The following is a 57671-nucleotide window of genomic DNA, read 5'->3' on the forward strand; positions in this document are numbered from 1 at the left end:
TTGACTTAGGCATAAGGGGATGTTGAAAAGGTTTCGACCAATCGAGTCTACCATGTTTTCTAAGCCAAACGAGTACCGTTGAACGGCCTTGAATACCAAAACGGGCTTGGGCTTGTTTGTACGTCATTTCGCCTTTTTCAACACGCTCTACAACGCCTAATTTAAAGGCTAAGGTGTAATCTCGTTGTGTGCGCTTACGGCTTGAGTTAATTGATGTTGTCATAAAGAAGTCCTCTTTATGTCAACATATTTCAGGACGGGACATTGAAAAACAAAAAGGCCAAGTGAAATCACTTGGCCTTTTTAATCGAAGTTTACAAGTCGGATAGCCAGTTCAACGCGCTATCTTCACTTAAATTATTCTTCTACAGGGTAAAGCACCTTGGCATTGGCTTTAAGTGAATCTATCAAGCCACGGTAGTCTGCTTCGCTGTATTGTGCGTTCAGGCGTTGTTTAAGCGCATTAATCAGCTCATCACTCACACCTTCTGCTGCGTTGACTTTATCTAGCGCAACCACGGCATAACCATTTGCTAAACCAACGGTATCGACAACTGGAGAAGTGCTTGGTGTTGGCATTTGGAATGCTTTGCCTACAATCGCAGCATCAACATCTTGCGCGCCGCGGCCTAGTTTCGCTTTAGCCACTAAACCAAGATCCGTTGCACCGGCTTTAACTTGTGCCATCAGCTCTTGTGCTTTCGCACGGGCAGCTTCGTTTGCTTGATCTTGCTTCAAACGTTCTGTGATATTGGCTTTCACTTCCGCTAAGGCCAAAGTGCCCGCATCGTGATGTTCCTTCACACGAACCACCACCACGTGGTTAGGTTCAAGCTCAATCACTTCACTGTTTAACCCTTTTAGCATAACAGTTTCAGAGAACGCGGCTTTGACTAAGTCAGGCTTGTTCAGCGCAGCAGGAACGTTATCGCGAGAGAACAGTGGAGTCGTCTTAATGTCGACGCCCACAGCTTTAGCAGTTTCAGATAGTGTATCTGGCACTTCATAGCTAGTATCAGCTAATTTGCTTTGTAAGCTGTAGAATTGATCAACCGCTTTCTTATCTTGCAACTGCGCTACTATCTTAGCTTTCACATCGGCAAAGGGTACAGTCACACCTGGTTGCACATCTAATAGCTTGATAATGTGGAAACCAAAGTCAGTTTTAACCACCGCAGAATGTTGGCCTTTGTTCAATGCAAATAATGCAGCATCGAAAGCGGGGTCCATCACACCTGGTTCAAACCAATCCAGTTTACCGCCCTGCTCTGCACTCAAGGTATCGTCAGAGTTCGCTTTAGCCAGATCAGCAAAATCGGCACCGCTGTCTAATTGCTTAGCTAAATCTTCAGCCTTGGCTTTTGCAGCCGCTTCATCGCTACCTGGCATAACCAGAATGTGTGTGGCAAGACGCTTCTCATTAGACACGTATTGCGCTTTATGTTCTTCGTAATAAGCTTGCGCTTCTTCGTCTGAAACTGGGTTATTTTTAGCAAAATCAGCCGCATTCAGCTCAACATATTCTAAGCTCACCATTTCAGGGCTCATAAACTGCCCTTGGTTTGCGTCATAATAGTTTTTCACTTGCTCGTCAGTCACAACCGCTGTCGCTAAGAATGGCGCAGAATCAACGACTAAATAACGCACATCGCGAGTTTGGCCTTGTAACTCAGCTAACTGCTTAGCTTCGCCAGCTAACACAAATTCAGTACCAACTAGCGCTGCCGTTAACTGACGACGGGTCATATCGACACGCATCATGTCTCTGAACGCCTGTGGTTGATAACCTAACTGACGTAGAATCGCTTGATAACGATCGTTATCAAATTTGCCATCGGTTTGGAATGCAGGTTCAGTTTTCACGGCTGCAATGATCTGTTCGTCAGATACACGCAACCCCATAGCCTTAGCCGCTTGATCAATCAGTTTGTCAGCCACTAAGCGCTCTAATACGCTCTGCTTAATACTTTGTAGATATTTTTCGTCAGCAGATAACGCAGCAAACATCTCACCTAGCTGTTGCTCCATACGAGAGCGCTCGCTTTGGTAAGCCTGCTCAAGCTCGGCTTTAGTGATTATGTCACCGTTCACTTCTGCTGCTGGCACATCAGTTGTAGAACCTAAGTAACTGCTGACTCCTGCAAATGCAAAAGATAAAATCACAAGTACGAGAATGCCTTTAGCAATCACGCCTTGCGAACCATCGCGGATCTTTTCTAACATCAGATTTCTCGCTTGTTGCGATTAACAAAATAAAAAGGCGCATCAGTTTGAGATGCGCCTTTCTGTAATTTATGGGGAATATTCAGACGCTACCACTGGTAAATTCTAAAACCCCGAGTAATGGTAGAAATTAAGCTTCATATTCCATTACTTTCAATTCGTAAAAAGCACTGATAAACAGTGCTTGTCATTACGAATGCCTTACAAAGGCTACGATATTAATGATTAATTAACAGCGTCTTTCAGTGCTTTACCAGCTTTGAATGCTGGAATTTTAGCTGCTGCGATTTTGATTTCTTCACCCGTTTGTGGGTTGCGACCAGTACGCTCAGCGCGTTCACGCACTTCAAAAGTACCAAAACCAACAAGAGAAATTTTATCACCTTCTTTCAGACCTTCGGTCACAGCAGCGATAAAAGAATCCAGTGCACGGCCGGCAGCGGCTTTAGAAATGTCAGCACCAGATGCGATTTTCTCGATTAGTTCAGATTTGTTCATGTCATCCCCTTGAATGTAATTTTTTTGCGCCGCAACCAAATCCGTCTCTAGAGCGGTCTGCGGAGGCTTTTATAACAAGCTTGAATTCAAAGTTCAAGCTGAGTTCGAAAACCAAAGAAATAAAACTGGATACAGCTCAAAGCCAGTTGCGCCAAGGGCTTGGAGCAGCTGGCTCTCCACAGACCTAGGCTACCACAGGTCTACGCTTTGTTAAGCCCCTTTTTTCATTTTTTTTAACGTGATAGCGCAATTTCTTGCGTTATGCCAAGTTTTTAACCACTTCGAAGCCTTCAACCGGTCTTTCTAGGGCCAGTTTTAACACTTCATCGACCCAACGCACGGGACGAATTTCTAAATCGGCAATCACATTGGCAGGAATTTCTTCCAGATCACGCTCGTTTTCTTTTGGAATAAGCACCAATTTTATGCCGCCGCGGTGTGCTGCCAGCAGTTTTTCTTTTAAACCACCGATAGGTAACACTTCACCACGTAAGGTTATTTCACCTGTCATGGCCACGTCGCTACGCACTGGGTTACCCGTTAAGCTGGATACTAAAGCGGTACACATAGCCGCACCGGCCGATGGACCATCTTTTGGCGTTGCACCTTCTGGCACATGCACATGGATATCACGCTTCTCGTAGAAATCCGCATTGATGCCTAATTGTTCCGCACGGGCGCGAACAACGGTCATAGCCGCTTGAATCGACTCTTGCATCACGTCGCCAAGGGAACCGGTATAAGTTAATTTACCTTTACCAGGCACTGACGTTGCTTCAATCGTTAGCAGATCACCGCCTACTTGTGTCCACGCTAAGCCTGTCACTTGACCGATTTGGTTCTTCGACTCGGCTTTGCCGTAATCGAAGCGCTGCACGCCAAGGAATGACTTAAGATTCTCTTGATTCACAGTGACAGATTTTACTGATTTATCGAGCAAAATCATTTTCACGACTTTACGGCAAATCTTAGACAATTCACGCTCAAGCGAACGCACGCCCGCTTCACGGGTGTAATAGCGGATAATGCCAACGATAGCGCTATCCTCTACTTTAATTTCAGCCGCTTTTAAGCCGTTGCGCTCAATTTGCTTATTCAGCAAATGTTGCTTAGCAATATTCAGCTTCTCGTCTTCGGTGTAACCCGACAAACGGATCACTTCCATACGGTCCAGTAGTGGCCCAGGAATGTCCATAGAGTTAGACGTAGCAACAAACATCACATCGGATAAGTCGTAATCAACTTCGAGGTAATGATCGTTAAAGGTCGCATTTTGCTCAGGATCTAACACTTCTAATAAAGCAGAAGCTGGATCGCCGCGCATATCTGAACTCATCTTGTCGATTTCATCGAGCAAGAATAATGGGTTTTTCACGCCCACCTTAGCCATTTTTTGAATGACTTTACCTGGCATAGAACCAATATAAGTACGGCGATGACCACGGATTTCCGCTTCATCACGCACGCCGCCTAAAGCAACACGCACATACTTACGACCGGTCGCCTTAGCGATCGATTGACCCAAGGAAGTTTTACCCACACCTGGAGGTCCAACGAGACACAGGATTGGTCCTTTAAGCTGACGCACTCGGCTTTGGACTGCCAAATATTCCAAGATACGTTCTTTAACTTTTTCCAGACCAAAATGATCGGTATCGAGCACTTCTTGGGCTTTCGCTAAATCACGTTTGATTTTAGAGCGTTGGCTCCAAGGCACTGACGTCATCCAATCCACATAGCTGCGAACAACTGTGGCTTCTGCCGACATTGGCGACATCATACGTAGCTTGTTAAGCTCAGCCAGGGCTTTTTCTTTCGCCTCGGCGGGCATATTGGCCTCTTCAATCTTACGATTTAAGGCTTCAAACTCGTCATGGCCTTCGTCTAAGTCACCCAGTTCTTTCTGGATGGCTTTCATCTGTTCGTTCAGATAGTACTCACGCTGACTTTTTTCCATCTGTTTTTTAACGCGGGTACGGATACGTTTCTCAACCTGCAATAGGTCGATCTCCGATTCCATCATCGCCATTAAATATTCCAGACGCTCGCCAACATTGATCATCTCAAGCACAGATTGCTTATCTTCAAGCTTAAGTGGCATGTGTGCAGCCATAGTATCTGCCAGACGCGCCGCTTCATCGATACCCGATAAAGAGGTCAAAACTTCTGGCGGGATCTTTTTGTTCAGCTTGATATAACCTTCAAACTGACCAATAGCACTGCGCACTAACACTTCTTCTTCTTTGTCTTCCAGCGGTTCTGATTCCAGATACTCAGCCTTAGCCACAAAGAATTCTGTTTCTTGGGTGTAACGGGTAATACGGGCGCGACGACCGCCTTCAACCAGCACTTTGACTGTGCCGTCTGGCAGCTTAAGTAACTGTAAAATAGAGGCAACCGTACCAACTTCGAAGATGTCATCTTTTGATGGTTCATCGAGTTCGGCATCACGCTGCGCCACTAAAATAATTTGCTTATCCTGCGCCATTGCGGTTTCGAGACATCGAATAGATTTTTCTCGTCCGACAAATAACGGAATTACCATATGGGGATAGACCACCACATCTCGCAGTGGCAGCACGGGGAGTTCGATATGCGCTTCACGCTCTTGGGTCATAGTTCGATTCCGTTTTGGTGAAATGGATTAATACTGGAGTATATTGGGACGCTTTATTGAGTTTCAATGGCTAATACGAAAAAAGGAGTCCATTGGACTCCTTGTTTTTCAGTTTATTAGCAATCAGTACAATTATTGCTCGCCAGAGGCTGCTTGGGCTTCATTGTGCTCATAAATCAGGATAGGTGCAGATTCACCTTTCACGACTGATTCATCGACAACGGCCTTCACTACACCATCGACTGAAGGAATATCGTACATAGTATCCAGTAGAATACTTTCAACGATTGAGCGTAAACCACGTGCACCTGTCTTACGTGACATCGCCTTGTGTGCTATCGCTTTAAGTGCATCTTCGCGGAACTCAAGCTCAACGCCTTCCATCTCAAATAACGCGCTGTACTGTTTAGTCAGGGCATTTTTAGGTTGAGATAAAATTTGCACTAGGGCTTCTTCATCCAGCTCAGTCAGAGTCGCAACCACAGGCAAACGGCCGATAAACTCAGGAATTAAGCCATATTTGACCAAATCGCCAGGTTCAACTTGAGTTAAGGTTTCAGAAATCGTCGCCTTCTCTTTTTCGCCTTTTACCTGAGCACCGAAACCGATACCCGAACCAACGTGTGCACGTTGCTCAATCACTTTCTCAAGCCCTGCAAACGCACCGCCACAGATAAACAGGATCTTAGAAGTATCGACTTGTAAGAATTCTTGCTGTGGATGCTTACGGCCACCTTGTGGTGGAACCGCGGCAACAGTACCTTCAATCAGCTTAAGCAGCGCTTGCTGCACGCCCTCACCCGATACGTCACGGGTGATCGATGGATTGTCTGACTTACGGCTAATTTTATCGATTTCATCGATATAAACGATACCACGCTGCGCTTTCTCTACATCGTAGTCGCACTTTTGCAGCAACTTTTGAATGATGTTTTCAACGTCTTCACCCACATAACCCGCTTCAGTCAGTGTCGTGGCATCGGCCATAGTGAAAGGTACATTGAGTGAGCGCGCAAGGGTTTCAGCCAATAGCGTCTTACCGCTACCCGTTGGACCGATAAGTAAAATGTTACTCTTACCCAGCTCGATACCATCTTTAGGCGATGCATTTTTCAAACGCTTATAGTGGTTATACACTGCCACAGACAGCACTTTCTTTGCTCTGTCTTGGCCAATCACATAATCGTCTAAATGTGCACGCAACTCATGTGGTGTCGGTAACTTATCGCTATCGCGCTTTGGAGAGATTTCTTTAATCTCTTCGCGAATGATGTCGTTACATAACTCAACACATTCGTCGCATACATACACTGATGGGCCAGCAATGAGTTTTCTGACTTCATGCTGGCTCTTTCCGCAAAAAGAGCAGTACAGCAATTTACCGCTGTCACCATTATTTTTGTTGTCGCCCATTAATTACCTCATTTGCAGTCTGCTCTACTGCCTGTCTTAAATTTGCTTAACCTTTACAGAGCATAGCTCAGTCAAAAGCAAAAATCAGCCGCGTTTCGTCATCACAGAGTCAACTAAGCCATATTCGACGGCTTGAGTCGCGCTCATGAAGTTGTCACGATCGGTATCGCGTTCAACCACTTCGAGCGGTTGGCCAGTGTGCTCGGCTAACATTTGGTTAAGCTTATTCTTAATGCCTAAGATTTCTTTGGCATGGATAGCGATGTCAGAAGCTTGACCTTGGAAACCACCCAGTGGTTGATGGATCATCACGCGAGAGTTTGGTAAACAGTGACGTTTGCCCTTCTCACCACCGGCTAATAAGAAAGCGCCCATGCTGGCCGCTTGGCCGATACAGACAGTGCTAACATTCGGTTTGATAAACTGCATGGTATCATAAATCGCCATGCCTGCGGTGACTGAGCCACCTGGAGAGTTAATGTATAAAAAGATATCTTTATCTGGGCTTTCTGATTCTAAGAATAATAGTTGCGCCACGATAAGGTTTGCCATGTGTTCTTCAACTTGACCTACCAAAAAGATAATCCGCTCTTTCAACAAACGAGAATAAATATCGTATGAGCGTTCACCCTTAGCAGTCTGTTCGATCACCATAGGCACTAAAGCACTTTGTATGTCTGACGCATTATGCATTATTCACTTCCCTAAATAAAAATGGCTCGCATGAGGAGCCTCATACGAGCCATTATAAATGGCGAACAGCTAATCAAGTCAAGCTTAGCTTATGCGCGACCAGTAGCCTTGTTCATAAATTCTTCAAAAGCGACTTCTTTTTCGGTCACTTTGGCAGATTTCAACAGTGCTTCAACTGCTTGCTCTTCTAAAGCAACGTTGCGCATGTTTTGCATCAGCTCTTTGTTGCTGTTGTAATAAGCAACAACTTCACTTGGATCTTCGTAGGCAGAAGCCATAGAAGCGATCAAGCCTTGTACGCGTTCGTCTTCTGCTTTCAGTTCGTTAGTCTTGATGACTTCGCCTAATAACAGACCGATTTTAACGCGACGTGCAGCTTGTTCAGTGAACAATTCCGCTGGCAGTTCAGGCATGTTTGCCGTTTGATTGCCAAAACGTTGCATTGCTTGTTGACGCAATACGTTAACTTCGCCATCGATCAGTGCTTTTGGCAAAGTGATGTCGTTGTTCGCTAACAGACCGTTGATCACTTGCTCTTTCACGTTAGCTTTTAACGCTTGCTCAAGTTCACGGTTCATGTTTTTACGGATTTCAGCTTTAAGGGCTTCTAAGCCACCTTCGCTGATACCGAACAGAGCAGCAAACTCATTGTTTACTTCTGGCAGGTTAGCTGCTTGAACTTCAGTCAGCGTAATCGCGAACTTAGCGGCTTTACCTTTCAGGTTTTCAGCGTGATATTCTTCTGGGAAGTTCACGTCGATAACAAATTCTTCACCCGCTTTGTGACCTAAAATACCCGCTTCAAAACCAGGGATCATACGGCCGCTGCCTAATTGCAGTTCGAAATCGTCAGCTTTGCCGCCTTCAAATTCTTCACCATCAACTGAGCCAACAAAGTTCATTTTCACTTTGTCGCCATCGGCAGCTTCACGTTCAACAGCAGCGAAAGTCGCGTGTTGTTTACGTAGGGTTTCAATCATAGTGTCAACGTCAGCGTCAGTCACTTCAGCTTTTGGTTGTTCGACTTCGATTGCATCTAAGCCTTTCAGCTCAACTTCTGGATAGATTTCAAAGGTAGCGATAAATTCGAACTTTTCGCCATCAGTAGAACCAGGAACAAACGTCGGTGCACCGGCTGGGTTTAACTTCTCAGCAATAATTGCTTCGATGAAGTTACGTTGCATCACTTCACCCATGATGTCTTGACGAATCGCTGCGCCGTAACGTTTGTTAATCACAGTAATAGGCACTTTACCAGGACGGAAACCTGGGATACGAGCACGCTTAGCTTCACGTTGTAAACTGTCTTTAACCAGCTTTTCAATTTGTTCAGCAGGAACAGAAATGGTCAGGCGACGCTCTAGGCCTTGGGTTGCTTCAACAGAAACTTGCATTGTTTTACCTCGAAATTTGTCTAACGTCCTTTGTAATAGCCGATTCATCAACTATTCAGGTATTCGTTTCTTGATCATTAAATTTGACTACAATGCCCACCACTACTGGCTTTAGGCACAGGTCGCTCATAGTTGATATCTATCAAGACGCGACATTATAGCCACCGTTTTCTGCAGAGTCGAGCCTCAACAGCCGAATCTGGGGTATAAAAAAAGCGACACAAGGTCGCTTTTTTTAATTTGTACTCAAAGTACTAATAAATGGGGTGACTGATGGGGCTCGAACCCACGACAACCGGAATCACAATCCGGGACTCTACCAACTGAGCTACAATCACCACTGAAACTGGTACGCCCGGCAGGATTCGAACCTGCGACCACCCGCTTAGAAGGCGGGTGCTCTATCCAACTGAGCTACGGGCGCATGGTTTACAGAACTTTCTGTATCCTAACCGATTTTGGAAAGCACTTAGCTAACCCTACCATTCGCTTATTTGAGTTCAAATTATCTTCAAATTCATTGAAGCAAACAATAATAAAGTGGTCGGTGATAGAGGATTCGAACCTCTGACCCTCTGGTCCCAAACCAGATGCGCTACCGGGCTGCGCTAATCACCGAAGGTCTTACATAACATTTTCAGTGCTAGATGAACACATCTGCCTGAGAACGGAGCGCATCTTATCCCCTCACTTTACAACCGTCAACGATTTTTTTATTGATTGACTCTAGGTGCTGAATTATCAGGCTAATCCGGTTTTTTTATCCATTTGGCGACGGCTTTAACCATGACACAGTAGCTGTGCCCTGTTAAAATAGCCGCGATTGCCAATCTCTGTGTTAACTACTGTTTTAACCATCGCCCATATAAAGGATATCCTACACCCATGACAGCCCAAATAATCGACGGCAAGGCGATTGCTCAATCCATCCGCACTAAGCTCAGCGAAAAAGTCACCGCCCGCAAAGAGGCTGGACAGCGCATTCCGGGTTTAGCCGTAGTATTAGTGGGAGCCGATCCGGCATCACAGGTTTATGTTGGAAGCAAACGTAAGGCCTGTGAAGAAGTTGGATTTATTTCTCGTTCATACGATTTAGAAACAAGTTGCAGTGAAGATGAGTTGCTGAGCCTTATTGATAGTCTGAATGATGATCCGACCATCGATGGCATTTTAGTGCAACTGCCACTACCCGCCCATATCGAAGATTCAAAAGTCATCGAACGTATTCGCCCAGATAAAGATGTCGATGGATTTCACCCGTATAACGTTGGCCGCTTAGCGCAGCGTATTCCGGTGCTGCGCTCTTGCACGCCGATGGGCATAATGACACTCATCAAATCCACCGGCGTTGATACTTATGGTTTAGATGCTGTCGTGGTTGGTGCGTCTAATATTGTAGGTCGTCCTATGACGTTAGAATTACTGTTGGCGGGTTGCACTACGACCACTTGCCACCGTTTCACTAAGAATCTTGAGCAAAAAATTCGTATCGCAGATCTCGTGGTTGTCGCAGTCGGTAAACCCGGCTTCATTCCTGGTGAGTGGATCAAGCCTGGCGCTATCGTCATTGACGTAGGCATTAACCGTTTAGATAACGGCACCTTAGTCGGCGATGTGCAATATGACGTTGCGGCGCTAAATGCCAGCTTTATCACTCCAGTCCCCGGCGGTGTTGGGCCGATGACGATTGCGAGTCTATTAGAAAACACCTTATACGCTGCCGAGCAATATCACGACTAGCTTCTAGCTTCTAGCTTCTAGCTTCTAGCTTCTAGCTTCTAGCTTCTAGCTTCTAGCAAGCATAAAAAAACCTGCATAATGCAGGTTTTTTTATGGCTGAAGATTTCATCTAGATGAGAGAAAATAACTAACTAAGCTTATTTCTTGCGCCAAGTGGTGCCACTTGGGCCATCTTCGAGCTCAACGCCTAACTCATTCAAACGGTTACGCGCCACATCCGCAGCAGCCCAGTCCTTTTCAGTACGAGCACGGTTACGTTCAACGATTAAAGCTTCGATTTCAGCCACTTCATCATCACTACCGCCGCCTTGGAAGAAAGCTTCAGGCTCTTGGCTTAATAGGCCTAACACATCCGCTAATTGCTTCAAGGAGACTGCTAATGCCGATGCCTGTGCCATATCGGTCAGTTTTAAGCGATTGATCTCACGTACCATGTCAAACAGGACTGAATAGGCTTCAGGTGTATTAAAGTCATCATCCATCGCCGCTTTAAATTTCGCGACAAACTCTTCTGCTGGCGCCGCAGCGACAGTCAAGTCGACATCTTTAATGGCGGTATATAAACGCTCTAAAGCTGAGCGAGCTTGTTTCAAGTTATCTTCTGAATAGTTCAGTTGGCTACGGTAATGGCCAGATAACAGGAAATAACGCACAGTTTCAGCATCATAGTGACCAAGTACATCACGAATAGTGAAGAAATTGCCTAACGACTTAGACATTTTTTCACGGTCAACCATCACCATGCCAGTGTGCATCCAATAGTTCACGTATGGCGTGTCATGGGCACAGCAAGACTGGGCGATTTCGTTCTCATGGTGCGGGAACTGTAAGTCAGAGCCGCCGCCATGAATATCAAAATGCAGACCTAAATGCTTGCTGTTCATGGCAGAACATTCGATATGCCAGCCAGGACGACCCGGTCCCCATGGTGATTCCCACGTCGGTTCGCCAGGTTTAGACATTTTCCACAAAACAAAATCCATTGGATTTTGTTTTGTTTCGTCCACTTCTACCCGAGCACCTGCTTGCAGTTGATCTAAATTCTGGCCTGATAAACGGCCGTAATCAGGGTAGGAAGCCACGCTGAAAAGCACATCACCATCGCTCGCCACATAGGCATGGCCACGGGCGAGTAATAACTCAACCATGTCGATGATTTCGGCAATATGCAGGGTTGCGCGCGGTTCAAAGTCGGGACGCAACATATTCAAGGCATCGAAGTCTTGATGCATTTCACCGATCAGACGCTCGGTTAAGGCCTCGCAGCTTTCGTTATTCTCGTTAGCACGCTTGATAATTTTGTCATCAACGTCGGTAATATTGCGCTGAAAATTCACTTCATAACCCGCGTAACGCAGGTAGCGCACTATCATGTCAAAGGAAACAAAAGTACGGCCATGACCAATATGACAGAGATCGTATATGGTCACACCACACACGTACATCCCGATTTTTCCGGGAGTAATCGGCTTAAATTCCTGTTTTTGGCGGGTAATACTGTTGTAAATCTTCAACATCGATATTCTCTTCAATGATACATTCAGGTGTAAAATCAAGGAGTCAGTCTATCACGGCCTGACAGGTTTTGAATACTGCACTTTGCGCGCAATCCGAGATAAGTTAGAATCGCGCCACTATTTACAGAGAGTATGAAAACATGATCACATTACACACCAATTTGGGCGACATTAAACTGCAACTGAACGCTGAAAAAGCGCCGTTAACAGTAGCAAACTTCATGAAATATGTTGACGAAGGTTTCTTCGATGGCACTATCTTCCACCGTGTGATTGACGGTTTCATGATCCAAGGTGGTGGCTTCAACGAAGACATGAGCCAAAAACGTTGTAACGATCCAGTAAAGAACGAAGCCAATAACGGTTTATCAAACCGTACTGGTACTGTCGCTATGGCGCGTACTTCTGATCCTCATTCAGCCACTGCGCAGTTCTTCATTAACGTGAACGACAACACTTTCCTCGATTTTAAATCAGAAACCTCACAGGGCTGGGGCTACTGCGTATTCGGCGAAGTTGTTGAAGGCATGGATATTATCGAAAAAATCAAAGCAGTTAGTACAGGTAACCGTGGTATGCATCAAGATGTACCATTAGAAGCTGTAGTGATCGAAAAAGTCAGCGTTGCGGCATAATCCCTGCGAATGCGAACTTTATTTATAGGCGATCTGCACCTAAGTGCAGATCGTCTTGATATCACCCAAGCGTTCACTCGTTTCCTCGACACTGAACTCGATGATGCCGACGCCCTTTATATCCTAGGTGATTTGTTTGAAGTCTGGGTTGGCGATGATATTGCCTTGCCTTTTGCCCTCGAACTCGCCGAAAAACTCAAGCAAGTATCGCAAAAGCTGCCGGTGTATTTCATCCACGGCAACCGTGACTTTATGTTAGGCAAGCAGTATGCGCGCGCCGCAGGAATGCAAATCTTACCCGAAGTGACGTGCCTGAATTTATACGGCGAATACACGGTTATCTTACACGGCGACAGCTTGTGCACTTTAGATAAAGCCTACCAACGCTTTCGAAAACTCCGCAGTTTATCGCTGGCGCGATGGCTTTATGGTTGTTTATCCAAGAAAAACCGTCAGGGTATTGCCGATAAAATTCGCAGCAATAGCAAAAGTAGCAATCAACAAAAAAGCTATACCATCATGGATGTAGAGCCCAATGCGGTCGATGCGTTATTTGCCAAGACCCACACCAAAAATATGATCCACGGTCATACCCACAGACCCGCCATTCATCAACTTGCCAATGGCTGTCAACGTATTGTGGTTGGTGACTGGTATGAGCAAGGCAGTGTTCTGAGCGTGAGCGCCGAAGGGATTAATTTGCAGTCCTTACCCTTCGAGCAAACAACTTAAATTAGCTTGCTTTTATTAGCCTTGTTTCAGCTTAAAGAGGCTTCATATTAACGGTTCGAGCGAACCGTTAATCGTTTTAGCTATATCGACTTAATTCATCAATTTTAAAAAAGAAGGTGCTTCAAATCAATTTGCTAGCGGCGATCCACTGTGGAAACGAAACTCTTCATCCTGCGCCAGAATCAACTCAGCCTCTAACTCGCCAAAATACGTTACACGCTCGCGAATATCTTCAGGTGAAACTAACTGAGCTAACGCAAGATAATCTTGATAGTGGCGGGCTTCAGAGCGCAGCAGTGACACATAAAACTTACCCAGCTCACCGTCTAAATAGGGCGCCAACTTAGCAAAACGCTCGCACGAACGCGCCTCAATATACGCCCCCACAATCAACTTATCCCGCAGGATATCTTTCTCATGGGTGGTCACATAACTCATCATGCCCTTGGCATATCGGCCTGCGCGAATATTACGGTATTCGATACCGCGTTTGTGCATCAATTCCAATACTTGTTCAAAATGATGAAACTCTTCTTTAATCAAGCGGATTAAAGGTGAAACCAAATTAGCGGCAAACTTAAAGTTTGGCTTAGGCATAAGTTCGGCCACCAGCTCATTCTTTTTCACATCGCGCGCGAGAAAACTTACCACATCGTGGTCTTGCGAATAGATAAACTCTTCATAGGGTTTCGCCCACGCCAACAGAGCTCGACCACTGTCTTTATCTAACGCATATTTTCGTAGCAAAAATATCGCCGTCTGGGCCGCTTTTAACTCACAGTTACAATGATCGATCAGCAACTCATCCAAGGAATCTGATTTTATCGCGACATCAATCCAAGTTTGCGGTGTTTCACAGCGAAGAAACGCGTGGATGGGGGCAAGAAGTTGCTGCATGGACTCACTCAATATCATTCTGAATATCGCGCTATTTTACGCATATTTACTCATAAGCTATAGCATTAGGCTTCAGTAAACTTGACGCGCAGAACTTTTTGTTCAATAAATAACCTACACTCTAAAGAACTGAGATCCTGATCACACAGCTTCTCACTTCTGTATGTGTCACCAATCGGCAGTTAAAGGGACAGGACACCATTTTAACCTCGATTGTGGAGCTGTTATCAGCTCGTCTGACGTTTGGCGAGCCATTCATCAATGCTGAACAAGGATAATTATAATGATATTGAATCACTTAATGGGGCTATACACTCATCCTAAACAAGAGTGGCACACAATTGAAAAAAACCATGAGGCACTAAAAAGTAGCTTAAGTCATGTGGTACTGATCGCCTTAATCCCTGCAATTTGCAGTTATATTGCTACGGCTTATATTGGCTGGAACCCAGGCGCTGGCGATCCGATTTACCTCACACCTCAAAGCGCCATGTTTATGTCAGCTGGCATGTATTTAGGTCTGATTGCGGGCGTATTTGCCCTCGCCTATTTGGCCTATTGGATGGCAAAAACCTTCGATGCAAACCCAACCTACATCCAAGCGTTAGAACTCGCGTCCTATACCGCTACGCCATTGTTCATGGTCGGTTTAGCTGCGTTGTATCCAGTGCTGTGGTTTATCATGATAGTGGGATTGATTGGTTTGGCTTACTCAGTGTACTTACTGTACGCGGGTGTGCCGATCATTATGAATATCCCTGAAGAGAAAGGCTTTATCTACGCCAGTTCTATGGTGACCGCAGGTTTAGTGCTGTTAGTGGGGCTAATGGCAACCAGCGTTATCTTATGGAGCCTAGGCTTTGGTCCTATGTATCAATAACAACTCAAATTAACTGTAACTCACACCAGCCAATAGCTTTATCGCTGATTCATAAAATAAAAAAGAAGGCCTAAAGGCCTTCTTTTTTGGGTCTGATTAATGATCAGAACAACTTAGCTTAATTCAAGTTAGCTTCGTTGAGTTGAACTGTTTGACTCATTTCATCAAACCAATTCAATCAAGCTAATTCTATTAAATCATTCGAAAGAATCACGCAGCGCTACAGTTAAGTTAAACACTAAATTATCCGCTGACGAATCTTTGCTGTCAGCACAGAAATAACCTTCACGCTCAAACTGATAAGCTTTTTCTGCTGGCGCATTCACTAGGCTTGCTTCAGCAAAACCGTGCACTACCACTAAGGATTCAGGGTTTAATACTTCGTCCACAGTCTCTGCCGCAGCAGGATTAGGATCGGTAAATAAACGCTGATAGAGACGGAATTCAGCTGGTTTAGCAGTAGATGCCTCAACCCAATGGATCACACCTTTAACTTTACGGCCATCAGCAGGATTTTTACCTAAGGTTTCAGGATCATAAGTGCAGTAAACCGTCGTGATATTGCCTTCGCTGTCTTTGTCACAACGCTCAGCTTTAATCACATAGGCATTACGTAAACGCACTTCCTTACCTGCTACCAAACGTTTGTATTGTTTGTTGGCTTCTTCTCTAAAGTCAGCCACATCAATCAATATTTCACGGCCAAAGGCTAATTCACGCGTCCCCATTCTCTCATCATTTGGATGAGCGGCCGCTTGAATGTACTCAAGTTCACTTTCAGCATAGTTTTCAATGATCACTTTCAATGGACGTAATACGGCCATCGCACGCGGTGCATGTTCGTTCAGTTCTTCACGAATACACGCATCTAACATGCCAACTTCAATCATATTCTCTTGCTTAGTCACGCCGATACGTTGGCAAAACTCGCGAATTGACGCAGGCGTGTAACCACGGCGACGTAGACCAGCAATCGTTGGCATACGTGGGTCGTCCCAACCTGACACTAATTTGCGAGTCACAAGGTCGTTTAGCTTACGCTTAGACATTAAGGTATATTCAAGATTTAAGCGTGAAAACTCGTATTGACGAGTACGATTCGGCGCTTGAAAATCATTCAAATTATCCAACACCCAGTCGTATAAACGACGGTTGTCTTGGAACTCTAAAGTACATAAAGAGTGGGTAATATGTTCTAACGCATCAGAAATACAGTGGGTAAAGTCGTACATTGGGTAAATGCACCACTTGTCACCCGTTTGGTGGTGATGGGCAAAACGAATACGGTAGATGATAGGATCGCGCATACACATGAATGGCGACGCCATATCAATTTTTGCACGCAGCGCACACTCACCTTCTTTAAAACCACCGTCGCGCATCTTAGCGAATAAGGCGAGGTTCTCTTCGACTGATGTGTCGCGGAAAGGACTGTTTTTACCTGGCTCTTTTAACGTGCCACGGTATTCGCGAGTTTCATCAGCATTCAAGAAACACACATAAGCCAAACCTTTGTTGATCAGTTCAACTGCATATTGATGTAACTGATCAAAATAGTTTGATGAATAGCGTACATCGCCATCCCACTGGAATCCAAGCCAACGCACATCCGCCTGAATAGAATTAACATAATCAATGTCTTCTTTTTCAGGATTAGTATCGTCAAAACGTAAATTACACAGACCATTATAGTCTCGCGCTATCCCAAAATTTAAGCAGATAGATTTAGCATGACCAATATGAAGATAGCCATTCGGTTCCGGCGGGAAACGAGTCTGTACACTCGTGTGCTTACCGCTTTGTAAATCTTCATCTATGATATTACGAATAAAGTTACTCGGACGTACTTCAGTGTCCACATGACTCATGGAATTCCTCTTTGCGAACAATGGCAATTTTAAGAAAACCAGCATGATCCTACAGATCACTACTAGTTACAATGCCTAGTGCTAAAAACTATGGTTTTTGACCGGCTGGGTTATAGCCGCGATAGTAAAACAATAAAAGCAGCCATGAAAGCTGCTTTTATCTTTGACCTAACTAAGCTGACATTTATTACTCAGTCATGTTGACTCAGTAAATCTTACTCGGTAATGATGCGGATCCCCGGAATGATCTGCTGGGTTCTTCTGCCCTTACGTTTCAGCCACTGATAAAAGGCCACTAACGCAAACAGGAAGAAGCCAATCCACAGACTCGATTGCACAGGATGCTGCGTAAAGGTTGCCGCTTGATAGACCACCGTCGCTGAACCATAGGCCAGTGAGAAAGTCCACGTTGCCGCAAATGTCGCCCAACGGGAACCAAACTCATGCACTAAAGCGCCCATCGCCGCAACACAAGGGGTATACAGCAAGATAAACAGCAAGTAAGAGAACGCCGCAATTTTACCACTGAAACCAGCTTGCAGAGCACCGAAGGTCGATGTCGCGACGCCTTGCTCTTCCGCTATCGCTTCTTTATTAGTCAAATCACCAACCGACAACTTCAGCGGATCTTCCAGATCAATTCCAAACAAGTTTGCAGGAATCGTCGCCAGAGCCGCATTAAAGCTTTCACTCAAGGGTGTCAGCTCTTCATCAGCGGGCGCAGCAGTGCTGTACAAACTGTTTAAGGTACCAACAACCGCTTCTTTAGCAAAAATACCTGTGATAATTCCGACCGTTGCTGGCCAGTTATCCTGCTCTATGCCCATAGGCGAGAAGATAGGCGTGATTTTTTGGCTCGCGACACTCAGCAAAGATGCTTGGCTGTCTTCATGGCCGAAAGTGCCATCAACACCAATGGCATTGATAAAGTTTAGTAACGTCACCACCAGCACAATGGTTTTACCCGCACCTAAAATAAAGCTCTTAGTGCGTTTACCTGTACGGACCATTACGGCTTTGAGTTTTGGCATTTCATAGCTTGGCAGTTCCATCACCACAGCGCTGCTGGTACCCGGTAACAGCGTGCTTCTGAGTAATAAACCCGTACCGATAGCGGCAAAGATACCAATTACATAAAGCAAAAATACTAAATTCTGTCCAGAATCGGGGAAGAAAGCCGCGGCAAATAACGCATATACTGGCAGACGTGCACCGCAGGACATAAATGGCGCCATCATACCCGTGACAATACGCTCACGTTCACTGCCTAAGGTCCGCGTCGCCATAATCGCTGGCACAGAACAACCAAAGCCGACAATCATAGGCACGAAAGCTTTACCGGGCAGACCGATACGGCGCATTAACCCATCAACTACAAATGCAGCGCGGGCCATGTAGCCAGAGCTTTCAAGGACTGACAAACCGAGGAATAAAGCAGCGATCACCGGAATAAACGTGGTCACGGTTTGAATACCTTGGCCAACACCACCAGCGAGAATAGTGACCAACCAAGCCGGAGAGCCCATGTTCGTCAAGAATGCGCCAAAGTGGTCGACAAACAACGCACCCGCAAACACATCGAAGAAATCGATAAAAGCGCTGCCAATATTGATGCTGAACATAAACATCAAATACATCACGAACAAGAACACAGGAATGCCAAGCACGGGATGCAATACAAGTTTATCTAATTTATCACTAAGAGTGAGGAATCCCGACTCTTTCACTGAACCTTGAAACACTTTCTCAACGAAATTAAAGCGCGTGGTAGCCACCATCACTTCAATATCATGGCCCTGCGAAGAGATAATCTGGGTACAGGTATTCACTTCATCCTGCAACTCAGCATTTTGGCAACTGCCACAACCTGAACCATTGCCAAGCATAGCCAAGGCGCGGCCACGGCTTAATTGCGTGTCTTTGCTACAAAGCAACTGCACGCCAGCTTCAATTTGTTCATCGTAATGCAGTACTAATGGTGCTTCAGAGACTCGGCCTTGCAGTAAATCGAGTACCTGCGCTTGCACTTTTTCTACATCGGCAGGATCGCGTGAGCACACACCAATCACGGGGCAGCCCAGCTCTTTGCTCATTTTCTTTAAATCGACTTTGATACCGCGTTTAACTGCAGAATCAATTTTATTCAGCACCACCACCATAGGGATCGCGAGTTCACGCAATTGGGCGGTGAGATATAAATGACGTTCGATGTTAGTGGCATCGACTAAATTGATAATGCCGTCGACACGTTGCTCGGCGAGATATTGCTGCGCAATTTGCTCATCGAGTGAACAATCGCAACTATTGCCCGCAGGCAGAAGATCGTAAATACCCGGTAAATCGGTCAGATAGACATCGGCACCGTTTAAGGTGAAATGACCAGTCTTTTTCTCGACCGTCACACCAGACCAGTTACCGACTTGTTGATTCGCGCCGGTTAGCGCGTTAAAGAGCGTCGATTTACCCGCATTCGGGTTACCGACTGTGACGCAATGAAACTGCTTAGTCATTCGCCTTTTCCACCTCAATGATGTCTGCCAAATCTCTGCGCATACAAAGTTTACTACCACGAATATCCAGTTCGAGACCAGAACCCATAGGTGCGTATCGGATCAATGAAAAACGCGTATTTGGCGTGATCCCCATGGACAACAACTTACGCTTCACGGTTTGTGGTAACACTAAACGCCCCACTTCAGAAATAATACCGCGATCACCGGGACTGAGTTCGCTTAACTTCATTACGTATTCCACCTTGCAACAGGTTCAGCTCGAAAAACTGCGCCCATTGTAACTGAGCTATGACCCTAATAACTTTACCTAGATCAAGATTTTTGACTGGTAACGATAATAGTTTTCAATTGTGTTGGGTATTATGTGACAAAAATACCAATGAATAAACGGCCAACTGAAAATAAAAATTCACGCCCAAGTGCCCAAGACGGTTATACGATCGACAGAAGTCAAAAAGCTGTGAACAAATCCCCTACCGAAGCAAACGTGATCAAGGTCACTCTTCCTCTATATCACCAGTAAAATCATCCCTCTTTACAGTGAAAAGACCAAGGAATGTTAAGCACCTGTCACACATTTGTTCTAATATTAACCAAGCTTAATAAGCTAAATTAGTAATGTCGAAAGCGTCAAAATAACAAATATAAATGCACTCGGGAAAAGATGAACATGGAAATAAGGCTAAAGTTCAAAAGCATAGCTAAGGCTATGCTATGTATTTTGTTATCAATCGTCAGTATTTCGGCCGCGGCGACGCCTTGGGATGACAAAAAACCAGAGGACGTTGTCGCGACATTAGACAAAAAATTCGCCGAAGGTAAGTATTCCGCCAAAGGGGCTGACACTTGCCTGATGTGTCACAAAAAAAGTGCCGTGGTCATGGCGATATTTGATGGGGTTCATGGCAACCCCAATATGAAAGATTCGCCCATGGCCGATTTGCAGTGTGAGGCCTGCCACGGTCCGTTAGGGAATCATAACAAAGGTGGCAAAGAGCCAATGATCACCTTTGGCGAAAACTCTCCTGTTCCCGCGCAAAAGCAAAACAGTGTTTGTATGAGCTGCCACAATGACAGCCAACGTATCGCGTGGAAAGGCAATCACCACGATAACGCCGATGTTGCCTGCGCAAGTTGCCATCAAGTTCATACCGCCAAAGATCCTATCAGCGATAAAGCCAATGAAGTCGCCATTTGTACCCAGTGCCATACCCAACAAAAAGCTGATATGCACAAACGCTCAGCCCATCCATTACAGTGGCAACAGATGGTGTGTAGTGACTGCCATAATCCCCACGGCAGTTTGAACGATTCAAGCTTGAAGCAAATGAGCGTCAACGAAAATTGCTATAGCTGCCACGCCGAAAAACGCGGCCCTAAACTGTGGGAACATGCCCCCGTCACCGACAACTGTGCTAATTGCCACAACCCCCATGGCAGCGTGAACGACGCCATGCTGATCAGTAAGCCGCCGCAGTTGTGTCAACAATGCCACGCCTCGGATGGTCATAGCAGCAATGCCTACTTTGGCAATCAAGCCAATGCCTTCACTTCAGGTAACTCCTGTATGAATTGCCACGGGCAAGTGCATGGTTCTAACCATCCTTCTGGCAAATTGCTACAGAGATAACAAGGGAATGATCATGCGAACAGCTAAATTGTCTCACCCTAGTGCTTGTTTATCCCTCACTTTACTCGCATGGGCGATAAGCGGTGTTTTGACTCAAGCACATGCCGAAGGTTATGAGCTACAACAGGCGAATCGAAGTGGCATTAAGACAGAGGCATGGAGCTGCAAACTATGCCAACCTAAGACAGGGCATAGTGGTGATGTCAGAGCCACCCTCGCATACAACGATGGCGAGGACCGCCGTTTCGGTAACCGCACTGGGACAGATAACGATGGGTTCGTTGCCGCCGTCGGTGCGGATATGCTGTACAAAACACAGTCAGGTTATCAAACTCAGTTGGTCGCGGATAAGTTAGGTTTTGATGCGGGCTCAGCCAAGCTCACAACAGGAAGGCCAGGGAACTATCAAATCAACTTAGGTTATAGAGGCTTAGCTAACTATAACCATAATCAACTCAAAAGCCCTTATACCTCATCGCAAGATAAGATGTTGTTGCCCGATAACTGGATAACAGGTGGCACAACACAATCTATGCCTATGCTACAGAGCAGCCTTGTTGGCCAAGATTTAAGTATTCAACGTGATCGCTTTATGATCGGTGGTTACTATGCCGGAAAAATATCACCCGAAAGCGACAATACCAGTCACTACAAAGCATCATTAAACTATCAACATGAAGACCGCAGCGGCGCCAAAAAGACCAGCGCCAATATACTCACCAATAGCGTTATGCTCGCCCAACCTATTGATGACAGTACCGATGAAATCGATGCCAGAGTCTATTTTAATGGCACGGGCTGGCAGGCTGGCATCAATAGCCAAGTCAGCCAATATAAAAATGATCACCAAGCCATGCAATGGCAATCCGCCTACACGCCCACCTTTGGCGCGGCATACTTAGGTCAAAATGCAGTCGACCCCGACAGTAAAGCCTATCGCGTTGCCGCAGAAGCCTCTGGGGGAGCGAATGGTCAGAATGTGCTAATGCACGCAGGCTTTAGCCGTATGACCCAAGATGACACTTTTATTCCAGCCACCATCAATGGCCCGTCACCTGTCCTGCCTGCGGATACCTTAGATGGCCAAGTGGATATTATTGAAATGATCCTTAAATATTCGGGCCGGATCACCCAAGATTTAAGTGTACAGGCAAGCTACAACTATCAAGACAGAGATAACAAAACGGCCAAATTAGACTTCCCACAAATCATCACCGACAGTATTAACCAAGGCTCTGCTCAAAATAGCCTTTATGATAAGCGAACCAAAAAACTTGAACTTAAAGGCAAATACCGTTTTACTTCAGCCGCCTATGCCGAAGCAGGCTACAGCCGTAACGAAAACGATTACACTGAACTCGACCGCCAATCCGTCGATGAGTCCGGCGTGTTTGCCAAACTGAGCTATCGCTATTCCCCTGCTTGGTCAGCATGGTTAAAAGGAGAAGCACTAGAGCGCGATGGCAGTGAATACGATCCAGTCACTACCACTCAAAGCCAAAGCAACCCTTGGCTGCGTAAATCCTACCTCGCCGACAGAAAAAGGCAAAAAGTCACCTTACACACTGATTATCAAACTGATATCGGCCTCTCGCTGGGCGCCAGCTTGCACAGTGTCGATGACGATTATCACCACACCCAAGTGGGTCTTACTCAAGTGTCCTACCTAGGTTATGACGTATCGGCCCAATATGCGCTGAGTGACGATCTTCATTTCAGTGCCTTTGTTAACCAAGATTGGCGCGATTCAGATCAAGCAGGCAGCAACCACTTTTCAACGCCCGATTGGTACAGCACTGCCGAGGAAAAATCGACTTTAATTGGGGCAGGTTTTAGTTATCAAAACCTGTTCGATAATCACCTCAACATTGGCTTGGACTACAGCTATTCCGATGGACAGAGTGATACCGAGATCGTCTACGGCATCACCAGTCCCTATGGCGATTTTTATGCCCGCAAACACAATATTAATGCCTACGCCAAATATAAGTTTGCCGACAGTATGTCGCTACGCGTCGATTGGTTATTCGAAAAGTATCAAGATGCTAACTGGCAAAACCAAGGCACAAATTGGGACACGATTCCCAACGTACTCAGCTTTGGGGATATGAGCCACGACTACAACGCTCACTATTTAGGCTTGACCTTAAGCTACCAAATGTAACTTAGGCACTGACAGCGCATTCCAAGGATAGAAATATGAACAAGTTTGCAAAAATGAGCTCGAAATTCAGTCTGATGCTGGCCTTAGTCTCGCTATTAAGCGCCTGTGGCGGTGATAACGGCCAAGATGGTAATCCCGGTGAACCCGCAAAACCGCCCGCGTTAACTATCACTAGCCCAAAGGTCACGGTCGATAAAGTTGAGATGGCAGATGGCATTGCTCAAGTGGATTTTCAAGTGAGCAATCAAGATGATGAAGCCGTAATTGGTGTCCCATCGGCAACGTTTATTGCAGCGCAGCTTCTTCCCCAAGGTTATACAGGCGCGGGAAATAGCAGTGAATGGCAACATTTTACCGCTGAAACCTGCGCGGCAACTTGCCCAGGCAGTCTCACAGATCATAAAAACGGTCACTACAGCTACACCTTCAGCGCACCGTTTAATGGCATGAATGGGGTGACGTTTATGCCAGAAGCGACCCAAAGAATGGTGGTCAAAATCGGCGGCGATAAACTTGCCGATAACACGCCCTTGCCTATTACCAATCAACATTATGACTGGCAATCATCTGGGGATAATGTCGCTTACACCCGCAACTTAGTCACAATAGAAACTTGTAATAGTTGCCACAGCAATCTTGCTTTCCATGGCAGTAAATATAATCAAATCGAAACCTGCGTCACCTGTCATAACAGCAAAAAAGTCAGTAACCCTGCGGATATTTTCCCGCAAATGATCCACAGCAAACATTTAACTGGTTTCCCGCAACCCATCAGTGATTGCCAAACCTGTCATGTAGATAAGGCTGAGTTAGCTGAGCAGCAAAACTGGCACAGAGTCCCAACCATGCAAGCCTGCGGCGCCTGTCATACACAAATTAATTTTCCCGCAGGCGAAGGACACCCTGCGCAGGTTGATAATAGTAACTGCGTGGCGTGCCATAATGCCGACTGGACCGCAAGCGTTCACAGTGATGAAGACAAAACTGCGGCACTGATACAATTTAGCCCAAGCATCACCAGCGCCAGTATGGATGCCAATGGTACAGTCACAGTCGCGGTTAAATTGATGAACCCAGCTACAGGCTACGTCTACAGCGAGAGTGCCGATAAGTTAAAATTCATCAATGATTTAAGGGTATATGCTAACTGGGGAACCAGTTTTGATTATGCCACTCGCTCTGCCCGCTCAATCAAGCTGCCGGAATCCACCCCCGTGTCAGGCTCAAATGGCATTTATACCTATACAATTTCGGGTCTTACTGTGCCTGCAGGCACTGAATCGGATAATGGCGGACTCGCGATTCAAGGCCGAGTCTGCGCCAAAGACAAAGTACTCGTTGATTGCACGACTGAACTGGCGGAAGTGTTAGTGATAAAAGCCAGCCACAGTTATTTTGATATGGCAGCATTAAGCAGTACGGGTCGCCGCACTGTTGTCAGTAATGCAAGCTGCGGTAATTGCCATGGCGATCAAAAGCTTAATATCCATGGCTCACGCAACGATCTCGGTGGTCAATGTCAACTATGTCATAACGCCAATATGCTGGCTGATACGACGGCGGCAAATCCTTCCACCACGTCATTTGACTTTAAGCAGCTGATCCACGGTATTCACACCAGCCAATTCGCGGGTTTTGAAAACCTAAACTACCCAGGGAAAATCGGTAACTGTGCCCAATGCCATGTTAACGATTCTGCGGGAATATCTACCGTCACCCTTCCTTTAAATTCAGCGGTACAACCCCTTGCCCTCGATAACGGCACTTTTACCAGCCCGATTGCCGCTGTGTGTAGCAACTGCCATTCAGATACCAGCACTCATAACCACATGACTCAGCAAGGTGCTGTTTTTGCTGGCACAAAAGCTGATGCAACCGCAGGAACTGAAACCTGTGCTTTCTGTCATGGACAAGGCGGAGTCGCGGACGTGTTAAAAGTGCATCCCATAAACTAAGCCTATGATGCTGGCCTAAAAAGGCCAGCAACTGCAGATATAAAAGGAACTCATACTATGCAGTCATCTACTCCTAAAGAAATAGTCAGATCTCAGTCACATTACCCACCTAAAGTGACTGATTAATACCAGTGACTTAGTTAGCCTTACAGATGGAAAACTAATTCCACACATCTTATGCGGGTAATGAGATTTATTCTTATCTACCAAGCGTTTGATGATGATTACAACTATTGCAGGGAAATATCATGATGAAACGGTTCAATTTCAATGCCGCAACAAAAGCGATGTTGGGTGCCGGTTTACTCTCTCTACTACTCGCCGGTTGCGGTGGTAGTGACGGTAAAGATGGTGAAGACGGTAAACCGGGTGTTGTTGGTGTCAATATCGATACAACTCCTACACTGAAAGCAAGTTTCACTAATGCCACTATCGATGCAGGTAAGGTTACAGTCGATTTCACATTAGAAAATGCGAATGGCGTAGCAGTACTAGGCTTAAATAAAGATCACGACATACGTTTTGGTATTGCACAGCTTAGCCACGTTACAGTAGCAACTGAGGATCCAGCCAAACCCGCTGACCGCGGTTACCAATGGCAAGCTTATATCAATGCCAAAAAAGAGCCTGGCACAGTGCCTTCTGGCGTGGATAACCTCAATCCATCAGCTCAATATCAAGCCAACGTTGAAGCCGCTGCCAAGTGTGATACCTGTTTAGTGGATCATGGTGATGGTAACTACAGCTATACCTATCAAGCCAATATCGCCAATGTCACTGAACCCTTAGCGATTACCTACAGTGCTGAAGCGACTCAACGGGCGACATTAGAACTTGAATTACCACAGCTTGCTGCCAACGCACATTTTGATTGGCAACCTTCTACAGGTAAAACTGAAGGTATTCAAACACGCAACGTTGTTTCAATAACAGCCTGTTATACCTGTCATCAACCAGAAAGTTTAGAGTTACACGGTGGCCGTAGAGTTGATATTGAGAACTGTGCTTCTTGTCATACGGCAACTTCTGGCGATCCTGAGTCAGGTAATAGCATTGAATTTACATACATGATCCATGCTATCCACAAAGGTGGCGAACGTCATACCTTTGATGAAGCTGGTACCGAAATTCCAGCGCCTTACAAGATTGTCGGTTATGGTGGCAAAGTAATTGACTACGGCAAGGTTGGTTTCCCATTAAAACCTGCAGCGGATTGCGCAGCCTGTCACGTTGAAGGAGCGGGTGCACCAGCTAATGCCGATCTATTTAAAGCCGACTTAAGCAATCAAGCCTGTATTGGTTGCCACACAGAAAAACCGTCTGCTCACCACAGCAGCAGTGATTGTGTCGCTTGTCATAATGCAACTGAACCATACAATGGCACAGGTAGTGCAGCTAAACGTCATGGTGATGTGCTGAAAGCTTACACAGAAACTAAAGCCATGGGCATTAAGTTCACTAATGTCGGCGTGAATGACACGGGCAAAATCACTTTTGATGTCCAAGTTGTTGACAAAGATGGCAATGCCATTGATAAAGCCTTCGTAAATCAAAGCTCACGCGTTGTCGTAGCATGGGATTCTGATAAAGATTACCCAAGCTATGCTGATGCCTCTTATAGCAATCGTCGTATCGCTTTAAGTGAAGGTACCTATAATGAAGCGAATAAAACCTACTCATTAACAGGCACTAAGTTCAGTTTACCCGCTGATGCAAATGGTAAAACATTCGAGCTGTGGTCAACATTAGAAGTGTGCTTCAACAATGGCGGTTATGGCGTTGCTGACGTAGCTATGACAGATTGCTCTGCTGACAGTCTAAGTAAAGTCGCGGTTAAACAAGCCCCATATCATTTCGTTTGGAAAGATACGGGAGTGGACAACACTGCCAAGGCAGCGACACGTCGCGACATTATTGATGCAACTAAGTGTCAAGGTTGTCACAATCAAGAAATCCACCACTATGACAACGGTGTAAATTGCCAAACTTGCCATACTTCGGATAAAACCTTGAAAAGTGATGCCAACTATCCTGGCGGTAAGATCCCAACTAGCTTCGCGTGGAAAGCTCACGAACGTGAAGGCCATTACCTGAAATATGCGGGTGTACAATCAGGCACAGTGCTAAAAACCGATTGTGCGACATGCCATACGGTTGATAAAGCAAACGTCATTACAGGTATTACCTTAGGACGTCAGCCTAATCGCACATGGCGCTACGGTGATATCAATAATAACGGTGCCGATATTTGGGTATCTTCAGATGCGGGAGCGTGTTTAAGCTGTCACCAAAAATATCTGACTGATGCGACAAAATCTCACATTGAGACTAACGGTGGTATTTTAAATGGCAGTAGTGCAGCCGATGTGCAAACTCGTGCATCAGAAAGCTGTGCAACTTGTCATACCCCGGCTCAATTAAGTAAAGTTCACGGTAATTAAGCAGATATAACGCTCTCATTCAGAGCAATGTTTTATCGTTACTAAAGAGAGAGGTTTTTACCTCTCTCTTTATATTCTTGCCATTTAAAAATCCGCTGTTTTTTTGATCTGAAATCGTTTTTACCTCTCCCTTTAAATACCTCTTTAGAAATAGAAAGATCCAAGTCACACATTAGCAAAGGCCTTGGAGATTTTAAGGTCATGTTAGGTTAGCCTTTCCTTGGGGAATTCTATTTCCAGCATCCACTTAAGTCGCTTCTAGTGACCAAAAACACAGACATAGAATCTGTTGGCTCTAGAACACAGCGTTTAAGCAATGCCAAACCTATGCAGGGAAAAAAATGATGAACGCACAAACAACTAAAATCGCACTGCTGTTAGCAGCAAGTGCAGTCACTATGGCCTTAACTGGCTGTGGTGGCAGCGATGGTAATGATGGTAATCCCGGTGAACCTGGTGGCGAACCTGCTCCAGCGATTCAAACCCTTAATTTCACGTTTGATAAATCTGTCATCACTAACGGTGTACCGAGTGTTGAGTTTACCGTCACTAACGAAGATGATTTACCCGTCGTTGGTCTCCAAAAAATGCGCTTCGCCGCAGCACAGTTGATCCCACAAGGGGCCACAGGTGCCGGTAATGCCTCGCAATGGCAATACTTTGGTGATGAAACCTGTGATGTGGCAGCAACATGCCCAGGGACTTTTGTTGACCAGAAAAACGGTCACTACAGCTATACCTTCAACATGAACCTGACCGCTAACGCTAAAATCACCTACAACGATCAGTTAGCTCAACGGGTGTTAATCCGCGCTTATAACACGCCGTTACCCGATGGTACTCAAGTCCCTAACAGTAACGCCTTTGTCGACTTTACGGCCGATACCGGTGCAGCACCGACATACAGCCGCAAAATTGTTGCCACTGAAAGCTGTAATACCTGTCACCAAGATTTAGCCAATGTGAAACACGGCGGCGCGTACTCAGATGTTAACTACTGTGCAACTTGCCACACAGCAGGCAAAGTTGGCGTAGGTAAAGAGTTCAATGTTCTCGTTCACGCTAAACACAAAGACCTGACCTTAGGTTCATTGGAAAGCTGCCAAAGCTGTCATGCTGCAAACGATGCCGCGCCAGATTGGGGTAATTGGTCACGTATTCCAACTGCCGCTACCTGTGGAAGCTGTCATAGCACAGTGGACTTCGCCGCAGGTAAAGGCCATTCACAACAGCTAGATAACTCAAACTGTATCGCCTGTCATAACAGCGACTGGACTGCCGAGCTACACACAGGCAAGACTGCTGACAAGAAAGCCGTTATCGCTCAGTTAGGTATGCAAGCGACTCTCGTGGGTCAAACTGATGATACTGCGGTATTAACCGTCTCTATCTTAGACAAAGACGGTAACGCGATTGATGCGGCAACGGTTCAAGACAAGATTAAACGTTTAGAAACTGTCACTAACGTTGGCCCTAACTTCCCAATTATGGGTTACAACAAGAGCCCTGGTAGTGGTGCTGCGAAAATTGCTAAAGACTTAGTCAAAGATGGCGCACTACAAGCTGGTGTGACCTTAGTTGACGGCAAACTGGTTTTCACGACACCTGCCCTGCCTTTCGGTGCTGGCGATACAGATACGGCCTTTACCTTTATCGGTCTGGAAATGTGTAGCACTGGTACTAGCTTAACGGCATGTACCGTTGATAGCGCAACCACCAGTATGAAAGCTGAGCTCGCCTTTGGTACTAAATCAGGCAACGCCCCAAGCATGCGCCATGTTAACTCAGTTAACTTCAGCACCTGTCAAGGCTGTCACAGCGATACCTTTGAAATCCACAAAGGCCACCATTCAGGTTTTGTGATGACAGAGCAAGTATCACACGCAAAAGATGCGAACGGTAAAGCGATCGTCGGTGTTGATGGTTGTGTCGCGTGTCATACACCTGATGGTACTTATGCCTCTGGTGCTAACAAAGGCGCATTCGAGATGAAACTGCACGTGATCCACGGCGAGCAAGGTGTCATCAAAGAATGTACCCAATGTCACAACGATTTCAACCTAGATGCATTCAAAGTGAAAGGCGCGCTGGCAACATCAGCAGGTAAATACACCACGCCAATCACAGCCACTTGTACTTCATGCCACGCGCCAGAATCCATTGGCCACGGCTTAGAAAACATGGGCGCGATTGTGAACGGTGATTATGTTCAAGCTAACCAAGCGGCGCAGTCAGAAACCTGTTTCTACTGTCACAAACCCACACCAACAGATCACACTCAGGTGAAAATGTAATTTGCCCAAGCAGGGGGAGCTCGCTCCCCCTTTCTTGAATTTTGTTGGGACAAATTGGGAAGCCTATTATGAAGAACAGCTTAAAAATGAAAAACCTACTGCCGGCACTTGTCATCACCATGGCAATGTCAGCAGTCATGTCTTTATGCATTGCACCAAACGCTTATGCGTCGAAGTGGGATGCGAAAATGACGCCAGAGCAAGTCGAAGCCACCTTAGATAAGAAGTTTGCCGAAGGCAACTACTCCCCTAAAGGTGCCGATTCTTGTTTGATGTGCCATAAAAAATCTGAAAAAGTGATGGACCTGTTCAAAGGTGTCCACGGCGCCATTGATTCATCAAAAAGCCCAATGGCTGGCCTGCAATGTGAAGCCTGTCATGGTCCTTTAGGTCAACACAATAAAGGCGGCAACGAGCCGATGATCACTTTCGGTAAGCAATCGACCTTAAGTGCTGAAAAACAAAACAGCGTCTGTATGAGTTGTCACCAAGATGATAAACGTGTGTCTTGGAACGGCAGTCACCATGACAATGCCGATGTCGCTTGTGCCTCTTGCCACCAAGTGCATGTGGCAAAAGATCCTGTGTTATCAAAAAACACTGAAATGGAAGTCTGTACTAGCTGCCACACTAAGCAAAAAGCAGACATGAACAAACGCTCAAGCCACCCATTAAAATGGGCTCAAATGACCTGTAGCGATTGTCATAATCCCCATGGGAGCATGACAGATTCCGATCTGAACAAGCCGAGCATTAACGAAACCTGTTACTCCTGCCACGCCGAAAAACGCGGCCCCAAACTGTGGGAACATGCACCCGTCACTGAGAACTGTGTCACTTGCCACAATCCTCACGGCAGCGTGAATGATGCCATGTTGAAAACCCGCGCACCGCAGCTGTGTCAGCAATGTCACGCCAGCGATGGCCATGCCAGCAATGCTTACTTAGGTAACACTGGTTTAGGTTCAAACGTCGGTGACAATGCCTTCACGGGTGGAAGAAGCTGTTTAAATTGCCACAGTCAGGTTCATGGTTCAAACCATCCATCTGGCAAGCTATTACAGCGCTAAGGAGACGAGAAAATGAAATTTAAACTCAATTTGATCACTCTTGCGTTACTGGCAAACACAGGTTTTGCGATAGCGGCCGATGGGTATGGCTTAGCCAATGCCAATACCGAAAAAGTCAAAATGTCCGCATGGAGCTGTAAAGGCTGCGTCGTTGAAACAGGCACATCGGGCACTGTGGGTGTCGGCGTAGGTTATAACAGTGAAGAGGACATTCGCTCGGCGAATGCCTTTGGGACTTCAAACGAAGTCGCAGGGAAATTGGATGCTGATGTCACCTTTCGCGGTGAAAAAGGCTATCGTGCCAGCGTTGAAGCCTATCAACTGGGCATGGATGGCGGCCGCTTAGAGGTGAATGCCGGCAAACAAGGCCAGTACAATGTCAATGTGAACTATCGCCAGATTGCCACTTACAACAGCAACAGTGCCTTAACGCCCTACTCGGGTATGGGCAGCGATAATTTAACGCTGCCAGACAACTGGGTGACGGCGGGTTCAAGCAGCCAAATGCCATTACTGATGGACAGCCTGAACTCCTTAGAACTGTCGCTCAAACGTGAGCGCACAGGGCTAGGTTTTGATTATCAAGGTGAATCGCTGTGGAGCACACATGTGAGCTACATGCGTGAAGAAAAAACCGGCTTGAAAAAAGCATCTGGTGGATTCTTTAACCAATCTATGATGTTAGCCGAGCCTGTCGATTACACCACGGACTCCATTGAAGCGGGTATCAAGCTTAAAGGCGACAACTGGTTCACCGCACTTAACTACAATGGCTCGATTTTTAAGAACGAGTACAACCAGTTAAATTTTGACAGTGCGTTTAATCCAACCTTTGGCGCGCAAACCACGGGCACTATCGCCCTAGACCCAGACAATCAGTCACACACAGTATCGTTAATGGGCCAATACAACGACAGTACCAATGTGCTATCGGCTCGCTTGCTTACCGGACAAATGAGTCAAGACCAAGCGTTAGTGACTTCAGGTTATGGTTATCAAGTGCCAACTGAAGCCCTTGATGCCAAGGTCGACCTTATCGGTTTGAACTTAAAAGTGGTCAGCAAAGTCACCAACTCACTGCGCTTAAGTGGTAGCTACGACTATAACGACCGCGATAACAATACGCAGATTGAAGAGTGGACCCAAGTCAGCATCAACAATGTCAACGGTAAGGTGGCCTATAACACCCCTTACGATAACACTAGTCAACGCTTCAAAGTGGCGGCGGATTATCGTATTACCCGCGGCATGAAACTCGATGGCGGCTATGACTTCAGACGTGACGAACGTAATTATCAAGACCGTGAAACCACGGATGAGAACACGGTTTGGGCGCGTTTCAGAGTCAACAGCTTCGAGACTTGGGATATGTGGGTTAAGGGCAGTTACGGTCAACGTGACGGCTCTGAATATCAAGCCTCTGAATGGACATCGTCTGAAACCAACAGCCTGTTGCGTAAGTACAATCTGGCGAACCGTGACAGAACCCAAGTGGAAGCACGAGTCACTCACTCGCCTATCGAAAGCCTGACCATAGATTTCGGTGCCCGTTATGCATTAGATGACTACACAGATACTGTCATCGGTTTAACTGAGTCAAAAGACACCAGTTATGATGCCAACATCAGCTACATGATCACCGATGATTTACTGGCGAACGCCTTCTATAACTATCAAATCATTGAATCTGAACAGGCGGGAAGCAGCAACTACAGCACCCCAACCTGGACAGGCTTCATTGAAGATAAAGTCGATGTTGTTGGCGCTGGCATTAGCTACAACAACTTACTTGAGAACAAGTTACGCATGGGACTGGATTACACCTATTCAGACTCCAACAGTAACACCCAAGTTAGACAAGGTATCACAGGCGACTACGGCGATTATTTTGCCAAAGTGCACAACATTAACTTATATGCTCAATATCAAGCCACCGAGAAAATGGCGCTGCGCTTCGATTATAAAATTGAGAACTATAAGGACAATGACGCTGCCAATGATATCGCCGTCAATGGGATCTGGAACGTCGTAGGTTTTGGTGATAATAGCCATGACTACACAGCGCAGATGATCATGTTAAGCATGAGCTACAAGATCTAATCCTCAACGATAGACAATCCAAAAGCCCGCATCTTGCGGGCTTTTGTTTAACCGCAGCAGTCACATCCAAAGTCACATGCAAAATCATTACATCGGCACAGATAAAAGTAAAAATCTTGAATAAGATCAGACTCTGGCGCAAAAGTCCGCCCATAAAAACCTTATTCCTTGAGTTTTAGCTCACTTTAGCGGATCTTAATTCAATCTTTTGGTTAATCCTCTGAGCACATGCGTATTTATTCTCCCCTCTGCCAACCTAAGTGGTTGTCATCGCTTCCCGCCCTACTGGGACTGAGTCTATTGCCCTTACCCGCCTTGGCGTTCGACCCCTCGGGCGGCACCGCCAGCCTGTTTATCATTCTCGGCCTCGGCGGCTTTACCTTGATCAATTTATTTTTACAGGGTTTGTTCTTTTTTGCGGGTCAGTATCGCAGCGCCGCCTTTGCCAAACGCCATGTATTAAGCGCATTAATCGTACCGCTGATTGCCGTCGCGTTAGCCATATATGATCACAGAGGTTGGAGTGATTTCGCCCTGAACTTAGGCATTATTTGTGTGGCGATTGGACTGATATTATTGCCGCTACAATTGTGTCAAATCGATAAGCCCAGCAATCGCAATGCCGATTGGATCATCAGCCTAGGGGCATTATTCATCCTCGCCTTGAGCTATGTGATTGCCCCATTAGCCTTCTTTACCCTTGTGCTGGCCCATATCTGTTTGGCTTCAAGCCCAAGTCGAGTGCCTAAACTATTAAGTTATATAAGCTTGCTGTTTGGCTACGGTCTTTTTGGCTACTGGCTATATCAAACGGCGATGATGTTCCAATCCTGATTGAAAATGAATGAGCGACGATTAATGAACAACGATGAATAAGCAACGATGAATGAGCGATGACATTTACAATTAACCACGGGCACTGACCACTGACTAAGAAAAATTTTGACTAAAACACATTGCACTAACGCGCCGGCGTCATCGCTACTAAGCGAAACGGTATCGCAGCCCAGTTCTGCATCAATGACAGCACTGCTGACAAAAATTAACGCCTGTACTTTATGTCAGGCTGATTTACCCTTAGCGCCCAAGCCGATATTGCAGGCCAGTAGCCAAGCGCGGATTTTGATTGCCGGCCAAGCTCCGGGCGTGAAAACGCACCATAAAGGCATCCCATTTGACGATGCCAGCGGTGAACGGCTGCGCACTTGGTTGAATGTCACCCGTGAGCAATTTTACGACCCTGCCCTTTTTGCCATTGTCCCTATGGGATTTTGTTTTCCGGGCAGTATCGAAATAAACGGTAAAAAGCAGGGTGATAAACCACCGCGCCCAGAATGCGCCGCCACTTGGCATCAAGCCTTACTTGCGTTAATGCCACAAATTAAGCTAATCGTGATCCTCGGCCAATATGCCATCGATTATCATCTACCGCGTGAATCGTCCGTGGGCATAAATCTCACTTCACCGCTCAGCAAGGTCCAAACAACCAGCACGAATGTATCGTCCAGCACCAAAGCAAAAACCATCCCCAAACTGAAACCTATCACAGTGACCCAAGCGTGCGCGCAGTGGCAGCAATATTGGCCTAAATATTTTGTCTTACCTCACCCGAGCCCACGCAATAATCTCTGGCTTAAGCAGCATCCTGAGTTTGAACGCGATATGCTACCCAGATTAAGAATGCGTATTGCATCCCTGTTAAACCTTCAACCACTCTAGGCACTCATATGTATCTGCTTGATTCTGCCATCGCTAAACAAATTGTGAGTCGCACGATGAAAATCATTGGCCACAATATCAATGTGATGAATGGTCAGGGCGTGATCTTAGGTTCAGGCGATCCCAAACGTATTGGCTCGACCCACGAAGGCGCGCTGCTGGCCATTGCCCAAAATCGCAATGTGGAGATAAGCCAAGAAGTGGCCTCTGGGTTACATGGCGTTAAACCTGGCATTAATTTACCCTTGCATTATCAAGGACAAATCATAGGTGTTGTCGGCATTACTGGCGATCCAAGTGAGCTCACCCATTACGGCGAGTTACTTAAAATGACCGCCGAAATGATTGTCGAACAAGCCAACCTGCAGGATAAATTGCAGTGGGAAAATCGCCAGCGTGAAGAATTTATTCTACAACTGATCAAAGCTGAAACCGATGATGCACAGTTGCACCGCTGGGCAAAACAGTTAGAAATTGATATCAGCCTGCCAAGAGTCGCGGCCATTATTGAGATCAGCGAGAAACACACCCAAAAACAACATTTAAAGACCGACGCCAACTCATCGGCCTTGTACTTAGCAGAAGCTTCCACTCAGTCCGCCGATGAACGCAGCCCCAGAGTCAGTGAAACCCTCAAGCAAGTGCTGCATCTATTGCAATACCCTGACCGAGGCAACTTGATTGCCATGACCTCAATGTCGCAATTGGTGATCCTAAAGCCCGCTTTTTTAGATGGTAAACAATGGGATCCTGAGCTTGAAAATCAACGCATCGACAAGCTGTTACAACGCTTACCCGCCCAAATGGATTTAAACTTTAAAATTGCCTTGGGTCATTTTTTCCCTGAAAAAGGCGGTATAGCGCGCTCCTATCAAACCGCGCATGAAACCTTAGCCCTAGGTAAACAGCGCAATGCAGAGGGCAATAAATACCTGTTCGAAGATTATTCCCTGCAAGTACTACTAGCGGGACTTAAACATGACTGGCGCGGTCAGGCACTAGCGTCACCCTATCAGCAACTCGCCAAGGCCGATAAAAACGGCCAGTTACGCAAAACCTTAGCCGCCTATATCACCCACTTTGGTGATGCACAGCAATGTGCGAATGCGCTGTATATACACCGCAACACACTTAGATATCGCCTCGATAAAATTCAGCAAATCACCCAAGCCGATATTCAATCCCTGCATGGATTATTGAGCCTGTATCTTGGACAACTGCTTGATACTTCGGCAACCCCAAGATAACGGGTGTTATTTCCTACGTCATTGAGTCAATAAAGCATTTATTAACAGAACGATTGAAAGATTTATACCGTATCCCCTTTCCTATAGTTTCTAATAACAATCTCGCGTCGACATGTCGAACGCTCGACCCAGACCATTGAAAGGAATTGCAATGACCCCATTCAAATTGACTTTACTCGCCAAAGCCTGCCTCATCACAGGCTTAGCGCTAACTTCACCGACATTAGTCGCAGCAGAAAAAACCATTCCAGAGCTGGTTGATGCCGTCAATGGCACGCCCGATACAGCAAGTCGCGAGGCGGGTAAAAAGGTTAAACTGCGTAATCACACGAAAGGATTTTGCACCTCAGGCACTTTTAAACCGGATCCGCAATTACAACAAACACTGGCGATTCCGTTTTTTAATCAAGATGCCATTAAAGTCACTGCCCGTTTTTCCCTTGGTGGCACGAATCCACAGATCTCCGATAAAACCGCTGGGCGCTTTATGTCACTCAAAATAGATGGCGATAAAGAAAACCTTAACTTTGTTACCACTAACGTCCCCGTTTTCTTCGCCAGTAATCTAGAAGACTTTTTTACCTTTCAGACCAAAGTGAAACAAGGCGCAGAAGGTAAACAGTGGCTTATCGACAATCAACCCAGCGCTAAAGCCTTTTTCGACTATGTCAAACAGCTGCCTCCCAGCCCTAGTTTTGCCAACAGCCGCTACTATGGCGTGAATAGTTTCCTGTTTAGCCCCCAAAAAGGTGGCGCTCAGCAAGGTGAAACGGTTGCGGGAAAGTGGATTTTTGAACCTGTCGCGGGCACAGCTGCGCTATCAGCCAGCGAACTTGCTAATCTGGGTGACGATTTTTTAAAGGCGGAATTTCTCGCGCGCATTAAAACCCAGCCGGCACAATGGAACCTCTATATTCAACTGGCTGAAACGGGCGATGAGATTAATGACCCTACCGTGATTTGGCCTGAGACTCGCCAGCGCTTGTTGGTCGGCCAAGTGGTGATTAACGGTGAGCGAGATAGCGATCCCCAAGTGCAACAGTGCGATAAAGGCATTTTCAACCCGCTGTTATTACCTAAGGGCATTGCCGCATCTGCCGATCCTATACTCAATGCCCGCACCGCTGCCTATGTAGAATCTTTTATTCGTCGCCAATAAAACGACGAGTTAAGCCAAGTTCCTCCTACTTAAGGTTGGCAAATAGCCCTATTTGCCAACCCTTATCGACAAAACGCCTCCTCTTACATTCGAATTCACCTAAGCTTTTTTGTGCATGAGCACAAAAATGGCGAAACATAACGCGGTAATTCCGTGGATTTAGCCAAAGCTATTCAAGCATGCCTGCACAATAATAGGATGATCTTAAAATAGGATAACCTTAAAGCAGCCCTCATTTGGACTCAGACCCAAATAAGCACTGCGCCCTACAATATAAGTCAAAAAAACTTACTCAAAAACTTCAGCCAAGAACTGAACGGGACATAATATGAACTTAGTGCTTATTCTTATCGGCGTGATTGCATTTATTGTTATCGCGACCTCAAAATTTAAACTCCACCCCTTTTTAACCTTAATTCTGGCCGCCTTTATCGCGGCGTTCGCCTATGGCTTACCGAGCGGAGAAATCGCTAAAACCATCACTACAGGTTTTGGCGGTATCTTAGGTTATATCGGCCTTGTGATCGTCTTGGGGACTATCATAGGTATTATTCTAGAAAAAAGCGGCGCCGCCATTACCATGGCTGATGTGGTGATCAAGGTATTAGGTAAACGCTTCCCGACATTAACTATGTCGGTCATCGGCTATCTAGTGTCTATTCCAGTCTTTTGTGACTCGGGCTTTGTGATCTTGAACTCGCTAAAACAATCGATGGCCAACCGCATGAAGGTCTCTAGCGTCTCCATGAGCGTTGCCTTAGCCACGGGTCTGTATGCCACTCACACCTTTGTACCGCCAACACCGGGGCCTATCGCCGCCGCGGGTAACTTAGGCTTAGAGTCGAACTTGGGCTTAGTGATTGGCGTGGGTCTCTTTGTGGCCGCCGTAGCCGCATTAGCAGGCATGTTATGGGCGAACCGTTTTGCCGATGTTGAACCAGATGGTGAAGGCGCAGAGGAGCTTAAAGCGGAAGCGAGCGACTATGAAACCCTGAAAAAAAGCTATGGCACACTGCCCAGCCCATTAAAAGCCTTCGCGCCAATTTTTGTGCCTATCGTATTAATTTGTTTAGGTTCTATCGCTAATTTCCCTTCAGCGCCTTTAGGTAAAGCAGGGTTATTTGACGCGCTAGTGTTCCTCGGTCAACCCGTTAACGCTCTGATGATTGGCCTATTCTTATCCCTGTCGTTATTAAAGGGTGAGAATAAGATCAGTGAATTTAGCGAGCGCATCAGCCAAGGGTTAGTCACAGCCGCGCCGATTATTTTAATCACAGGTGCGGGCGGTGCCTTTGGTGCTGTCTTAAAAGCCACGCCTATCGGTGACTTTTTAGGCACATCATTGTCGGCACTCGGTATCGGTATCTTTATGCCGTTCATCGTCGCCGCGGCGCTTAAATCGGCGCAGGGTTCATCGACAGTGGCGTTAGTCGCAACCTCAGCACTGGTTGCGCCTATGCTCGGTGATATCGGCCTTGGCAGCGACATGGGCCGCGTATTAACGGTAATGGCGATTGGTGCCGGTGCAATGACGGTTTCCCACGCTAATGACAGCTTCTTCTGGGTCGTCACCCAATTTAGCCGCATGAGTGTGAAACAAGCTTACAAAGCACAAACCATGGCAACCCTTATTCAAGGTGTCACCGCTATGTTGACTGTGTATGTGCTCAGCTTAGTCTTGCTCTAATAGTGAGTTAACCTTGATTCAAGCTTGTCCCTTTAGCTGTAGGATTTTTAATGAAAATAGTTATCGCCCCCGACTCATTTAAAGAAAGCTTAAGCGCACTCGAAGTGGCCAACGCCATCGAACAAGGCTTAAGACAAGTGATACCCGACTGCGACATAGTCAAAATTCCCGTTGCCGATGGCGGCGAAGGCACAGTGCAATCTATGGTCGATGCCACGGGCGGCAGTATTGTCAACCTAGAGGTCATGGGCCCACTGGGGCATAGGGTGCAAGCGCACTATGGCATTCTTGGTAATTTATCAAATAGTGACTCGAATAATGACTTGGATAGTCGCTCTAATCATGGCTCTGCAACGGTTCCAAATACTGGCGCGATTGCCGTGATTGAAATGGCCTCGGCCTCTGGTCTGCACCATGTGCCAAGGGAGCAACGTAATCCGCTGATCACCACCAGTTATGGGACGGGCGAGCTGATTTGTGATGCGCTTAATCGGGGGATAAAGCACATCATTTTAGGTCTAGGCGGCAGTGCCACCAACGATGGCGGCGCGGGTATGGCCCAAGCGCTGGACATTTTATTGCTCGATAGCCAAGGTAAAACCTTGCCTTCTGGCGGCGCGGCGCTAGCGAACCTTGCCCAAATCGATGTCTCGAACGCTCATCCGCTGTTACGTGAGTGCAGCTTCGAAGTCGCCTGCGATGTTGACAATCCACTGTGCGGTGAGCGTGGTGCCTCGGCAATTTTTGGTCCGCAAAAAGGCGCAACGCCTGCGATGGTTAAGCAGCTCGATACGGCGCTATCCCATTATGCCGATGTAATTGCCCGCAATGGCATGACAGATCACCGTGAACATGCGGGAGCAGGCGCTGCGGGCGGCATGGGCCTTGGCGTGATGGCTTTTTTAAGTGCCGAGCTTAAACCTGGAGTTGAAATTGTGATGCAAACCGTTGGCCTTGCTGACAAAATCCGTGGCGCCGATTTAGTGATCACAGGTGAAGGCCGCATCGACGGTCAAACCGTGTTTGGAAAAACCCCGATGGGCGTGTTAAAGCAAGCCCAACTGCAGGGCATTCCCACTATCGGTATCGCGGGCTGTCTGGGTGACAACGCCAATGCCATATTGGAACACGGTATGGCGGCTATCTTCCCTATCATTCCGCACTTAAGTCCGCTCGATGATGTACTGGCCAATGCCAAGCTAAACCTTTGCAATACCGCCCGAAATATCGGCGCAGTACTCATGTTGGGTCAGCGCTAATTTTTAGGGCTAACATGAATTTTAGGGCTAATGCTCAGGCTTGATGGGTGGATCGTCGAGTTAAACATAAAGGCGCCATAACGGCGCCTTTGCTTATTTAGGCCGCAACGCTTTGGCAACACAAATTTTAGTGCTTGATGCCTAAAAGGCCTTGCAGTAAAGTGAGCTCCCTTTTTGGTATTCCGCTGATTGAACATTTTGAGAGTCACTGGTCCGTTATACTCTTCGAGCCAATTTGCGGTTTCACTATAAAAATTAATAGATGGCAAGCCCCATGACCCAGAAACTCCCTCGCCAAGCCACAGCATCCGAAGAAAGTCTGCTCCGCATTTTTACTGCACCGGAAGATGCAGGATCAACGCTGAGTATTATCGAGCAGAAGCTCTCCGAGGACTTAGCAGGCTTTTTGGGTGACAGTATCGCCGCGCTCGAAAAACCCTTGTCGGAAATTGAAACCGATTTTCAAGCCTTTGAGATCCCAACTCAGCCGCGTTTCGTCTCCGATTATACCGACGAAATTATGCAAAATTTGGTGGCACATTCGGTACACACAGCGGCACCAAGTTTTATCGGCCACATGACGTCGGCACTGCCCTACTTTGTGTTGCCGCTGTCGAAAATGATGGTGGGACTGAATCAAAATCTGGTCAAAATCGAAACCTCAAAGGCATTTACGCCGCTTGAGCGCCAAGTGCTCGGCATGATGCACCATTTGATTTACGACCAAGATACGGATTTTTATCAAAGCTGGATGCACAGCGCCAATCATTCCCTCGGCGCATTTTGCTCCGGCGGCACAGTGGCCAACATCACCGCCCTGTGGATTGCCCGTAACCAATTATTGAAAGCCGATGGTGAGTTTAAAGGCGTCAGCCGCGAAGGATTACTCAAGGCACTGCGCCACTATGGCTATGACGATTTAGCGATTTTGGTCTCGGAGCGAGGCCACTATTCGCTAGGCAAAGCCGTCGATCTGCTTGGCATTGGCCGCGATAATATCATCAGCATTCCCACGGGCAGCGATAACAAGGTCGATGTCGCGAAAATGCGCCAAGCCGCCCTTGAACTTGCCCGTAAAAACATCAAAGTGTTGGCGATTGTTGGCGTGGCTGGCACCACAGAAACCGGTAATGTTGACCCACTGACAGAATTAGCGGCGCTGGCAAAAGAGTTAAATTGTCATTTCCATGTAGATGCAGCGTGGGGCGGAGCAAGTTTACTATCCAATAAATACCGCCACTTACTCGCAGGTATCGAACTTGCCGATTCAGTCACCATCGATGCCCACAAACAAATGTACGTGCCTATGGGCGCGGGCATGGTGTTATTTAAAGACCCAGAGTTCGCCCACGCTATCGCCCATCACGCCGAATATATTTTGCGCCGTGGTTCAAAGGACTTAGGCAGCCAAACGCTGGAAGGTTCACGCCCCGGCATGGCGATGTTAGTGCACGCTTGCTTACAGATCATCGGCCGCGATGGGTATGAAATCTTAATCAATAACAGCCTTGAGAAAGCGCGCTATTTTGCAGAGCAAATCAAAGCCCATGAGGATTTTGAGCTGGTTACTGAACCAGAACTGTGTCTGCTGACTTACCGTTATGTGCCCGCCTGCGTCCAAGCCGCCATGCAGCTTGCCTGTGAGCAAGCTGACACAGTAAAACTCGCCCGCTTTAATGAGCTGCTCGATGGCCTCACCCAGTTTATTCAAAAGCACCAACGCGAACAGGGTAAATCCTTCGTCTCCCGCACCCGCATTCAGCCAGCCCGCTATTTTAGACAAGCAACCGTGGTATTTCGTGTAGTGCTCGCTAACCCCCTCACCAGCCATGACATTCTCAATCAAGTGCTGGTCGAACAAAGTGAAATCGCCGCATTAGATAACGAGTTTTTACCTGCGTTATTGGCAATGGTTGCTGAATAGCGAGTTGTTTAACGTAAGTTTTAAATCGCCGCTCAAATAAAGCGCTTTAATAGCAAACAGCCGCAAATTATTTGCGGCTGTTTGCTACGCGACACGAAATAAGCTGAACATTAAAGAGACAAGACAAAGCGCTTATCCATCACTCGTCCGCCGAATTCAAATGCTTCCGTGACACGCCGTGAAGCCATCCATGGCGGCTCTACGATGACATCCATGTCATCGAAGGTCACGTCAGCATCTGAATTCGCCTTAGCTAATTTCTGCGTGATCTACTGCATATGGAAAAATACATACCACTATCACATAGGCAGTCTTGCTCCACACTAAGTGTGAAAACTAGCTTGAAAAAAACCAAGGGGGTAGGTGCACCAGCTCTTTTCAAAACGTTCTTATTCAGAAAGTTGTTTGATTGTGTCAAACACCTCGTCGTTTGGTCCAACGAGCTCTGGTCGATTGCTGAAGTGATATGAAACAAATCGCACTTTATCTTTTTCTATTTTATTAAAGAAATAACATGCATCTTTCGCTGTTCCGTGTGATGACTTCATAGAAATAAGCGGCAGCAACTTAAGAGCACGTTCCTGTTTCCCGTTGATTATGTAGAGACTATCTATATCTAGCCAAGTAGACATTGTCCGTGATTCCTTTAGAAACTCGCTATTGCTACCCTTTAGCATAGCGATCTCATTCTCAAAAACACCTTTGCGAGGCTTACAATTAAGTGCATTCACGACCACTGAAGTATCCCACACATCCGACATCGCTTGCCTCAGTTTTTCCACCTGTCCGAAAAGTTGCTCATTACGGTGCTGCGCTTCTTCTTGTCCAACAATACCCCCATGTCCCGTCCAATTGTTACGCATACTGTTAGTTTTTTGGAGGACGTCAATGATTTCTTTACTACATAGGAGGCGCGGAAGCTTTAGCGTTTGGTCAGCGAATATCGTTTCACAGATTGATCTGTCGTTCTTTGCATCGTCAAACTTCTTTCCGTTCTCTTGCAGAAGTGATCGAGTCTGTTTTCCAAGATATTCCACAACTAACTTCCAAGTACCAAATGTTGCACGCTGGAAACTAAGATTCTGCTTAGCCATTGACTCTTTGAGCTTCACTTTGTGCAAATCATACAGTCCCTCGTTTCCATAAAAAGCACTTAGTAGAATAACTCCGAGAAACTCAGCGGTAGCTTCGAAGAAATGCAGAAGATGCTCATATTTGGCCTTGAAATCATCACTCGCCGTGGACTGCCAAGCGCGAAGAACAGACGCTATGGGGAACGGAATGGTTTCAATCCATTGATCAAGGCCAATGCTAACTTGCCCCTTTAACACTCCCGCTATTCTTTCTGAAAACACTTCTAAGCTATTACTCACCATATTTGCCGCTTGTGGGCTCTTCCAGAGGTCACGTCTCAGTTTCGTCAAATCATTTTGAAGACCAAGCAAGATATTCTCTTCTGCAGAAAAACGCGTATCAATTTCCAGCATCTTTTGTTGCGTCTCCAAGTCAGGCATTAAGACTTGAAGCTTTTTAAGGCTCCCTTTATTCAGTCTTGGAATGATCCCTGATGGTGCCCATTCTCGAATTTTCATTCCAAGTTCGCTGTTCAAGAACTGCATAACAAACTTGGCGTAGGATTTAGAAGGATCGATTATGACTTGGGCGTAGTTTTGCGCTTTCAAAGTAAACTCTTCGATAGAATCGACTACTTCACTTCTCCCTATCATGGGAATAAATATGGCATTCGAAGCGAGGGGAAAACAGACCCCATCAGCAAGCCTTCCAAGATTAATTTCCGTTGCTAAATCCTCGAGAACAAACGTAGGGAAACCGAAATGCTTACTTGCAGATTCAAAATAATCTTTTGCACGAAGTAAATCGACGCCTCGAAACTCAAGTGCATCAACGTAGCAACCAAGGTCCACAGAGTCCCCTTGTTCACCTTTGCTGAAGTTCTCCAGAATTTGCAAATTAGTATGATGGTCGTTAGTTAACTCACCAACAAACATCCTTTTTTTTAATCCTTTTTTCACAACTAAAAGGTAAGACCCAATAGATGTGTATGGCGAAAAGGATCCAGGAGGAAGAAAAAGTGCAGCATCTAAACTAAATCCCAAGTATGGGATGTGCTTAATAATTGAGCGAGTGGAATGAAAGAACGAAGGAGGAACAACGAAAAGCCCCACACCGTTCTCGGAAAGCCGAGCCATCGCCGCAGCAAGAATTAAATTCCCAAGGTCGCCCTTTAACTCTATCTGGTTTCCTGCTGTGTCCAGCAATTGAATTGATTCATTGGTTGGTACACTAAAAGGTAGCAAGCTGATAACTACATCTAAATTGTTTTCGTGATGAGGCAGTAATTCCAAAGCTTGGCCAATAAACCATTCAGCCTCGGGAAATAGCGTCTTTCCCAGCTCCCCCTCCGACCTACTTGAGTTGTAACCGATGCACCGCTTTGCTGAAGTTGCCTGTCGCGCAATGGCTAAAAGAGAACCTACGCCTGCGCAAGGATCCAATATCGTGTTTGCTGACTGCGTGGAGAGAATCTTTGATATGACCGCCGGTAGCACATGCGGAATGGGCATCAGGCTAGTATGAAACCCAGAATACATCGCAAGTAAATTAGTGAGTTCTGGAATCTCATTTAGTTGCGGGAAAAGCTGTCGCTCGGTCAAAATAGCTGCGAGTTCAGTTGGATCATAGCTTGATACGTGTGTACCGCGACGCTCTTCAAAAATAGCCCGTAGTTTGGACGTAAAAGATTGCTCACTCATGTGATTTCGTTCCAATATTGTGTTCTCAATGGTGGATTAAGAACGGCTTCCCTGAACGGGTTACACTTACCCCTGTAAGGAGTTGTCTTCATGACAACGTCACAGTTCCAAGATTCAAAAGGTTTTACTATATTGATTGTCATTAGTGGGCAAACCTTTAAATAGTGCATTTCATAACTAACTGTATTACTAGAACTTATCAGTTTTCTATTAAATTCACCATAAGGAAAAAACGCGTATATACATTTGTCCAAACCTGTATCTAGAAAAGTAACCATTAAGTAATAGTGAGGACATATTTCTAAGCTTCAAAAATGCAAAGCCCCATCTAAAGACCTATTTTAAATTGAATGTTAATTGTGTAAAAACTTGCTAAAAGGTACACCAAGGTTAACGAAATTAAGCACTCTCATGGAAGTGACCGTTGACGGCATGGATGCCGTCGTCGAGCCCTCAGGGATGAGTTAATGGCGTGTCACTGGAATGAAAGTGCTTAATTGTAAAGACGGACTTATAGCCTCAAAAAAATAAAAAGAGTAAGGACACCTACATATTTTTAAGGTTAAAAGTGAATATATGCCCTGATGTACCGACTTGAAAAGGGAAACTGATAGTGTGGGAACTGGCTAAAAAGGTACGCAGGAATTAACGAAATTAAGCACTCTTATGGAAGTGGCCGTTGGCGGCATGGCCGCTCATTCATATCTGACCCATAGGGATATGGGGAAGATCACTATTATGTCGGGAACATAATTGACCATGTGACCGTGGCATTCGCGCATCCATATGCAGTAGATGCCGCCGTCGACCCTCTGGGATGACTTTTATTATTTAAGCAGAGCGTGTCACTGGAATGAGAGTGCTTAATTGTGTCGCTGGATTTATAGTTTCAACATCAAAACATCACTATATCAAGGAACGACTATGTACTTTATTGCAGCTTTTGGTTTACTGATGTTGTTATTAAGTCTAGTGATGGCTGTAAAGCCTGAGTCTTTCTCTAAGGGGATTATTTCATTTAGCGAGCAGCCCTACTTCCATATTGCTGAGGTGACCAGCCGAATTATTGCGGGTCTCATTTTTACCCATTACTCAACCGATACTCAGTTTCCACAGACCATTTTTGCGATAGGTATTGTGTTGTTCTGTGTCGGAATGGGCTTGGCATTAACACATCCAAGGTTACATAGAAAGTTTGCGCTATGGTCTGCTCAATACTTCAACAATAAATTCCGTTTAATTGGTCTATTTTCGATCCCGCTATCTTTGCTACTTATCTATTCTGCTGTTGGCGCCTAAAAAATAGTATGCAATCCAACAACAAGGATTTTGTCACAATAATTTAGTTTTAGCTAAAGCATCGCCACTTGTAAAAAACAATGCTAAGGTAATAATTCGTATAACAAATATAGCTTTCTAAGCAGAATCTGTCGGAGAAAAAGGATGTTTATCAGATATATTTTAATGCTCACTGCCGTGCTGCTATGCCTTTACCCTGTTTGGGGATTAGTGAGCCCAGCAAGCTACTTGCAGGAGATATTAGAGGTTTATCCCGATGCGGAACAAGCCAGTCATACTCAAGTACGAATTACGGCGGCTATTTTATGGATAAGCAATCTGACGCTATCATTTGGGTTACTATTTATTGCAAAATTCATTAAACAACCTCAAACGTACAAATTCGCAAAAATATCGTCTATCGCATTAATTAGCTATCCATTTATTCTGACGATAACAGAGGTAATTTCTCACAGTATTCTATACCGCCACCTAGAACATCCTACGCTGACAATCGAGTTTTCAGCGCAAAAAATGTTCTATTTCGTATTTGGCCTGATCATTCTGGGAATTTATCAATCCCAACAAGAGTACAAACGCGCCAAAAAGAATGGTTAATTTATCAACATATTTTAAGGGAAAACAATTGAAGTTCTTTACCTCTTTTATCTTTGCTTTTATTGGCTCCAAATTATTATTCAAATACTTCGATTTTCACTACGAAATTTTTAGCGACCCTTTGGATCCATTGAAATTTATTATTGATACGGGTGTGTTCGTTATTATTTTTATATCGACACAGATACTGTATGAAAAAATATTTGATAAAACGAATAAACAAGAACAGCCATGATTTCCCCAACTAATGCACATAGGGATAATGCGCATAGGGACTATGAATAATATTTTCTGTTAACACGCTCACAAGCGCTAAGCGATCAACTGGAACTATATAGGAACTAAGATGTTTTCCATGCGAAAGATAATTCTCCCACTGATCATCTTAAGCCTTGGCGCATTGCCTCTATATGCTCCAGCACAGGACACCAGCGCGTTATGGGGTAAAAAATACGCTGAGGTGAAATCGAGTTTATTGTCTGCTGGCTGGGTATTAGCGCCCGTAGCGGAAGATGAAACGCCAATGACAGAAGATTACCCTGAAATAACCTGTGGTAGCGGCGCGATGGCAATTTGCTCTGTAGGCTTTATGCGAGACAAAACTACGCTTGCCTTAGTGGTTGAACCTATTGAAAATACACTGGTGGTGACGGGCGAGTATTAATCCGACTCATCCCGCTATCTACATCACCATAGGCACCACAATCAACACCGCAATAGGCACCACAAATTCGCACATCAATCGCATAAAAGAATGCACGAGTTAAGACGTACTTTAACGATGGAGACAGTTATGCCTGACACGACACCCCATTCCCAATTAGGCCCAAATCCTAACGATAGAGAACCAATGAAAGGCTTCCCTCAGGTTGGATTTCTTAAAAACTTTATTACCCGCGAGAACATTATCGTCGGCGATTATACCTATTATGACGATCCTGCTGGGCCTGAAAGATTCGAGTCGAATGTGCTTTATCACTTTGACTTTATTGGCGATAAACTGATTATCGGTAAATTCTGCGCTATTGCTAAAGACGTGAAATTCATTATGAATGGCGCCAATCATCAATTGTCTGGCTTCTCGACTTATCCCTTTTATATCTTCGGCAATGGCTGGGAAAAGGTAATGCCCGATCCCACCGATTTGCCCCATAAAGGCGACACCTGTATCGGTAACGATGTGTGGATTGGTTATAACGCCACTATCATGCCTGGAGTGAAGATTGGCCACGGCGCAATTGTTGCCAGTCAATCAGTGGTGACAAGAGATGTGCCGCCCTACGCTGTGGTTGGCGGTAATCCTGCCACTGTCATCAAGCTCAGGTTCGAGCAAGATGTGATAGATGAGCTCGTTGCCATCGCTTGGTGGGATTGGCCGATAGAGAAAATCACTCAGCACCTACACGCCATCGCGGGCGCGGATCTGACTCCATTACAGCAGGCGACCTAAGCAAAGCCAGTCGCGAGCAAGACTGAGCTCCCAAATATCAACTGACTAATATCTCGAGTGACAGATATATCAAGTAACCAATATTAGCAATAATGATTAATAAACAGTCATTAAGCGCAGAACAAAATCCAATATGCGCAATTTTGTACAAAAGCACTGAGGATTTCTGGGTTACTATCAGACACAACCCGCCCATTCATCCATTCAAGAAAGGAGGCTTGATGAACACAGAACATGCGGCCTACCAGATTGCCGATGAATTAGGTGGCCTCGAGTTACTCAATGCCCACTACCATAAACAAAATTTTAGTCGGCATACCCACGAAGGTTACACAGTAGGCGTAATTGAAACGGGTGCGCAGCGTTTTTATCGCACCGGTGGCAACCATGTGGCGCCAAAGCATAGCATTATTCTCGTCAATGCCGATGAAGTGCATAATGGCTGTAGCGCCACTGAGGGCGGCTGGTCGTATCGTGCCATGTATCCAGTCCCTGCGCAGTTTGGCGGTATTAACAGTGAGCGAGCAGCAAACAGCGGTGCGCCCTATTTCCCTGAGCCCGTAGTGTACGATCCTGAATTAGCCGAACTGCTGCGCCTCACCTTTACTACCTTAGATACATCGGATAATCGCTTACTGCGCGAAAGCTTAGTCTATTCAAGCCTAACGCAGTTGATGGCGCGCCATGGCAAGCATCGTCCAAGCGACAACCTCGCGGCAATAGCTAAGCCTGCGTTAGCGCTGGTGAAATCCTTTATCGACGATCATCCCGCAGCCGATATTTCCCTTGAAGAGCTGGCAACGCTTGCGGGATTAAGCCCCTATTATTTACTCAAGCAATTTCAGCGCTATTACGGCTTACCGCCCCACGCTTACCAAATTCAGGCCAGAGTGAGACTCGCCAAGGGGAAAATCAAGCAAGGCACACGGCTGCTTGATGTCGCTCTCGATTGTGGTTTTCACGATCAAAGCCATTTGAATCGGCATTTTAAAAAGACCGTCGGCGTAACACCGGGGCAATTTGCCAAAGAAATAGGCCGCAATATTATCCAAGCCTAAACAACCACTTTAGGTTAATCTGCCATGCTAATGCTTGCTTACTATCCCTAATAAAAGGCCGCTAATCACAGGCCCGCTAATAACAGGTCTGCCATGACTAAACACTAGTCTCTAAGAAATAGTCACTAAACAGTCGTAACTGAGCGGTAATAACAGAGCAAGCAAACCTTATCCAAGCATTCATTGTTTAACAGCGACCCTCGGTCGCCGCTTTTTTTAGGAGCCAAAGTGACAACCGACAAGCTTATAGAACCTGATGTTTCTCCCGCGAATCCCACAAAAGCCAAGGCTTTTTTAAAAGGCACCTTGGCCATGATGCCGCTGACAATAGCAGTGGTTCCTTGGGGAATTTTAGCGGGCTCCTTCGCCATTGAGGTTGGGCTCACGCCCATTGAAAGCCAAGCCATGTCAGCCATTATCTTCGCGGGCGCGGCTCAGTTAGTGGCGCTCGGCATGGTCAAAGCCGGAATTGGTCTGTGGAGTATCTTAATTACGACGTTACTCATCACCTCGCGCCATCTGTTATATGCGATGGCGATGCGCAGTCAAATCAGTCCCTTGCCATTAAAGTGGCGCCTGACATTGGGCTTTTTGCTCACGGATGAACTGTTTGCCATCGCTAATCAAGGCAAGTTGCATAAGTTCGACCCTTGGTATGCACTCGGCGGCGGCTTGAGTTTCTATATCGGCTGGAACATAGCAACCTTGCTTGGCATAGTGGCGGGCAATGCTATCGAGAACTTAGGCGAACTTGGGCTCGATTTCGCCATCGCCGCCACCTTTATCGCGCTGGTCGTGCCCACGGTAAAAAAACCGTCGATTCTCGTCTGTGTATTAGTCTCGCTCACCCTTGCCGTGGTATGCGCCTTATTTGAAATTCAAGCGGGATTACTGATCGCCGCCATAGCCGGAATGACAGCTGGCGTACTTTACGCCAAAGTGACCAAGGAAGCGGAACGCGCACAACAACCCGCAACTGAGCTAGCAAGCACACAAATCCAAGCAGCAACTGGGACTAAGACAAATAGTGCATCAGGAGAAAAAGCATGATTTGGTTAATGATTTTCTCAATGGCGGCGGTTGTGTTTATCAGTCGTCATTTACTGCTCGAACCTAAATTACCGCTGCGATTAAGTAAGGGCACCCAAACTTTTTTAAGTTACTCAGCCCCTGCAGTATTGACCGCTATCTTCGCGCCCATAGTATTTGTGCAAGAAGGCCAGCTCGATCTCAGCTTAGACAACAGCTATCTCATCTGCGCCGTGGTCGCGACGATACTCGCGCTCGTCACCCGTAATACCTTGCTGACCACAGTGTTGAGTATGGGACTGTTTTTCTTGATCCATTAAGTAAACAAAGAGTCAGTGCCCTCTGTGGCACTGGCTCTTGCATCAAGCACTTATACAGCCTCTACCACACTTTTACCCAACCTCATCCCCTCAGATAATCGTGTATCAGAAAATCACTTTCACATTATCTTCCACTGTCTTCATGTCCTATACCCTTATGACTGTATCTATTAGAGTATTGATCTCGGTTTAACTTTCGATATCTCGCTCGGTATAACTCTCGATATAACTCTTTGTATAAATCATCCATTTAAAATTTCTTCATATAAAAGTCAGTTTAAATATTAAATACGCCATGCCATTAATATTAATTCACGCACAAAATTAAACTCATTAAAAATTAAAGTAAATACACTATATTATAAAGTTCAAAATACCGTTTAAAAATAAAACAATTAACACTTTTAACCTAAATTAAACACTATTTAAATTAATCTATTTTTACTTTGTTTAATAAAAATAAAAGTGCTAGTTTTTAGATGTGCCTAGCAGTAATGATTATTTATATGATTTAGGACTACATATAATTGCCATCGGCGCTCTCAATGAAAGGACGTATTTTATTAAAATAAAGGAACAATCATGAGAACAAAATCTAGCCTGAGTATATTAACTTTATCCTGTTTAACCGCACTTGGAACTGTTTCTTTGTTGGCCGAAGCAGCTATTCCGAATACTATTCCAAAACTGTCAATGGTAGAACACGCTGCCCCTGATCTTGATTCGCTTAAAAATGATGTGATTAACGACCCCTCGTTTATCAGCTCGTTATTCTCCTTGGGACACCATCTTGGATATGCATGGGCTGGCGGTACGGCATCCCAGTATGTTGGTGAAGATATCGAAGTCAGAAGAGAATCGAGCAACGAATACAGTCTTAAAGCCCGCTATAACGGAAATGATCCTTATGCAAGCGGCTACAGAGCGAATGAGCGTTTGAAGGTGAATTTACAAAATATCCATTTTGTAACTAATCCTCAAAACCTTCAGTTAGGTTCACCTCAAGTTTATGATCGTGAAGCTATTTATACAGCTCCCGTAGTGATTTACAACTGGGGTGATACCGAAGATACCGGTGTCGCCACCCTCAACTATGATTACACCACTAGCTGGGCCAAAACCGATAATTTCTCCTTCTCCGAGAAAATTGGCGTAACCAATAAATATGAAGTGGGTATTCCAGGAATAGGTGGAGCGAGTTCTGAAATCAGTGCCGAATTTTCCGCCAGCCAAGGCTGGAGTGAAACTGACGGTAAAAGTACAACGATTTCGAGTCAGGCACAGTACCGCGCAATTATGCCGCCTCGCAGCAAACGTTATATCTCAATCACTCTGTTTAAACAAAAAGCGGATGTTCCATACACCTCAAGTTTATATATGATGTACGATATAAAATATGAGAACTTCTTAAAATGGGGAGGTAATGCGCATATTAATCATCCGACAAACAGACCTAACTTCCCTTACACCTTTGGCGGAGCGAATGCGAATAATCTGAATGGGCCAGAAGCCTTAGTCGATCAATATCTTCATCAAGATATAAACGGTTATGGTGTATGGGATTGGCCTGCAGCAATTAGTTCGGCACAGTCAAAAAGTGGTTTTGAGTGGCAATTGGCGAATATTGCTAGACAACATGGCGCACCAATTAGCGGTAAATTTACCGCAATAGATTCGAGTCAATTTAATATTGATGCCAGTGAATCCTATCCGCTAACGGATGAAGATATTGCTAATCGTCCGAAAAGTGCTCAAAAATTAGGACTGAGTCGTAATATTCAAGTTGCCGTCGGCGAGATCCAAAATAATGATGAAGATGGTTTAATCAAAAAACTGCATATTTCGCAATCAAGCGAAGTCATGTTAAACAATTAAAAACGGTGAGTTTAGGCTCTCAATAATAGCTATGATACGATTATCAGAGAGATCTCGATACAACTAGAAAAATACTAAATGTTACTAGAAAATTAGAAATGTAAGATAAGCCACTCATTCGAGTGGCTTATCTTTTGCTTCGGCTCGCGCCTTCGCATGTTCATCCATCAGGCAAATATAATCTTCCAGCTCTTGACCAGGTGCTTGTTCAAAATGACGGTTCAGCCGCACAAGGCCTGTGATGCGATCAACCCTGAAATTACGAAAAGCCGAACGTAGCTCACACCAGGTCAGTAAGGTCCAAGTACCACGCCAAAAATAGATGGCGAGCGGGCGCACTTCACGCTCGGTGACATCGAGTTTGACGTCTTGATAGAAAAGTTTGACGTATTCGCGGCGCTGAGCTGAGTTACGCAGCGGATCGAGGAATTGGAACTCATTGGAGTCGAGGTAAAAATCCGGTGAAAACATCAAGGATTGATAGGCTTGTAGTCGTTTTGGTAGTACGGCTTCGACTTTAATCATCGCCTGCCTCGCGGCGCTACCAAGTTCTTTGCCACCCCAAGTTTGCACCATACGCATGCCAACTTGAATCGCCTCCAATTCGGCTTCGTTAAACATCAAGGGAGGAACATTCACCTCGTGGCGCAACAAATAGCCGACACCCGCCTCCCCTTCAATGGGAATGCCACTTAGACACAAATCCTGCACGTCACGGTAAATCGTGCGCGTGGACACCTCTAACCGTTCAGCCAACTCTTGGGCTGTGGTCAGGCGTTTATGTTTAAGAATTTGCACTATTTGAAATAGGCGGTCTGCGCGGCGCATTGACTCTGATTTAATCCTTTAGTTGCCTATCCGTTGATTAAGCATTGTGAGTTTATATAAATCACTGACATGTCCTGATACTCACTTGAGTGATAGTTTACGATTTAAATCATAAAATCCCGATATAAATCTCCACCTCAGTGGCGCTGAGATAGACTTCAAAATCAGTTTGATAACGGCGCTGATGCGGACAATCGTTAGCACTAAAATAGCCCCACACTTGTCCCCAAAGATCGATAACACATTGTGGCATGTCACCTTGACCCCTGAATTTAAGGTACTTACCGGCTTCAAGCTCAAGCGACACCAAGTGATTTGCCTCAACAGGGGCATCAATTGCCTTACCCACCAGCACAGCAAACTCGCCATTCATGTCTGACTCATAGTCATAATACACGCCATACATGGGCGAATTGAGCATGGCGGTGAGCTGTGATGATTCAAAAAAAGCTTGCCATAAACTGCCAATTTTAGCGCTATCGGCGGACATTTCGGCCCGATTGTTCGTGCGAGTGCTCAGTCCAAGTAGCGGTCGGGCATCAATATAAACCACGTCCATCTTTGTTTCTTCCATAGAAATCTAAACCCATACTTTAGTTAATTGCGTGATTTTAGCGTCGTGCCTTAAGGCCACGACGCTAATACATTAATCACTCGAGACTACTTATCCTTAGACCACAGACCCACTTTGTTACCTTCGCTATCGGCAAATAAGGCGATATAACCACACTCACCGTCTTTAATCGGTGTGACTGGCAGGATAATTGTCACCTCCGCTGCGATAAGTTTATCCACTAAAGGTTGCAATTGTGCGCTGAAATGAAGATATACAGTGCTGCCTTGCATTGACGGCTGGCTCATGCTGCATTTGACTAACCCTATGCTCGCCGCACTCGCATCTTCGGTGACTATGGTCGCATATTCCATATCTTCCATATCGTCACGTTTAAACTCAACCCCAAAATGCTGCTGATAAAAGGCAACGGCACGGTTCATATCACTGACAGGAATTTCACCCCAAACTAACGGTGCAATAGATAACATTTTCACTTTCTCCTTGTTGAAAAATATCAATGATTCAAAACCTTATTTATAAAATTCAGGACTGAATCATTAACGGGCGACAACAAGAATAAAACAAGGCTACTGACAGCATGATGTCAGTAGCCTTTTAATAAAAGTGAATGTTGAGGGTTTTGGCCTAGTTAAAACGTTACTTTGGCAAACTGGCTTGATGGGCCTGAATAAAATCTTCCATGGCTTTGCTCGCCCTCGCCTGAGCGCTGGCTAAGGTATCAGTATCGACTATAGTTTCGACCACTTCGTAGTAGCACTTAATTTTGGGTTCAGTGCCAGAAGGTCTGACGATCACCCGAGCGCCACCCGCTAAGCAGTAGGTTAATACATCGCTCGGTGGCAAGTCGATTTTTTCAACGCTACCATCGGCAAAACGACGCTCAAGGGCTTTTAAATCATCGGTTGATAGCACGTCTTGCTCACCAATCTTCACAGGGGGATGTTCGCGTAAATAGGCGCCAATATTAGGCGTGTCAGGTTTTAGTGCAATACTCACCTGCGCATTGAGATGGAAGCCATGCTCACGGTAAATTTGCTCGAGTCTGTCCCAAATCGTTTGCCCCTTCGCCACTAGCTCGGCAGTTAATTGGGCAAATGCCACCAGCGCCGACAAGCCATCTTTATCCCACACCATGCTGCCAACTGTGTAGCCAAGGGCTTCTTCATAGGCAAACAGGAATTGATCCTCAGGGGACGTTTTCGCAATACCCACATTCATCAACCACTTAAAGCCAGTGAGCGTGGTAAAGCTTTGCGTGCCAAACCCTTGAGCAATTTTAGATAACAGGCTCGATGACACTATCGTTGTGCCCGTAAGTTGCTGATTATCTTTGGCGTGAGATAACAAGTAATGCCCAAAGAGCACACCGACTTGATCGCCCGTCAGCATCTGGTATTCGCCATCATCACGACGCACTGCGACCGCAAAACGGTCGGCATCGGGATCGTTGGCACAGGCGAGCATAGCGCCGTGTTTTTTCGCCTCGGCGATCACTAAATCCATCGCGCCCTTTTCTTCCGGATTGGGGAAGTTCACCGTTGGGAAATCGCCATCGGGTTCACGTTGGGAAGCAACCGAATACACTTGGGTGAAACCCGCATCTTTCAATACGGTTTCAGCCATTTCAGCGCCCACACCGTGCATGGCGGTATAGGCTAAACTGACCTTTTCTGGAGCCGTATGGTTTTGCAGCACCTCAGCTTGCTGCACGCCATGGCGATAGCTTTGGTAAAAATCGTCCTGCAGAATAATTAACTTACCTTGTTTTACCGCCTCATCATGTTCTAAAAACGGAATAGCTTGATTCGCGGCGCGCTCAATTTGCGCGGCAATGCCAGAATCGTGGGGCGGAATAATCTGCGCGCCATTCTCCCAATACACTTTATAGCCATTGTATTGCGGCGGGTTATGACTCGCGGTCACTACAATGCCTGCTGCCGCATTAAAATGTTTCACCCCAAAGGCCACCAGCGGTGTCGGCGCCACTTTAGACGTTAAGCGCACCTTAATGCCCATAGCGGTCAGTACGCTCGCCGCATCATGGGCAAAATTGAATGAGTCGTGGCGACCATCATAACCAATCACCACACCACGCTCGGCGGCATCTTTAATCTGATCAAGTAGATAAGCACCAAGGCCTGCCGAGGTTTGACGGATCACCAGACGGTTCATCCCCATAGGTCCAGCGCCGACAACACCGCGTAATCCTGCGGTGCCAAATTCCAAGCGACCCGCAAAGCGCGCTGCGAGTTCAGCTTCATTGCCGCTATCAATTAGGGTTTGTAACTGGGCTTGAGTGCGAGGGTCAGGATCATTTTCAAGCCAATGGTTTACCTGTAACTGCAGATGGGTATTCATATCACGCCTCATTGAAAATCATTTGCAATCACATTAGGAAAAACAGCGGCGAAGAACAAGCTAATTTGCATTAATTTCAAAATGAGCTGAGGCTTAATTTCGGCATAAACTAAGGCTGAGCATAAAAAACGCACTATCTGACCATTCATGCCGGATAGTGCGTTGGTGTTAATCTTAAACAAACTTCAACATCAGCGAGAAGGTAAAGTGCCCTCGAATACGCGCACTTTGATGTTCTTTTTCAGGTTATCTTGGTCTTGTTGCCATTCTTGCCACTGGGTGAGACTGATACTGAGTTGTAATGAAAAATCAGTAGAAATCCACTCTTTTTGCCCTTGGGCATATTTAGGTACGGGGACTATGTTGCTTGGCCCAACAAAAGATTCTGAGCACATAAAGGTTTTGAAATACACTTGGTCAATCGATAAATCGAGGGCGCTGGGCGATGTTAAACATTGGCCACTGCCCTGCTCTTGATACGAGGCAAATTGGTACAGGATTGCCGGTGTATTATTAGTGCTATCAGGAACGGATGCGGTTTGATGGCAAGATAAACAGCTACTTAATGCGTTATCCGCGGGGCCATTTAAACGTCCGTTACACCCTAAGTGTCCCGCATTGGTGTGCTCATTCAAGCGACCAACCACCTCTTGAAATACCGCGCTATCCTTAAGCCCTGTGATTGGGTTTTGAGGGAATGCTGCCGCTCCTACTGTGGCTGGCGGCGTGTCATTCCCCCACATTAATCCCAGTGGAGAGATACGATCCCAAGGATTTTTCTCTTTCGCTTTAAACTGGCCATCGGCGACAAAAGTGCCATAGGCCCAGCCCACGGGCGAGCGGCTGTCACGCACTGCGATATCAAACTGCAATAAGTACACATCGGCAACGGAGCGTGGGCATTGCTCTGTTTCCTGTTGGAAACTACAGGCACTGCCATCGGCATTTTTACATTCGCAGAAATCACTGGCACTGATATTGGCTTGCCATACGGGTACGTTTTCGAGGAAAGGATAGTTATTAGGCGTTGCGGTAGTGAACAGTAACTTGCCAATCACACTACCTTCATTAAATGCAAAATTTTGCTGCGGCATTACAGGCGATGGCGCCCCAGTCCATACCTTGCCAATACTATTTGCCGCTTGCGGATTATAAAACCCCACCGCCCACATAGTGGTTTTCAAATCGCCTTGGCCTTTTATCGCCATAGTGACGGGGGCTTCGCGGGTCAAGCCGT

At 46.0% G+C, this 57671-nt stretch carries 44 protein-coding genes and 3 tRNA genes (1 of these 47 running past the window's edge); 26 read left to right on the forward strand and 21 right to left on the reverse strand.

Annotated features, from left to right (window positions below):
* The 10 genes from Q4Q50_RS14615 to Q4Q50_RS14660 all read right to left on the reverse strand — a co-directional run.
* The coding region (locus Q4Q50_RS14615) for a helix-turn-helix domain-containing protein (RefSeq protein ID WP_371830301.1) at nucleotides 1-223 on the reverse strand (223 nt) is incomplete at its 3' end.
* 134 nt (nucleotides 224-357) lie between these two features.
* Nucleotides 358-2223 (reverse strand): SurA N-terminal domain-containing protein, encoded by a 1866-nt coding sequence (locus Q4Q50_RS14620; RefSeq protein WP_311899924.1) that lies wholly within the window; start codon nucleotides 2221-2223, stop codon nucleotides 358-360.
* 225 nt (nucleotides 2224-2448) lie between these two features.
* Nucleotides 2449-2736, reverse strand: a complete 288-nt coding sequence (gene hupB, locus Q4Q50_RS14625) for a nucleoid-associated protein HU-beta (protein WP_255211589.1) — start codon at nucleotides 2734-2736, stop codon at nucleotides 2449-2451.
* A gap of 244 nt (nucleotides 2737-2980) precedes the next feature.
* Nucleotides 2981-5338 (reverse strand): endopeptidase La, encoded by a 2358-nt coding sequence (gene lon / locus Q4Q50_RS14630; protein ID WP_071938997.1) that lies wholly within the window; start codon nucleotides 5336-5338, stop codon nucleotides 2981-2983.
* 132 nt (nucleotides 5339-5470) lie between these two features.
* A complete protein-coding gene (clpX, locus tag Q4Q50_RS14635; RefSeq protein WP_006081125.1) occupies nucleotides 5471-6751 on the reverse strand; it encodes an ATP-dependent protease ATP-binding subunit ClpX in 1281 nt (426 codons plus the stop codon).
* An 84-nt stretch (nucleotides 6752-6835) separates the two neighbouring features.
* Nucleotides 6836-7444, reverse strand: coding sequence for an ATP-dependent Clp endopeptidase proteolytic subunit ClpP (gene clpP / locus Q4Q50_RS14640; RefSeq protein ID WP_006081124.1), 609 nt, complete (start codon nucleotides 7442-7444; stop codon nucleotides 6836-6838).
* An 89-nt stretch (nucleotides 7445-7533) separates the two neighbouring features.
* Nucleotides 7534-8838 carry a trigger factor gene (gene tig / locus Q4Q50_RS14645; protein ID WP_311899927.1) on the reverse strand — a complete coding sequence of 435 codons (1305 nt, stop codon included), beginning with the start codon at nucleotides 8836-8838 and terminating at the stop codon, nucleotides 7534-7536.
* 262 nt (nucleotides 8839-9100) lie between these two features.
* A tRNA-His gene (locus tag Q4Q50_RS14650) sits at nucleotides 9101-9176 on the reverse strand.
* A gap of 9 nt (nucleotides 9177-9185) precedes the next feature.
* A tRNA-Arg gene (locus tag Q4Q50_RS14655) sits at nucleotides 9186-9262 on the reverse strand.
* A 117-nt stretch (nucleotides 9263-9379) separates the two neighbouring features.
* Nucleotides 9380-9456: transfer RNA gene (locus Q4Q50_RS14660), tRNA-Pro, on the reverse strand.
* Nucleotides 9457-9723: 267 nt separating this feature from the next.
* Here Q4Q50_RS14660 and folD point away from each other — a divergent pair.
* On the forward strand, nucleotides 9724-10578 hold the full coding sequence (gene folD / locus Q4Q50_RS14665) for a bifunctional methylenetetrahydrofolate dehydrogenase/methenyltetrahydrofolate cyclohydrolase FolD (protein ID WP_311899929.1): 855 nt from the start codon (nucleotides 9724-9726) through the stop codon (nucleotides 10576-10578).
* 137 nt (nucleotides 10579-10715) lie between these two features.
* Here folD and cysS read toward each other — a convergent pair whose 3' ends face one another.
* Nucleotides 10716-12095: a cysteine--tRNA ligase gene (cysS, locus tag Q4Q50_RS14670; protein ID WP_311899931.1), complete on the reverse strand. Its 1380-nt coding sequence runs from the start codon at nucleotides 12093-12095 to the stop codon at nucleotides 10716-10718.
* A gap of 140 nt (nucleotides 12096-12235) precedes the next feature.
* Here cysS and Q4Q50_RS14675 point away from each other — a divergent pair, with 140 nt between their 5' ends.
* Both Q4Q50_RS14675 and Q4Q50_RS14680 read left to right on the forward strand, forming a co-directional pair.
* Nucleotides 12236-12730, forward strand: coding sequence for a peptidylprolyl isomerase (locus Q4Q50_RS14675; protein WP_311899932.1), 495 nt, complete (start codon nucleotides 12236-12238; stop codon nucleotides 12728-12730).
* Between the two features lie 9 nt (nucleotides 12731-12739).
* Nucleotides 12740-13462 carry a UDP-2,3-diacylglucosamine diphosphatase gene (locus tag Q4Q50_RS14680; protein WP_311899934.1) on the forward strand — a complete coding sequence of 241 codons (723 nt, stop codon included), beginning with the start codon at nucleotides 12740-12742 and terminating at the stop codon, nucleotides 13460-13462.
* A gap of 126 nt (nucleotides 13463-13588) precedes the next feature.
* Here the strand turns inward: Q4Q50_RS14680 and miaE are convergent, their stop codons facing one another.
* Nucleotides 13589-14359 (reverse strand): tRNA isopentenyl-2-thiomethyl-A-37 hydroxylase MiaE, encoded by a 771-nt coding sequence (miaE, locus tag Q4Q50_RS14685; protein ID WP_311899936.1) that lies wholly within the window; start codon nucleotides 14357-14359, stop codon nucleotides 13589-13591.
* 283 nt (nucleotides 14360-14642) lie between these two features.
* Here miaE and Q4Q50_RS14690 point away from each other — a divergent pair, with 283 nt between their 5' ends.
* Nucleotides 14643-15239, forward strand: a complete 597-nt coding sequence (locus Q4Q50_RS14690; protein WP_311899938.1) for a Yip1 family protein — start codon at nucleotides 14643-14645, stop codon at nucleotides 15237-15239.
* 197 nt (nucleotides 15240-15436) lie between these two features.
* Here Q4Q50_RS14690 and glnS read toward each other — a convergent pair whose 3' ends face one another.
* From glnS to Q4Q50_RS14705, 3 genes are all read right to left on the reverse strand, one after another.
* On the reverse strand, nucleotides 15437-17107 hold the full coding sequence (glnS, locus tag Q4Q50_RS14695; protein WP_311899940.1) for a glutamine--tRNA ligase: 1671 nt from the start codon (nucleotides 17105-17107) through the stop codon (nucleotides 15437-15439).
* A 215-nt stretch (nucleotides 17108-17322) separates the two neighbouring features.
* On the reverse strand, nucleotides 17323-19617 hold the full coding sequence (gene feoB, locus Q4Q50_RS14700) for a Fe(2+) transporter permease subunit FeoB (RefSeq protein WP_311891562.1): 2295 nt from the start codon (nucleotides 19615-19617) through the stop codon (nucleotides 17323-17325).
* Nucleotides 19610-19849 (reverse strand): FeoA family protein, encoded by a 240-nt coding sequence (locus Q4Q50_RS14705; protein WP_012196862.1) that lies wholly within the window; start codon nucleotides 19847-19849, stop codon nucleotides 19610-19612. Before Q4Q50_RS14705 ends, feoB begins: the two co-directional genes overlap by 8 nt.
* Nucleotides 19850-20284: 435 nt before the next feature.
* Between Q4Q50_RS14705 and Q4Q50_RS14710 the strand changes: the two genes are divergently transcribed.
* The 14 genes from Q4Q50_RS14710 (at nucleotide 20285) to panP (ending at nucleotide 42269) form a co-directional block, all read left to right on the forward strand.
* Nucleotides 20285-21250, forward strand: coding sequence for a DmsE family decaheme c-type cytochrome (locus Q4Q50_RS14710; protein WP_311899942.1), 966 nt, complete (start codon nucleotides 20285-20287; stop codon nucleotides 21248-21250).
* A 13-nt stretch (nucleotides 21251-21263) separates the two neighbouring features.
* Entirely contained in the window at nucleotides 21264-23414 is a 2151-nt protein-coding gene (locus Q4Q50_RS14715; RefSeq protein WP_311899944.1) for an MtrB/PioB family decaheme-associated outer membrane protein, read from the forward strand.
* A gap of 35 nt (nucleotides 23415-23449) precedes the next feature.
* Nucleotides 23450-25369: an OmcA/MtrC family decaheme c-type cytochrome gene (locus tag Q4Q50_RS14720; RefSeq protein ID WP_311899945.1), complete on the forward strand. Its 1920-nt coding sequence runs from the start codon at nucleotides 23450-23452 to the stop codon at nucleotides 25367-25369.
* Nucleotides 25370-25617: 248 nt separating this feature from the next.
* Nucleotides 25618-27810, forward strand: coding sequence for an OmcA/MtrC family decaheme c-type cytochrome (locus tag Q4Q50_RS14725; RefSeq protein WP_311899946.1), 2193 nt, complete (start codon nucleotides 25618-25620; stop codon nucleotides 27808-27810).
* Between the two features lie 341 nt (nucleotides 27811-28151).
* Nucleotides 28152-30104, forward strand: a complete 1953-nt coding sequence (locus Q4Q50_RS14730) for a multiheme c-type cytochrome (RefSeq protein ID WP_311899947.1) — start codon at nucleotides 28152-28154, stop codon at nucleotides 30102-30104.
* Nucleotides 30105-30172: 68 nt separating this feature from the next.
* Nucleotides 30173-31174, forward strand: a complete 1002-nt coding sequence (gene mtrA / locus Q4Q50_RS14735; protein ID WP_006081107.1) for a decaheme c-type cytochrome MtrA — start codon at nucleotides 30173-30175, stop codon at nucleotides 31172-31174.
* A 12-nt stretch (nucleotides 31175-31186) separates the two neighbouring features.
* Nucleotides 31187-33274, forward strand: a complete 2088-nt coding sequence (locus Q4Q50_RS14740; protein WP_311899950.1) for an MtrB/PioB family decaheme-associated outer membrane protein — start codon at nucleotides 31187-31189, stop codon at nucleotides 33272-33274.
* A gap of 228 nt (nucleotides 33275-33502) precedes the next feature.
* Complete coding sequence (locus Q4Q50_RS14745; protein WP_311899952.1) at nucleotides 33503-34108, forward strand: hypothetical protein; 606 nt, start codon at nucleotides 33503-33505, stop codon at nucleotides 34106-34108.
* A 186-nt stretch (nucleotides 34109-34294) separates the two neighbouring features.
* The gene (locus tag Q4Q50_RS14750; protein WP_311899998.1) at nucleotides 34295-34993 is read left to right on the forward strand and encodes a uracil-DNA glycosylase family protein; all 699 of its coding nucleotides are present in this window, start codon (nucleotides 34295-34297) and stop codon (nucleotides 34991-34993) included.
* 8 nt (nucleotides 34994-35001) lie between these two features.
* Entirely contained in the window at nucleotides 35002-36240 is a 1239-nt protein-coding gene (locus Q4Q50_RS14755) for a sugar diacid recognition domain-containing protein (RefSeq protein WP_311899954.1), read from the forward strand.
* A gap of 151 nt (nucleotides 36241-36391) precedes the next feature.
* The gene (locus tag Q4Q50_RS14760; protein ID WP_311899955.1) at nucleotides 36392-37399 is read left to right on the forward strand and encodes a catalase family peroxidase; all 1008 of its coding nucleotides are present in this window, start codon (nucleotides 36392-36394) and stop codon (nucleotides 37397-37399) included.
* Nucleotides 37400-37727: 328 nt separating this feature from the next.
* Nucleotides 37728-39086 (forward strand): GntP family permease, encoded by a 1359-nt coding sequence (locus Q4Q50_RS14765; RefSeq protein WP_311899956.1) that lies wholly within the window; start codon nucleotides 37728-37730, stop codon nucleotides 39084-39086.
* Between the two features lie 50 nt (nucleotides 39087-39136).
* Complete coding sequence (locus Q4Q50_RS14770; RefSeq protein ID WP_311899958.1) at nucleotides 39137-40345, forward strand: glycerate kinase; 1209 nt, start codon at nucleotides 39137-39139, stop codon at nucleotides 40343-40345.
* A 274-nt stretch (nucleotides 40346-40619) separates the two neighbouring features.
* Nucleotides 40620-42269, forward strand: a complete 1650-nt coding sequence (gene panP, locus Q4Q50_RS14775; protein ID WP_311899959.1) for a pyridoxal-dependent aspartate 1-decarboxylase PanP — start codon at nucleotides 40620-40622, stop codon at nucleotides 42267-42269.
* 389 nt (nucleotides 42270-42658) lie between these two features.
* Here the strand turns inward: panP and Q4Q50_RS14780 are convergent, their stop codons facing one another.
* Nucleotides 42659-45043 carry a hypothetical protein gene (locus Q4Q50_RS14780; protein WP_311899961.1) on the reverse strand — a complete coding sequence of 795 codons (2385 nt, stop codon included), beginning with the start codon at nucleotides 45041-45043 and terminating at the stop codon, nucleotides 42659-42661.
* Between the two features lie 924 nt (nucleotides 45044-45967).
* Here Q4Q50_RS14780 and Q4Q50_RS14785 point away from each other — a divergent pair.
* The 8 genes from Q4Q50_RS14785 (at nucleotide 45968) to Q4Q50_RS14820 (ending at nucleotide 52671) form a co-directional block, all read left to right on the forward strand.
* Nucleotides 45968-46342 carry a hypothetical protein gene (locus Q4Q50_RS14785; protein WP_063883167.1) on the forward strand — a complete coding sequence of 125 codons (375 nt, stop codon included), beginning with the start codon at nucleotides 45968-45970 and terminating at the stop codon, nucleotides 46340-46342.
* Nucleotides 46343-46486: 144 nt separating this feature from the next.
* The gene (locus tag Q4Q50_RS14790) at nucleotides 46487-46939 is read left to right on the forward strand and encodes a hypothetical protein (RefSeq protein WP_063883168.1); all 453 of its coding nucleotides are present in this window, start codon (nucleotides 46487-46489) and stop codon (nucleotides 46937-46939) included.
* 346 nt (nucleotides 46940-47285) lie between these two features.
* Nucleotides 47286-47603, forward strand: a complete 318-nt coding sequence (locus Q4Q50_RS14795; protein ID WP_311899963.1) for a hypothetical protein — start codon at nucleotides 47286-47288, stop codon at nucleotides 47601-47603.
* 129 nt (nucleotides 47604-47732) lie between these two features.
* Nucleotides 47733-48389 carry a Vat family streptogramin A O-acetyltransferase gene (locus tag Q4Q50_RS14800; protein ID WP_311899964.1) on the forward strand — a complete coding sequence of 219 codons (657 nt, stop codon included), beginning with the start codon at nucleotides 47733-47735 and terminating at the stop codon, nucleotides 48387-48389.
* 221 nt (nucleotides 48390-48610) lie between these two features.
* A complete protein-coding gene (locus Q4Q50_RS14805) occupies nucleotides 48611-49447 on the forward strand; it encodes a helix-turn-helix domain-containing protein (RefSeq protein ID WP_311899966.1) in 837 nt (278 codons plus the stop codon).
* Between the two features lie 228 nt (nucleotides 49448-49675).
* The gene (locus tag Q4Q50_RS14810; RefSeq protein WP_311899967.1) at nucleotides 49676-50497 is read left to right on the forward strand and encodes an AzlC family ABC transporter permease; all 822 of its coding nucleotides are present in this window, start codon (nucleotides 49676-49678) and stop codon (nucleotides 50495-50497) included.
* Nucleotides 50494-50796 carry an AzlD domain-containing protein gene (locus Q4Q50_RS14815; RefSeq protein ID WP_107402198.1) on the forward strand — a complete coding sequence of 101 codons (303 nt, stop codon included), beginning with the start codon at nucleotides 50494-50496 and terminating at the stop codon, nucleotides 50794-50796. Before Q4Q50_RS14810 ends, Q4Q50_RS14815 begins: the two co-directional genes overlap by 4 nt.
* 582 nt (nucleotides 50797-51378) lie before the next feature.
* Complete coding sequence (locus Q4Q50_RS14820) at nucleotides 51379-52671, forward strand: aerolysin family beta-barrel pore-forming toxin (RefSeq protein ID WP_311899969.1); 1293 nt, start codon at nucleotides 51379-51381, stop codon at nucleotides 52669-52671.
* A 114-nt stretch (nucleotides 52672-52785) separates the two neighbouring features.
* Here Q4Q50_RS14820 and Q4Q50_RS14825 read toward each other — a convergent pair whose 3' ends face one another.
* From Q4Q50_RS14825 to Q4Q50_RS14845, 5 genes are all read right to left on the reverse strand, one after another.
* Nucleotides 52786-53499 (reverse strand): helix-turn-helix transcriptional regulator, encoded by a 714-nt coding sequence (locus Q4Q50_RS14825; RefSeq protein ID WP_311899971.1) that lies wholly within the window; start codon nucleotides 53497-53499, stop codon nucleotides 52786-52788.
* A gap of 109 nt (nucleotides 53500-53608) precedes the next feature.
* Entirely contained in the window at nucleotides 53609-54058 is a 450-nt protein-coding gene (locus tag Q4Q50_RS14830) for a GyrI-like domain-containing protein (RefSeq protein ID WP_311900001.1), read from the reverse strand.
* 101 nt (nucleotides 54059-54159) lie between these two features.
* Nucleotides 54160-54543: a VOC family protein gene (locus Q4Q50_RS14835; protein ID WP_006081088.1), complete on the reverse strand. Its 384-nt coding sequence runs from the start codon at nucleotides 54541-54543 to the stop codon at nucleotides 54160-54162.
* Nucleotides 54544-54712: 169 nt separating this feature from the next.
* Entirely contained in the window at nucleotides 54713-56434 is a 1722-nt protein-coding gene (locus Q4Q50_RS14840) for a phospho-sugar mutase (protein ID WP_311899973.1), read from the reverse strand.
* Nucleotides 56435-56625: 191 nt separating this feature from the next.
* On the reverse strand, nucleotides 56626-57671 hold the 3' portion of the coding sequence (locus tag Q4Q50_RS14845; protein WP_311899975.1) for a hypothetical protein. Its footprint extends 493 nt past the window's final position; the window shows 1046 of its 1539 coding nt (coding positions 494-1539); the start codon falls outside the window, past its right edge; the stop codon is at nucleotides 56626-56628.

The organism is Shewanella scandinavica (assembly GCF_031932065.1).
GTDB lineage: Bacteria > Pseudomonadota > Gammaproteobacteria > Enterobacterales > Shewanellaceae > Shewanella > Shewanella baltica.

Coding starts and splice junctions, on each gene's coding strand:
- Q4Q50_RS14620 (WP_311899924.1), bottom strand. CDS start 2,223: ATGTTAGAAAAGATCCGCGATGGTTCGCAAGGCGTGATTGCTAAAGGC.
- lon (WP_071938997.1), bottom strand. CDS start 5,338: ATGACCCAAGAGCGTGAAGCGCATATCGAACTCCCCGTGCTGCCACTG.
- clpX (WP_006081125.1), bottom strand. CDS start 6,751: ATGGGCGACAACAAAAATAATGGTGACAGCGGTAAATTGCTGTACTGC.
- clpP (WP_006081124.1), bottom strand. CDS start 7,444: ATGCATAATGCGTCAGACATACAAAGTGCTTTAGTGCCTATGGTGATC.
- tig (WP_311899927.1), bottom strand. CDS start 8,838: ATGCAAGTTTCTGTTGAAGCAACCCAAGGCCTAGAGCGTCGCCTGACC.
- folD (WP_311899929.1), top strand. CDS start 9,724: ATGACAGCCCAAATAATCGACGGCAAGGCGATTGCTCAATCCATCCGC.
- cysS (WP_311899931.1), bottom strand. CDS start 12,095: ATGTTGAAGATTTACAACAGTATTACCCGCCAAAAACAGGAATTTAAG.
- Q4Q50_RS14675 (WP_311899932.1), top strand. CDS start 12,236: ATGATCACATTACACACCAATTTGGGCGACATTAAACTGCAACTGAAC.
- Q4Q50_RS14680 (WP_311899934.1), top strand. CDS start 12,740: ATGCGAACTTTATTTATAGGCGATCTGCACCTAAGTGCAGATCGTCTT.
- miaE (WP_311899936.1), bottom strand. CDS start 14,359: ATGCAGCAACTTCTTGCCCCCATCCACGCGTTTCTTCGCTGTGAAACA.
- Q4Q50_RS14690 (WP_311899938.1), top strand. CDS start 14,643: ATGATATTGAATCACTTAATGGGGCTATACACTCATCCTAAACAAGAG.
- glnS (WP_311899940.1), bottom strand. CDS start 17,107: ATGAGTCATGTGGACACTGAAGTACGTCCGAGTAACTTTATTCGTAAT.
- feoB (WP_311891562.1), bottom strand. CDS start 19,617: ATGACTAAGCAGTTTCATTGCGTCACAGTCGGTAACCCGAATGCGGGT.
- Q4Q50_RS14705 (WP_012196862.1), bottom strand. CDS start 19,849: ATGAAGTTAAGCGAACTCAGTCCCGGTGATCGCGGTATTATTTCTGAA.
- Q4Q50_RS14710 (WP_311899942.1), top strand. CDS start 20,285: ATGAACATGGAAATAAGGCTAAAGTTCAAAAGCATAGCTAAGGCTATG.
- Q4Q50_RS14715 (WP_311899944.1), top strand. CDS start 21,264: ATGCGAACAGCTAAATTGTCTCACCCTAGTGCTTGTTTATCCCTCACT.
- Q4Q50_RS14720 (WP_311899945.1), top strand. CDS start 23,450: ATGAACAAGTTTGCAAAAATGAGCTCGAAATTCAGTCTGATGCTGGCC.
- Q4Q50_RS14725 (WP_311899946.1), top strand. CDS start 25,618: ATGATGAAACGGTTCAATTTCAATGCCGCAACAAAAGCGATGTTGGGT.
- Q4Q50_RS14730 (WP_311899947.1), top strand. CDS start 28,152: ATGATGAACGCACAAACAACTAAAATCGCACTGCTGTTAGCAGCAAGT.
- mtrA (WP_006081107.1), top strand. CDS start 30,173: ATGAAGAACAGCTTAAAAATGAAAAACCTACTGCCGGCACTTGTCATC.
- Q4Q50_RS14740 (WP_311899950.1), top strand. CDS start 31,187: ATGAAATTTAAACTCAATTTGATCACTCTTGCGTTACTGGCAAACACA.
- Q4Q50_RS14745 (WP_311899952.1), top strand. CDS start 33,503: ATGCGTATTTATTCTCCCCTCTGCCAACCTAAGTGGTTGTCATCGCTT.
- Q4Q50_RS14750 (WP_311899998.1), top strand. CDS start 34,295: ATGACAGCACTGCTGACAAAAATTAACGCCTGTACTTTATGTCAGGCT.
- Q4Q50_RS14755 (WP_311899954.1), top strand. CDS start 35,002: ATGTATCTGCTTGATTCTGCCATCGCTAAACAAATTGTGAGTCGCACG.
- Q4Q50_RS14760 (WP_311899955.1), top strand. CDS start 36,392: ATGACCCCATTCAAATTGACTTTACTCGCCAAAGCCTGCCTCATCACA.
- Q4Q50_RS14765 (WP_311899956.1), top strand. CDS start 37,728: ATGAACTTAGTGCTTATTCTTATCGGCGTGATTGCATTTATTGTTATC.
- Q4Q50_RS14770 (WP_311899958.1), top strand. CDS start 39,137: ATGAAAATAGTTATCGCCCCCGACTCATTTAAAGAAAGCTTAAGCGCA.
- panP (WP_311899959.1), top strand. CDS start 40,620: ATGACCCAGAAACTCCCTCGCCAAGCCACAGCATCCGAAGAAAGTCTG.
- Q4Q50_RS14780 (WP_311899961.1), bottom strand. CDS start 45,043: ATGAGTGAGCAATCTTTTACGTCCAAACTACGGGCTATTTTTGAAGAG.
- Q4Q50_RS14785 (WP_063883167.1), top strand. CDS start 45,968: ATGTACTTTATTGCAGCTTTTGGTTTACTGATGTTGTTATTAAGTCTA.
- Q4Q50_RS14790 (WP_063883168.1), top strand. CDS start 46,487: ATGTTTATCAGATATATTTTAATGCTCACTGCCGTGCTGCTATGCCTT.
- Q4Q50_RS14795 (WP_311899963.1), top strand. CDS start 47,286: ATGTTTTCCATGCGAAAGATAATTCTCCCACTGATCATCTTAAGCCTT.
- Q4Q50_RS14800 (WP_311899964.1), top strand. CDS start 47,733: ATGCCTGACACGACACCCCATTCCCAATTAGGCCCAAATCCTAACGAT.
- Q4Q50_RS14805 (WP_311899966.1), top strand. CDS start 48,611: ATGAACACAGAACATGCGGCCTACCAGATTGCCGATGAATTAGGTGGC.
- Q4Q50_RS14815 (WP_107402198.1), top strand. CDS start 50,494: ATGATTTGGTTAATGATTTTCTCAATGGCGGCGGTTGTGTTTATCAGT.
- Q4Q50_RS14820 (WP_311899969.1), top strand. CDS start 51,379: ATGAGAACAAAATCTAGCCTGAGTATATTAACTTTATCCTGTTTAACC.
- Q4Q50_RS14825 (WP_311899971.1), bottom strand. CDS start 53,499: ATGCGCCGCGCAGACCGCCTATTTCAAATAGTGCAAATTCTTAAACAT.
- Q4Q50_RS14830 (WP_311900001.1), bottom strand. CDS start 54,058: ATGGACGTGGTTTATATTGATGCCCGACCGCTACTTGGACTGAGCACT.
- Q4Q50_RS14835 (WP_006081088.1), bottom strand. CDS start 54,543: ATGTTATCTATTGCACCGTTAGTTTGGGGTGAAATTCCTGTCAGTGAT.
- Q4Q50_RS14840 (WP_311899973.1), bottom strand. CDS start 56,434: ATGAATACCCATCTGCAGTTACAGGTAAACCATTGGCTTGAAAATGAT.